Raw genomic sequence first — 57,671 nt, 5'->3', positions numbered from 1 at the left:
GAAATAATGGATGGTGTCGACTGGATAAAAAAACAAGACGATTCCGTTTGTATCCATTTTAAAGACTTTGAGACATTTGATTCTTTTATGGCAGATTTAAACGATATGGAAGCAACTTTAGGTATGGACGATGAGCAAGAAAACTTGACGCCAGTGGGTGTAAAATTACAGGATCTTTATGATAGAGCCTATAATCTTGAAGAAGATGAAGATTAAATACTGGGATTCCAAATTATTATTGGGCTAGTAGTGATTATTTCACTATTGGACTTTTTTGATAAGGAGTTATTGGAAAATCGACAAAAATAGCAGTAATTCATATTGACGCCGTTCCGTGCTGGACGGTCGTCTTTTTATGGGGTTAGGGTTTGACCTAATGACTTGAACAAGTTATAAGATTACTTAAAACTAAATAAGTGTGTATGGGTCAATGATTGTTGCTGTTCGTGGAGGGTTGTTTTTTGTGCAAAAAATTATTTTACATTACAGTTTCTTTTTAATATAAACAAAACCAGAAATCAACGTTTACGATGATTTCTGGTTTTGAGAATGTTTCAATTTATGCGAATATGTCACGAGTGAGACTTGAACTCACAACCCTCCGCTTAGAAGGCGGATGCTCTATCCAGTTGAGCTACCATGACAACAACAGATACAATTATAGATAAGAACGTTCAGACTGTCAATTTTTATTTAAAAAAACAATTGCGGTGGTAAGGCTTTGTAAGACGAATTTTTAGCTCATGTGAGTAGTATTATTTGAGACATAATTAATTTTGTTTTCTACTAGATCTTGCATCGGAAAAATCGTCCCTACAAACGTGGGGAATACACGCTGTTATCAAATAATGCACAGTCATACCGGATCATCCCTACATACGTGGGGAATACTGCATCGACTTCTGGTTTGGTTTCCGTCATGTGGGATCATCCCTACATACGTGGGGAATACGTCAACCGGCAATTATTCCCCATGGGCATAATGGGATCATCCCTACATACGTGGGGAATACATGCTGTCGCATTTTCTAGGATTGGTTTCTGCAGGATCATCCCTACATACGTGGGGAATACTAACCACTCCAATAATATAGATAGTCCGTATAAGGATCATCCCTACATACGTGGGGAATACGATAGAGTTCGATTATCACTCGCAAATGCCTGAGGATCATCCCTACATACGTGGGGAATACCCAACCATTTCCGGTCAGCGTGGGATTTTCCTAGGATCATCCCTACATACGTGGGGAATACTAAGCAAGCGGGTTACACACCGCTGTATTACAGGGATCATCCCTACATACGTGGGGAATACTGTTTGAGGCCACGACTGGCGCTGAAACTAAGAGGATCATCCCTACATACGTGGGGAATACGAGTTCTTCTTTTAAGAGTGGATTAATCATTTAGGATCATCCCTACATACGTGGGGAATACTCAATCTATGAAAGATGTGAACGAACCATGTCAGGATCATCCCTACATACGTGGGGAATACTAGTCGTGAACAAGTCTCGGTCAACGATTGTCAGGATCATCCCTACATACGTGGGGAATACCCACCGCTTCGTACCATCGCATAGATTAGTGAAGGATCATCCCTACATACGTGGGGAATACCATCAGTCTTAGGACTGGTTGTAGCCACTGGCGGGATCATCCCTACATACGTGGGGAATACCGATGGGATTGGACCAGAAATTAGTTAGAGAAAGGATCATCCCTACATACGTGGGGAATACGACGCCAATACGCAAACGTTCCAATCGGCTTCAGGATCATCCCTACATACGTGGGGAATACTCCTACTCGGTCGGTGGTTTTTTCATGCTCAGAGGATCATCCCTACATACGTGGGGAATACTTTAAATGGAAGTCTCGTATCCCCATCGACAGGGGATCATCCCTACATACGTGGGGAATACTCGGCGCGTGTGGCCTTAGTTGCTGCATAGTTAGGATCATCCCTACATACGTGGGGAATACCAATTAAGTTCATGATAGTACCTCCTAAGGTTGGGATCATCCCTACATACGTGGGGAATACACCAAGTGAGTAACTCGCCAGACAAGTTTTTAGGGATCATCCCTACATACGTGGGGAATACTTTTAATCATTTGAAAATCTCCATATTCTCTAAGGATCATCCCTACATACGTGGGGAATACGATTCCAAGATGCTGGTAACATCCTTATTCACGGGATCATCCCTACATACGTGGGGAATACGGTTCTGAACCTCATCACCACTATCTATAATTAGGATCATCCCTACATACGTGGGGAATACGACGCTTCCCGGCTCTTCTTGTACCGTTTTAAAGGATCATCCCTACATACGTGGGGAATACTGGGAGTATCTTAGATAGCCTTTATTATGAAGGGGATCATCCCTACATACGTGGGGAATACGAAACTTAATTATGACCGTGTTTACACGTCTGGGGATCATCCCTACATACGTGGGGAATACATGGCCGTGAGGTTAAAACATTTCCGCCAGATAGGATCATCCCTACATACGTGGGGAATACGAAAGCCATTCAGGGTTGTGAAACCATCTGTTAGGATCATCCCTACATACGTGGGGAATACATGACAATTGCCTACCTTCTGCCCGTCATCTGGGGATCATCCCTACATACGTGGGGAATACAACTGATCAACAGAATCAAAACTAGTTCCATCAGGATCATCCCTACATACGTGGGGAATACAGCCGGTGAACTTTTTTAGCGATGAATTTATCAGGATCATCCCTACATACGTGGGGAATACAACTACGTTAATTACGAGAAACCAACCAAGTTGGGATCATCCCTACATACGTGGGGAATACTTTTAAATGGCGTTAGATAATGAAGATTATGTGGGATCATCCCTACATACGTGGGGAATACGTTTCAGTGTACGTTTTTCCATCCAAATGTTGGGGATCATCCCTACATACGTGGGGAATACGCAGACACTGATCTATCAAGCGGCGAATGCGCGGGATCATCCCTACATACGTGGGGAATACCTTAATCACAGACGGTTCAGAGTCACAGACAGGGGATCATCCCTACATACGTGGGGAATACACTAAAAGATCCTTGATATAACAGCATTTTGAATTTGCATAACTATCAAATTCAATTAGTTTGTACCTCTAAACCAAGCCTTCATTTAAAGCATACCTTAGCAATAAATTATTGACAATAGTTCTCAGAACTTTTCTTACTGAATAGAATGAGCTGTCTCTGCAAGGCAACTGAAATTTGTTTATAGTTGCTAATATTTTTGAGAGCGATAGAGATACATTTTTCTTTACCAAAAATTAATTATTTTTGTCGTTTAATCCTGGTAAGTATGAGCGACATATGACGACGTTATGCTAGTAAAATAATTGTGGATTAATATAAATAAATATGGCAAATACCAATGCACGACAGCAAATTGGGTTTACATCAACGTGAGGATCATCAATAGTCCGATGACGGGTAAATGATTGATGCTATAATAAGATTTATAAAAAAGGAGGAGTTTTAAGATGAAGAAATTTGTAAAAGCTGGCTTAATGCTGGTACTAGGTTTGACATTAGTTGCACCAGGCATGACTACCCCGGCTAACGCAGCTAGCAAGGTTAAGGTTGTTTCGACGACTGGCATCGCGAAGACGGCTTATCATGGTAAAAAAGGGTATATCTACAGTAGTGCCAAATTGACTAAGAAAAAGCATAATATGAGAAATTATAAGTACACTACTTGGTACGGTACTAAGAAAGCAACGATTAAGAAGACTGGTAAGAAGCAAGCTTCTTTAACTTATATTAAAGCTGGGAAGAAACATGGCTGGATTTATAGTAAGTATTTGACTGCTGGGAAGGCGCCAGTTAATACTGCAAAGATTCGTCAGAATGAAGTCTTGAAATACAATAAATATTTAACGGGTGCCGGGGATGATATTCAAAGTAGTGGCGTTTTATCTGTAAACGCTGGTTACGGTGACATAGGCAGTGATATTAGTTACAAATGGGATTTTGGTCCTCTCAGTTTCGATGTAGGCCAAACTATTAAGAATAGAAAAGTGCTGTTAGAAGTATATGATTTGTTTAAATCTCACTTCACGACTACTCAAAAAGCAAATCTTAATGCAATGGTAGACGATTTGAGTAATACGTCAATTAATGATGACACTGTTGACTTAGTTAATTCAAAAATGACAAACATTGCGGATGTGATGGCAGGTTTAATGGAGAACTTAAAATAGAAGATCAGGTGAAGAGGCTGGAATCGATAAACAGTCTCTTTTTTTATTGATCGTTTTCATTTAATAACTTAAGAAAGCCTAAAGAATCCCAAAATTCCCCAAAACTAACAAAAAATTAGTGCATTTCCCTTGAAATATTCCTGTAACATAACGATAATATAAATGTAACAGGGAAGGAGAAACGCTTATGGGTCCAGTATTAGCAATTGTCGGCATTATTGCCATTGCCGGTGGCGTGCAATATTATACAAACTTTGTTGCTAAGGAGAATGCAAGCAGTAAACATTTTACCGCCTCCCGTAATAACCGCTAGGCATTCGGGAGTTTCTTTAGTAACCGCACACCGTGCACGTTAATTACAATCAAACAATCAAAAAAAGAACTGACCATTAACTGGCCAGTTCTTTTTTTGATTGATTACTTGATTTTTGGGGTTGCTTCGATCGTTTCAGTTTTACCAGCAGCAAAACGTTGGATCGCAGCAGTTTGCTTTTCGCGACGAATCCGCTTTTGCTTGTCAGCAACTGGACGACGTGTTGCCCATGTGTTATATGGTTTACGTACTTCAGTCATGAGAGAAATTCCTCCTTCTTTTAGTCCAATGATAATTATTGTAAAGCATAAACGACATATATTGCAACTAAAATTAACAAAAAATCGATTTTTTTTGAAATTAATTGCTAAATGATGGACGCTTTATCCTTTTCCGTCTTGGTTATTGCAATAAATAGACGACTTTTACTTTTGATGTTATATTTATTTTAGAAAGTAGGGAAGTCGAATGAGTCATGAGATTGATCCGCGCGTGGATAAAACCCGGCGGCGGTTGCGACAGGCGCTAATCACGTTGCTGCAAGACCATAAAGTTGAAAATATTTCGGTTCAACAATTAACGTCAACGGCTGAGGTGACCCGCGGAACCTTTTATTTACATTATAAAGATAAATCTGATTTTGTGAACCATGCCTTAAATGACTTGGTGACGGAATTATTTGAACAAGCGATTGTGACGGTAGCGATTAGCGAAGTGATTACGAACCCCGCTGATCCGTTACGACGTGTCCAAGTGCTTTCCTTATCAAAGGCCTTAACGTACATTGACCAGCATGCTGATGCGTTTAAGACGCTATTGCTTAATCAGAGTCAACTGGCCGTTAATCGGCGAATTACAGCGCAATTAGGGGATTGGATGCAACGGTTCTACCGTGATTTTGAGGATCAATTTGCTGATTTGGAAGTTCCAGTCAGCATTCAAATTGCGTATTATGTGTCTTCAACGGTTGGATTAATTACCGACTGGTTGGCAAATGACATGATCTATACGCCACGATATCTAACCAAATGTATCAAAAAATTACATCATCTAATGACCGTGGGCAATATTACCTTCACTGATTTTTTTGTGCAGTAGCATTTATAGCTTGACTACTGGCCAGTAATTTGATAATATTTTCATGTTGTATTTGTGGACTTCTGCAGCTACAACCGCACGAGTTGAGTCTTAAGTTCAGCGATGACGCTTAACTTGGCGAGTCTAAGTGATTCATAATTTAAGGAGGTGCACAAACGTGTACGCAATTATTGTAACTGGTGGTAAACAATATAAAGTTGAAGCAGGCCAAGCAATCTATGTAGAAAAGCTTGATGCTGCTGCAGGCGAAAAGGTTACTTTTGATCAAGTAGTCTTTGTCGGTGGCGATTCAACCAAGATCGGTACCCCTACTGTTGATGGTGCGACGGTCGAAGGTACTGTTGAAAAACAAGGCCGCGAACGTAAAGTGATTACTTTCAAGTACAAGGCTAAGAAGGGCCAACATACTAAGAAAGGTCATCGTCAACCATATACCAAGGTAACGATCGACTCAATTAACGCATAAATAAGAAAGTAGGCATACTTATGATTCAGGCCATGATTACTCGCAACCCAGCTGGTCAAGTCACCAGCTTTCGTTTGACGGGTCATGCTGACTCAGGTGCTTATGGACAAGACATCGTTTGCGCAGCGGTTTCGGTGTTGGCAATTAGTACAATCAATGGGATTGAACAAGTTGCGCACCTCAAACCAGCGATTCAAAGTGATGAGACTAACGGCGGGTTGTTAATTGCAGATTTCACTAAGCTCGACTTAGCAAATTCGCAATTACAAACGTTGCTGGCGAGTTTCACACTCGGATTAAACGATGTGGCCACGAACTATGCGGATTATATTCGCGTTCGTGAGCAAATACGATAACCACATTTCGGAGGTGGACTTACTATGAAAATGGATTTGCAATTCTTCTCTCACCATAAAGGTGGCGGTTCTACTGCCAACGGTCGTGACTCAGCTGGTCGGCGTTTAGGTGCCAAGCGGGCTGATGGCCAAACTGTTAAAGGTGGCAACATCCTTTACCGTCAACGCGGGACGCATATTTACCCTGGTGTTAACGTTGGCCGTGGTGGCGACGATACATTATTTGCAAAGGTTGACGGTGTCGTTCGTTTCGAACGTAAAGGTCGCGACAAGCGCCAAGTTTCAGTTTACCCAGCAAAATAATTTTTTGAAAGAGCCTCTGCGTGAGGCTCTTTTTTTAACGCTTGGCACAACCAAATTTAACGAAACTGCGCGTTATTGCCGAAGTTTGGTATAATGGACGGTGTTAATGATGGGAGTGACAACATGTTAAGTCGAATTGCACGCTTACAAGCCAAGTTTGACCAGCTTAAGATTGACGCCTTTTTAGTCGCCAGTGATAGCAATTTACAATATTTAACCGCCATGCCGGATTTGGCAGGTGCCGGTTATTTATTGGTCCTGCATGATACCGTTTACTTGATTACCGATTCTCGGTATCAGACGGCGTTTGCAGATCAGTATGACGATCAGCACTTGATCATCACCCGTGACTACCTTGCCGCGGTCTGTGAGGTGATTGCGCAGACCCAGACCGGTGTGATGGGGTTTGAAGATGACTTGCCTTATCAGGCCTATAGTTATCTGGATGAGAACCTCACCAGTGACCTCGTTGCTTTGCCGGCAGTGGTCGATCAATTACGTGAAACTAAAAGTGCCGCCGAAATTGACGCCTTACGTGCTTCCGCCCAATTGGCCGATGCTGGTTTTGAGTATGTCACCAGTCTCGTGCGGCCAGGAATGCGTGAGATTGATGTCAGCAACTTGCTAGATGCCTTTATGCGGTCACGTGGCGCCAGTGGGCCATCTTTCACGACAATCGTGTTAGGTGGCGCACGGGCCGCGTTACCTCATGGTACGGCCTCGCAAGCCCGGCTGACAGCTGGTCAGCTAGTGACCTTGGACTTTGGCTACTTTTTAAATGGCTACACCTCGGATATGACGCGGACTTTTGCCCTCGGTGAACCTGATGTGAAGCTCAAAAAAGCTTACCAAGTCGTGCAATCAGCGCAACAGGCCGTGATTGACCAAGTGCGTCCCGGTGCGATTGGGGCGGATCTTGATCAGATTGGCCGCGACTTAATTACGGCAGCTGGGTATGGCGAGGCCTTTAACCATGGCATGGGCCATGGGATTGGTTTAGCGATTCACGAAGCGCCGTTAATTTCAAAACGCAGTCCTGAAATGTTAGTTGCCGATAGTGTTGTGACCGTCGAACCGGGCGTTTATTTCCCAGATCTCGGTGGCATGCGAATCGAAGATGACATTTTAGTTACTGCGACTGGTCACGAGCGGTTAACGCAAGCGACCCGCAATTTACTAATTTTGTAACAAGACAGTTGCCACAACGGCGCTCACTTGTTATAGTAATAAAGATATCTTCATAGGAGGACTTTAAATGATTTCAACAGCAGATTTTAAAAACGGTTTAACAATTGAAGTAGACCATGCCATTTGGCGTATCGTGGAATTCCAGCACGTTAAGCCTGGTAAGGGTGGTGCCTTCGTACGGTCAAAGCTTAAGAACTTGCGGACGGGTGCCGTTCAAGATAAGACTTTCCGTGCCGGTGCTAAGATGGAACAAGCACCAATCGAAAAGAGCACGATGCAATACCTTTATGAAGACGGTGACAACTATGTCTTCATGAACACGGATACTTACGAACAAATTGAAATTCCTGGGGACCATATTCAAACTGAATTGAAGTTCTTGAAGGAAAACATGGAAGTTCAAGTAACCTTGTATAACAACGAAGTGTTAGGCATCGAATTACCTAATACCGTTACGCTTGAAGTTTCTGATACGGAACCTGGCATTAAAGGGGACACCGCTTCTGGTGGTTCCAAGCCAGCAACGTTGGAAACTGGTGCGATTATCCAAGTGCCATTCTTCGTTAAGGCGGGCGACAAGTTAATCGTCAACACCGTTGATAGCACTTACGTTTCTCGGGCTTAAGGTGATCTAGTACCGACAAACATGGAATTGGAGGAATGTCAAAATGGCTGAAAGTAGCAACATTACGTTACAAAGTAAAGAACCCAGCTTAGGACAAATTCAAATTGCACCTGAAGTGCTTGAGATAATCGTTGGTATCGCGGTAAGCCAAATTGATGGCGTCAACCGCATGCGCGGCTCGATTTCTTCCAGTGTAAATGAGTTGTTCGGTCGCAAGAAGAGTCTTGGTAAAGGTGTTAAGTTAACGATTGTCGATGATCAGATCAGTGTGGATGTCTATGCTTACTTAGATTACGGCGTGTCCGTACCAAAAGTCGCTTTAGCGATTCAGGATAAGATTAAGCAACAGATTTTATTCATGACTGATTTGGCATTGAGTGAAGTTAACGTTCACATTACTGGGATTGTTACCGAAAAGACGGAAAGCGCCATTGATCCGAATAATCTTTTCGGCGATGCTGACCCTGAAGCTGATGAAAATGAAGATGGTGAAGAATCTTGAGTTTAACGCGTCATGAAATCCGTGAAAAGGCGTTCCAAGCACTCTTTGCTTTGAACTCCAATCCGGAAGCTGATGAAAATCAGCTTTATCAACAGTTACTAAATCCTGATGAAACTGATGAATTAGAAATTCCCAGTTACCTCAGCACGTTGGTGACGGGAGTGTTGACCCATCAGACGGAATTAGATGGCTTGATTCAACCTTATTTAAGCAGTACCTGGTCACTTGACCGGCTAGCCAAGACGGATTTAATCATCTTGCGAATTGCCTTTTATGAATTGAATTATGTCGATGACGTTCCAGGTAAAGTGGCTGTCAATGAAGCAATCGAATTAACGAAAGCTTTCAGTGATGATCAATCTCGGAAGTTCGTGAGTGGGGTCTTAGGTAAGGCCGTTACCCACGATACGATTTAGTCTAAAACCGAACAATATGATGTTCAACCTTGAAAGCCTGGCAGATTGCCAGGCTTTTTTTAACACTTTCTAAGTAAACCCGCTATTTATCACCGCTTAGAATATGATAAAATGGGAAAAGACAAACGAAGGAGCGTGACAGGTGTGACAACAATTATTGATGGTAAACAAGTCGCTAAACAAGTCAATGAAGCCACTCAAAATGAGGTTGCGACATTAGCTGCGCAGGGTGTCCAACCGGGCATCGCAGTGATTATTGTTGGGGCCGATCCGGCTAGTCAAATTTATGTACGGAATAAGAATCGCAAGGCTACTAAGCTCGGGATGCATTCTGTTGTTCGGGAATTACCGGCAACGACGACCCAAGCGGAATTACTATCAATCATTGCTGAATATAATGCTGATGATCAGATTCACGGCATTTTGGTTCAGTCGCCATTACCTAAGCAGATCAATGAACCACTGATTACCTTGGCCATTGATCCGCAAAAAGACGTTGATGGGTTCCATCCCACCAATATGGGCAAGCTGATTACCAACTTCCCTGGCAACTATCCGGTGGCCAATACGCCACGGGGCATTATGACTTTACTACATGCCTATGATGTCGATCCAGCTGGTAAGACCGCAGTCGTGATTGGGCGTAGTACGATTGTCGGGAAACCGATGGCTGCATTATTGACGAATGCCAATGCGACGGTCACAATTGCGCATAGTCGGACGAAAGATCTGAAAGCTTTAGCACGTACTGCGGATATCTTAGTCGTGGCTACGGGGATTGCCCATCTGATTACGGGTGCCGATATCAAGCCAGGTGCGACGGTCATTGATGTGGGGATGGATCGTGATGAAAACGGTAAGTTGGTCGGTGACGTTGACTTTGATTCGGCCCAAGGGGTAGCTGGGTTGATTACCCCAGTCCCTGGTGGTGTCGGTCCAATGACGATTGCCACTTTGATGCAGACGACCGTTGAATTAGCAAAATGGAGTGATTTGAGTGAGTAACAGTCAAGATTACTTGACAGTCTCCGCGTTGACCCAATATTTAAAACGTAAATTTGAAGTTGATCCGTATCTAGGCAAAGTCTATTTAACGGGGGAGATTTCTAACTATCGTCCGCGGGCGAATGCCCATCAATATTTTAGTCTCAAAGATGACCATGCCAAGATTTCAGCCATCATGTTTCGCTCGGCTTTTGCCAAAGTGAAATTTCAACCAGAAGTTGGGATGAAAGTCATGGTCGTTGGCCGGATTGGGTTATATGAACCCAGCGGTAGCTATCAGATTTATATTGAACGCATGGAACCCGATGGCGTGGGGGCCTTGTATCAAGCTTATGAACAATTAAAAAAGAAGTTAGCAACGGAAGGGCTATTTAGTGCGGCTAAAAAGCCCTTGCCGCGTTTCCCTAAACGAATCGCTGTGGTGACTAGTCCAAGCGGGGCGGTTATTCGTGATATTATCACGACCACGCGTCGCCGCTTTCCAATTGCACAGATTGTGCTGTATCCCGCCCAAGTGCAAGGTGATGCGGCTGCACCAGAGATTGCGCGACAAATCGCCCGGGCTAATCAAGCGGGCAACTTTGACACGCTGATTATTGGGCGTGGGGGTGGTTCGATCGAAGATTTATGGCCGTTTAATGAAGAAGTGGTGGCGCGAGCGATTGCGGACAGTGCCTTGCCCGTGATCTCGTCAGTCGGTCATGAAACCGATACGACGATTGCCGACCTTGTAGCGGATGTCCGAGCGGCGACACCGACCGCGGCCGCAGAACTTGCGGTGCCAGTCTTCAATGAAGTTATGCTGCAACTTAATCAGGACCAGACCCGAGTCTTCAATGCTTTTCAGAACCTGGTCCAACATGATCGGCAACGTCTCGCTAAGCTACAAGCATCCTACGTCTTTACCCAACCGAATCGGCTGTATGAAGGCTATTTACAGAAATTAGATTTTTTAAATGAACGTTTAAAGCAAGCTGGCCAACAAAATGTGGCACAGGCGCAACAACAAGCGCAACGAGTGACGCAACGGCTGGCTCAGCAGACCCCGATTCATCGGGTTCGTCAAGCACAGACCCAATTAACCAATCTGCAACAACGACTTAATCGCGGGACCACGCTATTGATGAACGCCAAGCAGCAACAGCTGGCACGTGCCATTCAATCGCTGGATCTATTGAGTCCGTTGAAGATTATGGGGCGGGGCTATGCCTTTGTCACACACGATGATCAGATTGTGCGTTCGGCAACTGCCTTAGCGCCAGACCAGACTGTCCAGATTCACTTGGCAGATGGGCAAGCAACGGCGAAAATTAGTAAGGTCGATGGAGGAAAAACAAATGGCTGATAAACCAACTTTTGAAGCAAACTTAACCAGTTTAGAAACAATCGTAAACCAATTAGAAAGCGGCGATGTCCCATTGGAACAAGCTTTAGACCAGTTCCAAAAGGGCGTCGCTTTGAGTAAACAATTACAAGCCACCCTTGCTGGAGCCGAAAAGACGTTAACAAAGATGATGGACGAAAATGGCAATGAAGTGCCATTTGAACAACCGAAAGCCCCTGACGTCAATGAATAGGCAGTTATTAGCCGATTTTGAAGCAACTTGGGTGCCACGTGTGAATACTTACTTAGATGAGAATCTACGTGAGGTCAGTGATCGCGTTGAGTTAACGGCTGCCATGCGTTATTCGGTCTTAGCTGGTGGCAAACGGTTGCGGCCGCTATTGAGTTTAGCGGTATTGACCACGTTTAACCAGCCGATTACGGCCGCGGAATTACGGGCTAGTGTGGCGCTGGAGTTAATGCATACTTATTCGTTAATCCATGACGATTTACCAGCCATGGATAATGATGCCTTGCGCCGTGGCCAGCCAACCAGTCATGTCAAGTTTGGTGAAGACTTGGCGATTCTAGCGGGCGATGCGCTGCAGCCATTAGCCTTTCAATGGTTGGCTGATAGCGGCTTGCCAGCGGACAAACTGGCTAAGCTGACGTTAGGCTTGGCGCAAGCCGCAGGGCCACAAGGGATGGTTGCCGGTCAAGTCGCTGATGTTAAATCGACGGGGACGCAATTGACCTTACCCGTCTTGCAACAATTACATCGCGAAAAGACGGGGGCCTTGATTCACTATGCCGTCTTGGCGGGAGCCATTCAGGCTGGTGTTAGTGAACCAGTTCAAGCCGCATTGACCGCGTTTGGCGATGCTTTTGGGTTAGCTTTTCAGATTTATGATGATATTTTGGATGTTACCAGTACGCCGGCGCAACTTGGAAAAGCGACGCATAAGGATGCTGGTGAACATAAGAATACGTATCCCGGTTTGTTGGGGCTTGCCGGTGCGCGACAAGCGTTGAAAACGGCGGTGGCGAGTGCGCAAACGGCCCTCGACCGCACGGAAGCGTTAAGTCAGACAGATACCGCGTTATTAGCATCATTTTTAACGTATTTTACGAATTAGAGGATTATTAGATGGAAAAAGAACGGATCGACGTCTTATTAGTACAACAGGGGTTATTTGACACACGCGAGAAAGCCAAGCGGGCAGTAATGGCTGGTGAAATCTTAGGGGTCAATGAAGAACGGCTGGATAAGCCGGGTGTGAAGATTCCAGTCACGACTGAATTACATTTAAAAGGCAAGCCGATGCCGTACGTCTCACGGGGCGGCTTGAAGTTAGAGAAAGCGTTAAAGAGTTTTGAGATTGACGTTAGTGATCGTATTGTGTTGGACATTGGCTCTTCCACGGGCGGTTTCACCGATGTGATGTTACAAAATGGGGCGCAAATGAGCTATGCGCTAGATGTCGGTAGCAATCAACTTGTTTGGAAGCTGCGGCAAGACCCACGCGTTGAAGTCATGGAACATACGAACTTCCGTTACAGCAAGTTAGCGGACTTTACGCGTGGCCAACCAAGTTTTGCGTCCATTGACGTGTCTTTCATTTCGCTGCATCTCATCTTACCGCCATTACATGCGATTATTGAAAACGGTGGTGAAGTGGTCGCGTTGATTAAGCCACAATTCGAAGCTGGTCGTGAAAATGTCGGCAAACATGGGATTGTACGTGACCACAGTGTGCATACTGGCGTTTTAACGGATATTGTGACCTTCGCCCAAACGGCCGGTTATAACGTCTTAGGGTTGGATTATTCACCAATCAAGGGTGGCGAAGGCAATATTGAATTCTTGATTCATTTGCAAGCGACTGACCAGACTGCGACGATTGCGCCGACAGTTTCGATCGAACAGACCCAACAAAATGCTTACGATCAATTGAATAAGTAAGCGATTTTAAAACGAGCCTTTCATATTTATGCATAATAGCTTATCATATGACTATAAAGTTATCAGAAAGACTCCGGGGGTGATCGGTTTGAAGAAGCAAGAACGCCAACGCTATATTAAACGATTGTTAAGTTCAAACGAAATTGAACGACAAGAAGACTTTGTCAGATTATTACGTGCCGAGAATATTGATGTCACGCAGGCCACAATTTCGCGAGATATTAAAGACATGCAACTGGTCAAAGTGCCCTCGGTGACGGGCGGCTACCATTATAGTATGCCGGTCCAAAAGAAGATGGATACGGAAAAGAAGTTGCGGCGGACGTTAAAGGATGCTTACGTGTCTTATGCGACGCAAGATAAATTCGTGTTGATCAAGGTTTTACCTGGAAACGGACCCGCGTTAGCGTCGTTGATTGAAGCGATGCACTATGACAATGTCTTTGGGACGTTAGGCGATGATGATACTGTATTAATCATCGGCAAGTCGCTGGATGCCACCTTGGATTTACAACAAACGCTTCAGCGACTATTAAGCGATAACTAAGGTTGACTGGATGGTTATCACAGACCTGCGCACAGTTTCTGTGGCGGGTCGTTTTTTTTAGGGAGGAATCGCGGTGTTACAAGAACTTTCAATTACTAATTTTGCTATTATTGAACATTTAGATATTGCCTTTGAAAATGGGATGACCGTTCTGACTGGGGAGACGGGGGCCGGTAAGTCAATTATTATTGATGCGGTCGGGTTATTAGCTGGTGGTCGCGGGTCACAAGAATTCATCCGGACGGGCGCCGATAAAGCGGTCTTACAAGGGATGTTTATTCTGCCAGCTGATGGCGTGACTGCGCAGTTGCTCGATGAAGCGGGGATTGATCACGCGGACAATACCGTGATCTTGCAGCGCGAGATTGCCAAAAGTGGTCGTAATACTTGTCGAATTAACGGCATGCTAGTCAACACCACCACGTTAAAACGGATTGGCGAGACCATCGTCGATATTCATGGTCAAAATGAGCACCAAGAACTGATGCAACCAGATAAACACTTAGGGCTGTTAGATGAATTTGCGGCTGGCAAGATTCGCAAACTGAAAACCAAATATCGGCAACAATATGAAGATTATCAACAGTTAAATCAAGAACTGCGTCAAAAAAACGCGAATGAAAAAGAATGGGCTCAGCGCTTAGACATGCTGAACTTCCAAGTGGAAGAGATTTCAGCAGCTCAAGTGCGGGTTGGTGAAGAAGCTGAATTAACGGCCGAACGCGATCGCTTAGACAACTATCAAACGATTAACCAAGCCTTGCGGCAAAGCTATACCTTATTAGCTGATGGGGAAGAAACGCCGGGGGCAGTCGATACAGTTGGGACGGCGATGAATGCGCTTGAGACAATTGCCAACTTAGACCCCGCCTTTAACGAAATTACAGTGAATGTTAAAAATGCCTTTTATGCGTTACAAGATGCGGCGGGTCAGATCTCGAATCAATTAGACTTGCAAGAATTTGACGAAGGGCGCTTAGATGAGATTGAACAACGGCTAGATGTCTTAGGCCAACTGAAACGTAAGTATGGTGATTCTGAGCAGCAGGTCTTGGATTACTACAAGAAAATCTCAGCTGAACTAGCAAAGATGACGGATTCGGAAGAAAATAGTGAAGGCCTGTCACAACGGGTTGCCGAGAAAAAGGATGCCTTGTTAGCGACTGGTCGGCAATTATCAGATAAGCGGCGAACTTGTGCCAAGACATTACAACGCCAAATTCATCAAGAATTAAAAGATTTATATATGGATAAAGCCGTCTTTGAAGTTCGTTTTAAGCCAACGAAGGGGCAAATTTTTCGCAGTGGTTTAGATAGTGTCGAATTCTACATCCAGACCAACCCCGGTGAACGGATGCGACCATTAGCGAAGATTGCTTCAGGTGGGGAATTGTCGCGGATGATGCTGGCTTTGAAGACGATCTTCTCAGAATCACAAGGGATTACCAGTATTATCTTTGATGAAGTTGACACTGGGGTCAGTGGGCGTGTGGCCCAGGCAATTGCTGAAAAAATTAGTGGGATTGCCCGATTCTCACAAGTATTATGTATCACTCATTTGCCACAAGTAGCGGCGATGAGCGATCATCATTACTTTATCGCCAAGAAGATTACGGGTCAGCGGACCAAGACCAGCGTCACGAAGATGGATCAAAAGTCACGGGTTCAAGAATTAGCCCGGATGCTAGCTGGGACCAAAGTGACCAAGTTATCGCTGGAACATGCGGAAGAACTGTTACGGCTGGCTGGCGAAGAAAAAGCTGAATAATGTCCGTCTAACGTGATAGAGCCTGAGATTTTTCATGCAGGCTCTTTTTGGCGTCTAATTAGGTTTTCGACGTTGAAAAATAATGATAAATATAATGATTGTATGACGAGTTGTTTGCAATTAGGTTTCAGTATAAGTTATCATTTAATGTGTAATGCTTTAAATTAGTAATTTATAATAATAAAAAGATTGGAGTGATGAGGTTGTTTCTGACAATGGAACATTTGAACAAAACTTATCCCGGTGGCAAAGTTGCTGTCGAAGATTTTAATTTGGAAATCGAAAAAGGTGAATTTGTCTGCTTCATCGGAACGTCTGGTTCAGGGAAAACGACTACGATGCGAATGATTAATCGGATGTTGAGTCAGACTTCGGGGACAATTAAGCTCGAGGGTCAAGATATTGGCCAGATGGACCCCGTTAAGTTACGGCGCAAGATTGGTTACGTCATTCAAAATATTGGTTTGATGCCACATATGACGATTCGCGACAATATTACGATGGTACCGAAATTATTAAAGTGGCCCCAAGATAAGATGAATGAACGGGCTAAAGAAATGATTAAGTTAGTTGAATTGCCAGAAGATTACTTGGATCGTTATCCATCCGAACTATCTGGTGGGCAACAACAACGGATCGGGGTTGTCCGGGCCTTAGCCGCTAATCAGGACTTAGTCTTAATGGATGAACCTTTTGGGGCGTTGGACCCAATTACCCGCGAAGCCTTGCAAGACTTAGTTAAAGATTTGCAAGAACGACTTGGCAAGACCTTCGTCTTTGTCACTCATGATATGGATGAAGCGTTGAAATTATCCACGCGGATTGTCGTCATGGACGGCGGTAAGATTATGCAAGTGGATACACCCGATGGTATCTTACGGCATCCCGCTAACGAATTCGTTGAGAATCTGATTGGGAAAGACCGCTTGATTCAAGCCCGTCCAAGTATCACGACGGTTGGACAAGTCATGTTAAAGAGTCCAATCGCAACCACTCCTGGTAAGTCTTTAACAGCGGCCTTACGGTTAATGCATGACAAGCGGGTCGATTCACTCTTAGTGACCGATGAAGCTGGTATTCTTAAGGGCATGATTGGGATTGAAGATGTGGATTACAGCTTTAATTCCGCCACCAGTGTGGATGATATTATGAAACGTGATATCTTCTATGTTCAGTCAAACTCGTTGATTCGGGATACGGTTGAACGGATCTTGAAACGCGGGTTTAAGAATATTCCGGTTGTAGATGATCAACATCGTTTAGTTGGGATTGTCACCCGGGCGACCTTGGTCGATATTGTTTATGATGCCCTTTGGGGTGACGAAGAAGAAGATGAAGAATCCGATAACATTCATCACGGAGAGGATACCACCAAGGCTAAAGCCAATGATCAGACTGGCGCTGAAGGCGGTGATCAGCAATGATCACGTTCTTACAAACATACGGCACACAACTGCTGATGAAGACATGGCAACATATCTACATCTCAGCGATTGCGTTGGCGTTAGGGATTATTGTGGCGGTCCCGCTGGGCATTTTGTTAACACGCGTTAAAAAGATTGCTAATGTCGTGATGGCAATTGCCAGTATGCTACAGACGATTCCCGCAATGGCCTTATTAGCCCTAATGATTCCGTTTTTCGGGATTGGCGCCATTCCAGCCATTGTGGCGTTGTTCATCTATTCATTGTTACCCATTTTACGGAATACGTATCTGGGGATGGAAGATGTCGAACCGTCGCTGATTGATGCGGCCAAAGGGATGGGACTGACCGGGTGGCAATCCATTATTAAAGTGGAAGTGCCAATGGCTGCTCCGGTGATCATGTCCGGGATTCGTTTGTCCGCGACCTATGTAATTGCTTGGGCCGCTCTGGCGTCTTATATTGGTGCTGGTGGTTTAGGGGACTTTATTTTCAATGGTTTAAACTTGTATCGGACTGATTTGATTTTGGGCGGTTCGATTCCCGTGATTATTTTAGCGTTAATTGTTGATTGGTTATTGGGTAAATTAGAAGCCGTTGTTACCCCACGGACGTCACAGGCGTAAGGAGGGAAACGACATGCGAAAGATTAAAAAATGGATTTTAGGTGCCGTTGCCACGGTTGCCAGTGTCTTTGTCTTAGCGGGATGTGGCTTTCCAGGCTTAGCCGGTACGTCATCAGATACGGTACGGATTGCCTCACAAAACACGACGGAACAACAGATTATGGCCTATATGATCCAAGATATGATTCAGCACTATTCTAAGCTGAATACGACTATTATTAACAACTTGGGTTCTGGGACGGTTAGTTTCAATGCACTGAAGAGTAAGCAAGCTGATATCTCTGCGATTCGGTATACCGGGACTGACTTATCCACGATTTTAGGTGAAAAAGTCGACCGGGCCCACATCAAGGAAACTGACCAAAAAGTTAAAGATCAGTTTAATACCAAATATCAAATGCACTACTTCCCATCATATGGATTTGCGGATACGTATGCCTTTATGGTGACGAAGCAAACGGCCAAAAAGTACAACTTGAAAACGGTTAGTGATATGAAGAAAGTTGCGTCTAAGTTAACGGTCGGGTTGGATCAAACTTGGTTGGAACGAAAAGGTGACGGATACGATGCCTTTCAAACGCTGTATGGTTACCAGTTCGGTAAGACTTATCCGATGCAGATTGGGTTAGTCTATGATGCTTTGGAATCCGGTAAGATGGATGCCATTCTGGGTTATTCGACGGATGGCCGGATTGGGAGTTATGATCTGACAATCTTAAAAGATAATAAGAATTTCTTCCCACCATACAATGCTAGTGCTGTTGCGACGAATGCCATCTTGAAGCAGCATCCGCAATTAAAGCCGATCTTATCACGATTGAACGGTAAGATTAGCTTGAAGACGATGCAAAACTTGAATTATCAAGTCGATAATGACTTGGTCGAACCTGAAGTCGTTGCTAAGCAATTTCTTGAACAACACAACTATTTTGAAGGGAGTGACAAATAATGGCTCATATGAACATGCTGCAACAATTGATTTACTATTATCAACAAAACGGCGCGTACGTCTTAAGTCAATTTGCTCGTCACTTCTTGATTTCAATCTACGGGGTGCTTTTTGCGGCGATTATCGGGATTCCAATTGGGATCTTTATTGCGCATCATAGTCGGTTGAGTGCGACAGTGATTGCGATTGCAAACGTCATTCAGACGGTGCCATCGCTGGCGATGCTATCTATCATTATGATTGGCTTAGGATTAGGCGTTAATACCGTTATTGTGACGGTCTTCTTGTACGCCTTACTGCCAATCATTAAGAATACCTATACTGGGATGCAAAATGTCAGTCCGACAATCTTGGATTCTGGTAAAGGGATGGGCATGACCCGTTGGCAGATTTTACGGATCGTGGAATTACCTTTGTCCTTATCCGTTATCATGGCGGGGTTGCGGAACGCGTTAGTGTTAGCGATTGGGATTACCGCAATCGGAACCTTCGTGGGTGCCGGTGGATTAGGTGATATCATTATTCGTGGGACCAATGCGACGGACGGTGGCGCCATTATCTTAGCCGGGGCTTTACCAACGGCGTTGATGGCGATCATCTCCGACTTGATCTTAGGTTGGATCGAAAAGAAAGCTGATCCAACTCAGAAATAAAAGTTATAAAAAAAGATTGATTTACAGGCGTCAATTCTAACTCATTCAGGGAAGCTAGTTGAACTGTAACATCAATCTTTTTGTTTGCATCAAAAACACCAGTTCAATCGGCAAGGTTTGATTGAAGCTGATCACATCTTTTGATGCAAGGAATTATGAAGTTTTAAGCCCGTTGTAAATAACGGATTTGATCTAAGTTAATTAAATGGGTCAGGTGCTTTTCACGGTTGATTAACACGAGTTGTCCGGACGATAGGGTCTTTAAGACCCCATGAATATTGTAGGGGTGCGTTTGCGTTAAGGCTGGCTGCATTTGCAACATGACTTGATAATGCCGTTGCTGCGCTTGCTCCAAAAACAATGTCCGTTGAAAGGCGGGCATTTGCGGAAGCAAGGGCGCATTGGCTGCAGCAGCGGTCGTAATCTCGTCGAAAATTTGACGATACGACGTTTGGAAATTCTTAGAAATAGTTTGTAGACGCGTTTGTTTATTTTGCATATTAGCCACCTCGAACATTTGTTTGTGTTTTTATTATACGAACGAACGTTCTGAAAAGCAAGCAATATTTTCCGTTTTCGACTAAAAGTTTTTCGTCAGCATAGCGAAAAATGGTGGCAGGCCTAATAACACTTGCAATTACGCGGTAAAAAGTGCAAAATAATCTTTAAAACATATTTAATAAGGGGAATTTGCGATTATGGCGAAACAAGGCATGTTAATCGTCTTATCAGGTCCCTCTGGTGTCGGTAAAGGTACCGTCCGGAAGGAAATTTTTGACTCAGATGATAATGATTTTCAATATTCAGTCTCGATGACAACGCGGCACATGCGGCCGGGTGAAGTTGATGGAAAGGACTACTATTTTGTCTCCAAAGATGAATTTGAGGATGAAATCAAGAGTGGCGGTATGCTGGAATACGCCAAGTATGTTGACAACTACTACGGAACGCCCTTAAAATATATTAAGCAGTCTTTAGCAGCTGGCAAAGACGTTTTCTTAGAAATCGAAGTTAACGGTGCGATGCAAGTGCGTGAAAAGATGCCGGACGGGGTCTTTATCTTCTTAACGCCTCCAGACCTCATGGAATTAAAGCACCGCATTATTGGTCGTGGGACTGATGATATGGCCGTTATCAATAAGCGAATGGCCAAAGCGGTTGGTGAAATTAAGATGATGCGTAACTATGATTACGCGGTGGTAAATGATGAAGTTCCTTTGGCTGCTGAACGGATCAAAGCGATTATTCGCAGTGAACGTTTCAGTGTCAAACGAGTGATGCCAGAGTATGAAGAAATGTTAGGAGATGCAGAATCTTGATCTTATATCCATCAGTTGATGATTTATTAAAGCAAGTTAATTCTCGTTACTCATTGATCATGTTAGCTAGCAAGCGTGCCCATGAATTGGACGCTGGCGCGGCTCCCATGTTAAGTGAATACAAGTCTGTTAAGACGATTGGTCGGGCTTTGGAAGAAATCGCTGCGGGCGACTTAATGATTGACCCGGACGAAACCGATAAAGACTAGGATGACCAAGAGCGTCGAGGCCGTGTGCCTTGGCGCTTTTTTTCTGTCATCGGTCTTGACGCTTCACGTGACTGTTGATTCTTGATACAATTAACATACGCGTGTTTAAAAATTATTCATAAGTGTTGTTATTGTCGCTCCAGTCGGCTCAGCTAGTTAACTGGTAGTTAATTAATGATGTTTGAATGGGTTGTCATACAGTTATATATAGGTACGATTGGTATTAATTAAATTTGTCGTCTACCAGTTGTTTTCTAAGATACTGGAACGCTACGGCTGAGCATTTTAGGAACTAATCTCTCGGATAAACTACTGAGTTAAAAATAGCTAATCATTAAGTTTATTAATACCTGTTAATTAACGTCGGGAGGTCCCAAATTGGCTTAGTGGTGGCGTTTATCTTAGTCGTGGTTTTCAACTTAGATAAAGCCCGACTTTCGAGACTGCACTATGGCTCGAAAACGTGGCCACCGTGTTCCAGCTGATTCTGGGCCGACCAGAGTGGCAAAACAAAAAAAAAAAATTATCAGTCGTCTAAACATGACTGAAAAAGGGTGTGATTGGTGTGAGTATTTGGCAAGATCAACATGTGACAGTGGTTGTGAGTGGTGGGATTGCGAGTTATAAAGCCATTTATTTAGTTCGGCAATTGATGAAACAAGGTGCCACAGTGCGGGTAGCGATGACAGCAAATGCGACTGAATTTGTGACGCCGTTGACCTTTCAAACGTTAACGCAACAACCGGTGTTTAGCGATGAGTTTACCATGCAAGATCCTAAGCATGTCGGGCATGTTGCTTTAGCCGACTGGACGGACTTAATGATTATGGTACCGGCCACGGCTAATTTGATCGCCAAAGTCGCTAACGGGATTGCCGACGATGCGGCCACGACAACGATTCTGGCTACTACGGCACCCAAATTCGTGGTGCCAGCGATGAACTCACATATGTATGCCAATCCAGCGACCCAACGCAACTTAGCCCAGTTACAAGCCGATGGGTTACGTGTATTGACACCGGCTACCGGAATGTTAGCAGAAGGTTATGTTGGCCGTGGGCGGATGCCAGAACCGACTGAGATCGTTGATTGGATGACCCAAATCTTAATCGACCAGCAAACGGATTTGCCGCTACATGGCAAAAAAGTTTTAGTTACTGCGGGTGGGACGCGTGAGATGATCGATCCCGTGCGCTATATTTCTAACCGGTCTTCCGGTAAGATGGGCTACGCGATTGCGACGGCGGCTCGTGAATTAGGGGCCACCGTGACCTTGATCAGTACACCAACAGCTTTAACGCGGCCATCCGGGGTAAAATATATTGAAGTCTTATCAGCGGAAGAACTGTTAACCCAGGTGACGGCAAAATTTGCGGCTACCGACTTATTAGTTATGGCCGCGGCGGTTTCAGATTATCGACCCGTCCAAGCGGTGGATCAAAAAATTAAGAAACAACCTGGTCAAACTGGTTTGACGTTAGAATTAACGGAAACATCGGATATTTTAAAATTGCTAGCGACCCAAAAAACGCATCAATTTGTGGTCGGCTTTGCGGCTGAAACCCAACATTTATTAGCGAATGCCGAAAAGAAATTGGCTGAAAAGAAACTGGATATGTTAGTTGCTAACGATGTGTCGCAACCGGGCGTGGGCTTTAATGGGGATACCAATCAGGTCACCTTATTAACGCCGAACAGTACGCCGGTGACGACCAATTTATTATCGAAAACTGAGATTGCCCACAGTGTCTTGACCGCGGCGATTAATCGCGGTGCCTAGATCAATGTGGGGTTAAGAGAGGAAGTTGACGGTGGCACAAATTGCACAAGTTTTGGTCGATGTGCCAACGATGCAAACCAATCGACCGTATAGTTATCGTATTCCAGCGGCTTGGCGCTCACAAGTCCAGCCCGGAATGCGGGTAGTGGTGCCATTTGGCCGTGGTAAACGCCGTGTTCAAGGGTTCGTCTTGGCTTGTAATGATGCCGATGAAACGGCCTATGATGGTGAGCTAAAGGCCATCGATACCGTGGTCGACCTAGCACCAGTCTTGAATCCTGAAGCGTTAGCACTGTCCAAATGGTTAGCTGATAGTACTTTTTCATTTCAAATTACCTGTGCGCAGACGATGCTACCAGCCGTGATGCGTGCCAAGTATGTGAAACTATTAAGAACGACGGCGACCACGCCCGCGGACATTCAAACGACGATTTTTCATGGTCAATCGAGTGTCCCGTTTGATGACGTGGCCACGACACCCGCACAAGTGAGTGACTTGTTACGTTTGCAGGCTGCCGGGGCCGTAGAAGTTTATTTTCAAGTTAAAAATCAAGCCCGGCATAAAACGGTGGTTGGCATCACGGCCGTCTTGGATCAAGCCGAGTTAGTTGAAGCTGAAAAGACGGTCCGGGCTGGTGCTGCGAAGCAAGTGGCTTTATTAAAAGGGTTGCAGACGCTTAACGGTGAAACGTTGGCGCAAAAAAAGTTCAGTGATCAATTTGGTGTCAGTGAAGCTGTTATTCGGACGGGTGAACAAAAAGGGTGGCTGAAAAAGACGCCAATCGAAGTTTATCGTGATCCGTATGCGACCGCTGATATTAAGGCGACCAAGTCACTGAAGCTTAATGATGAACAACAAGTCGCTGTGGATCAGATTGTGGCTGCCGTTCAAAAGTCCGCCAAGACCACCTTTTTACTTGAAGGGGTCACTGGTAGCGGGAAGACTGAGGTTTACTTACAGTCGATTGCGGCAGCATTGGCTCAAGGTAAGACGGCGCTGATGCTGGTACCAGAAATCTCGCTGACACCACAGATGGTCCAACGGGTCAAAGGCCGGTTCGGTAAAGCCGTAGCAGTCCTGCACAGTGGCTTGTCTAGTGGTGAGAAGTATGACGAATGGCGCCGTATCAAGCGTCAGGAAGCCCAAGTGGTCGTTGGCGCGCGGTCAGCGGTCTTTGCCCCCTTAACTAATCTGGGCTTGATTATTATGGATGAAGAACATGAAAGTAGTTATAAACAAGACGATGCGCCACGGTATCATGCCCGGCAAGTAGCTTTGTGGCGCAGTCAGTATCATGATTGCCCGGTCGTTTTAGGCTCAGCGACGCCGTCATTAGAGACTCGGGCACGAGCAGAAAAGGGCGTGTATCAGCGGTTACTGTTGGCTGATCGGGTCAATCAACGGCCATTACCAAAAGTCTCCATTATTGATATGAAGACCGAGCTGCAAAAGCACGCTGAGAGTAACTTTTCCCAAGCACTATTAGTGGCGTTACAAGATCGGTTGGATCGCCACGAACAGAGTGTTTTAATGCTGAATCGGCGTGGTTATTCGTCTTTTGTACTGTGTCGGGATTGCGGGTTTGTCTTGAAATGTCCCAACTGTGATATTTCGCTGACCTTGCATATGGATACACATACGATGAAGTGCCATTATTGTGGCCATGAAGAAGCAATTCCGCGGATTTGTCCGAACTGTCACAGTCACCAGATCCGTTACTATGGTACTGGGACGGAAAAAGTCGAAGAAGAGTTGCGGGATTTGTTACCGGATGCTCGGATTATTCGGATGGATAATGATACAACCCGTAAGAAGGGCGCTCATGCCCGCTTATTGTCACAATTTGGCAGTGGTGAAGCTGATATTCTAATCGGTACGCAGATGATTGCTAAAGGGTTGGACTTTCCTAATGTGACCTTAGTGGGGGTCTTGAACGCCGATACGGCCTTGGGGTTGCCTGACTTTCGGGCTAGCGAGCGCACCTTTCAACTGTTAACACAAGTTAGTGGTCGGGCTGGCCGAGCTGAAAAGAGCGGCCATGTCTATATTCAGACCTTTAACCCAGACCACTATGCGATTCGGTTTGCCCAGCACCATGATTATGAAGGTTTCTTTAAGTATGAGATGCGGATGCGTCATCAAGGCGGCTATCCGCCATACTATTTTACGGTTCAAATTACTGCGAGCGACTTAGATGAAGCCGTCGCCGCTAAACGTATGTACCAGTTATTACAGTGGCTTAAACCGCAATTAACCCCATCAACGCAAATCTTGGGTCCAACACCGAAGCCGATTGCGCGGGTTAATCGCCGCTACTACTATCAAATCGTCATTAAATACAAGCGCGAGCCGAATCTGGCCGCGACGTTAACCACGCTATTGCACGAGACCCAGGTCCAACAACGACAAGGGTTGCAAATTGCGATTGACGTCGAACCCTTGCATTTTATGTAATTGGAGGAAATCAAATTGACATCCATTGTCTTTATGGGTACGCCCGCATTTGCGGCGCCTATTTTAACGAGTTTAATTGAAACCGGGTACGACGTAAAAGCCGTTGTAACCCAACCAGACCGCAAAGTCGGTCGAAAACATATCTTAACCGCTTCACCAGTCAAACAAGTGGCGGTTGCGCATGACATTACGGTCTTGCAGCCGGAAAAAATCGGTGGCAGTCCGGAAATGCAACAAATCATCGACTTGCAGCCGGATCTAATCGTGACGGCCGCCTTTGGTCAATTCTTACCAACCAAGTTACTGAAAGCTGCTAAGATTGGGGCCGTTAACGTACATGGCTCATTATTACCGAAATATCGGGGTGGCGCGCCAGTTCAGTACTCAATCATGAATGGCGAAGCCGAAACCGGGATTACGATCATTTATATGGTCAAAAAGATGGATGCTGGTGATATGTTGGCGCAACAAGCGATTCCAATCGAAGCTAACGATGATACAGGTACGATGTTTGACAAGTTGAGTCTCGTCGGCCGTGATTTATTGCTCGAAACGTTACCTAAATTGATTGCTGGCGAGATTGAAGCTACACCACAAGCGGAAGACCAAGTGACGTTTGCGCCAACTATCAAGCCGGAACAAGAACAATTGGACTTCTTTAACCAGACAGCTGCCCAGATTGATGACCAAGTTCGCGGGTTACGGCCAGCCCCAATTGCCTATGCGATGCTAGATGGTAAGCGGACTAAGTTCTGGCAAGTCACCCCGTTAACTGAAACGGTGACGCAAGCGCCTGGTCAAGTTGTCCGCAAGACCAAGCATGAATTAGTGATTGCGGCGGCTCATCAGACCGCGCTGTCAGTGCAGGAATTGCAGCCAGCTGGGAAACCTAAGATGACCATCACGGCCTTTTTAAATGGTGCCGTGGATAAATTTAATACTGGAGAGCAGGTAATTACAAAATGAGTGAAGTCGGCAATAGTGCCCGTTGGTTAGCGGTTTCAGCGTTAGCAAAGATCAAAGACGGTGCGTATTCAAATCTACAATTAAATCAATTAATTAATCAACATTCCATGGATCGACGGGATATTAACTTATTAACGAACATGGTCTACGGGGTGATTCAACATCGCTTGACCTTGGAATACTGGTTAAAGCCGTTTGTACGCCATCCACATCAACTCGATCCCTGGGTGCATGAATTACTTTTGAGTGCACTCTACCAATGGCAATATTTGGATAAGATTCCTAAGCGCGCTGTCTTCAATGAAACGATTGAAATCGCGAAGGTGAAAGGCCATCCTGGGATTCGTCGGTTTGTGACCGGGGTCTTACACGAAATGGATCGGCGTGGTTTGCCCGACTTTAGTGCCATCGAAAATCCTGATGAACGGCTAAGCATCACCTATAGTATGCCAATCTGGTTGATCGAAGAATTACGGCGCCAATTAGGGGCCGACAAGATGCAACAATTGATTGCGTCCTTGAATCAACCGGCTAAACAATCATTGCGGGTCAATACGGCCATGACCGATGTTGCTGGCGTGACGACCGTATTGACTGACGAAGGCTTAGACGTTGAAGCTAGTCAAGTTTCACCAGTGGGGATTATTGTTAATGAAGGTCAAGCCATCAATACCAGTGCCATGAAGTATGGAATGTTTACGATTCAAGACGAAAGTGCGCAATTGGTGGTGCCGGCCTTGAATGTTCAACCAAATGACTTGGTCTTGGATGCTTGTGCTGCCCCTGGTGGGAAGACGACCCAAATTGCGGCTAATTTAGATGTTGATCAGGGTGGTCAAGTGGTTGCCTTAGATATTCATGCGCCCAAGGTTCGACTGATCGGTAAGAATGCGGCCCGTATGAACGTCGCTGATCGGGTTGCCGCCACCGAATTGGATGCCCGCAAGGCCGAAGCTGAGTTTGGCGAAGCCCACTTTGACAAGATCTTGGTCGATGCACCTTGTTCTGGTTTAGGCCTAATTCGCCGGAAACCAGAAATTCGGTACGAGAAGTCGTTACAAGATAGTTTGAACTTACAAAAAGTCCAATTATCAATTTTAACGGCTGTGGCCCCAACCTTGAAAAAAGGTGGTATCATGACGTATAGCACTTGTACCATTCTCGAACAAGAAAACCAACAGGTGGTTAAAGCTTTCTTAGCTGATCACCCAGACTTTGAACTAGTTAAAACACCGACTGCTAATCAGTTAAAAGCAGATCGGACTGACAAGACGTTATCGATCTATCCGGATGACTACTTGTCAGATGGCTTCTTTATTGCTTGTTTACGAAAAAAATAATAGTGGAGCGTGGATAAACCGTGGATTTTGCATACCGGTCTGATATCGGCCAACAACGCAAAGAAAATGAAGATTACGTCGGGGTTTTTAAAAACACCGCGGGGATTAATTTTGCCATTGTTGCGGATGGCATCGGTGGTCATCAAGGTGGTGATGTGGCGTCAGAAATGGCGGTCTCACACATGGGCTATCGGTTTGAAAATACAACCTTTAGCGACCCAACGGATGCCGTTAAATGGTTAGCCGCCGAAGTTCAAGATGAAAATCAGCATATTATTGAAAAGGCGCGTGAGTTTTCAGATTTAAATGGCATGGGGACGACGATGGTCGCAGCCTTGATGTTTAATGATGAATTCTTGATGGCCAATATTGGCGACAGTCGGGGGTATTTATTCCGCGATGGTCAGTTGCAACAATTGACGGAAGATCACTCGTTAGTTAACGAACTGGTGAAGCGAGGGGAAATCTCCGCTGAGCAAGCGCGTCAACATCCACAAAAAAATATCATTACGCGAACGCTCGGAATTTCGCCGGACGCCGATATTGATACGAATCTGTATAAAATGGCTCCGGGTGACCAGTTACTTTTATGTTCAGATGGATTAACAAACATGGTCACTGATCAGCAGTTAACAACAGTCTTACAATCGGATCAACCAGCTGCTGACAAGTGTGCCACCTTGATTAAACTGGCGAATTCAGCTGGCGGTTACGACAATATCACGGCCTTGATTGTGGCTGTGGATGGTGAGGTGGCCAGTAAATGACACCCAACTACACACTTAGCGGACGGTATCGCATTATCCGGTCTTTAGGTGAAGGTGGTATGGCGAATGTTTACTTGGCGCATGACTTAATATTGGACCGTGATGTGGCGGTGAAGCTACTGCGACTAGACTTGCGTGATGATCCGAAGACCATCAAGCGGTTTCAGCGTGAAGCCCTCGCCACCACGGAGCTCGTCCACCCGCACATCGTGAGTTTATATGATGTCGGCGAAGAAAATGGGATGCAGTACTTGGTGATGGAGTACGTCAAAGGGATGGACTTGAAGAATTACATCAAGGAACGCTTCCCGTTGCCGCTCCAGCAAGTCATTGACATCATGGAACAAATATTAAGTGCGGTCGCCACGGCGCATGCGCATAACATTATTCATCGCGATTTAAAACCGCAAAACATTTTAATTGATGAAAATGGCAATGCTAAAATTACGGACTTTGGGATTGCTGTTGCCTTATCTGAACATACGATGACCCAAACGAATACGATCTTAGGGTCCGTGCACTATTTATCGCCGGAACAAGCCCGTGGTAGCATGGCTACCAAGCAATCTGATATTTATTCACTGGGCATTATTTTATATGAAATGTTGACCGGGTCAGTGCCCTTTAAAGGGGAAACGGCCGTCTCAATTGCCTTAAAGCACTTTCAAAGTGAGATGCCATCGGTCCGCGACTACGACAGTCAAATTCCGCAAGCGTTAGAAAACGTGGTGTTACAAGCCACCGCGAAAGACCCGCGGGATCGTTATGCCACGGTGGAAGATATGGCTAATGACCTTTTGACCACGTTGTCTAATCTGCGAACCGGTGAAAAACGGTTTGAACCTAAAGACTTTGGCAATGATGAGACGAAGATCATGCCGAGTGCCCAGATTGCAGCCGCAATTGATGCGCATCGGCAGGCTGAAGCGACTCAGGCGATGCCTAAGTTGTCTTCACAAGCAGCAACGACACCGACTGAGCCGGAACCAACGTCGGCTGATGAGGCGCCACTACCCAAACGTTCATGGTCCAAACGCCATCCGTTTCGGCGTAAACTATTGATTATCGGGGCAATTGTATTGCTATTGTTGGGCGCTTTGGGTGTTGGCTTAGAACTCAGTCGGCCCAAAGAAACCACGGTGCCACGTGTTTCAGGCCTGACGCAGGCATCTGCGGCGAAGTTATTAGCTAAGCATCATTTGTCAGTTGGCACGGTCAAACGCGTCAAAAGTAATCGCGTGGCCAAAAACCATGTAATTAAAAGTTTGCCAGGGGCCCAGTCAACGGTGCAAGAACGGTCGCGAATTAATCTGACACTCAGTAATGGATCGAAAAAAATTAGTTTTGGCAACTATGTCAATGAGACTTATGCCGAAGTTAAACGTGATCTGGAAGCAGATGGCTTTACGGTCAAAGAACGGTTTAGTACGTCGTCGATTGCGACCGGCCAAATCATTAGCCAAGACGTCGTCGCCAATAGTCAAGTCTTGCCTAGCAAAACGACCGTGACCTTTACGGTGAGTTCCGGTAGTCGCTTAGTGACGTTGAAAGATTTAACCGGTGAAAGCCGTAGTGATATTTTGGACTATGCGCATAGTAATCGATTGAACGTTGACTTTAAACGGGGCTATTCGGACGAACAAAAAGCGGGCTACTCGTACTCACAATCGCCAGAAGGTGGGACTGAGGTGCGAGCTGGCGCGACGATTACGGTCAATATGTCCAAGGGTAATCGGCCGACAAGTAGTACGCCGACGAAGAGCTTTTATGTCAAAACGACGGTCCCTTATCAGACCTTGACCACGGCGACGTCACAATCAAACGATGTCAAAGTGTATATTCAAGATGATAGTCATCTGATTTCGTCACTATATCGCGATCTTACCATTACGCGGGATACGCGCCTAAGTATTCCATTCCAGTTATCTGGTAAACAAATCGGCCAATACCGGATTGTTTGCAACGGAACGGTGGTTGATGAGAATCTAAAGGTTACTAATAAAGATGCTGCAAATTAATGAATCACTAAAAAAGTCATGCTTCGGCATGACTTTTTTAGATTAACTTTGGTACAATAGGTTATAAAGTTAAAAGTGGACCGTACCAAATAAAAAATAAGGTGGTGCTAGTTTGAAAATTGGACAAATTCGCCAATCCCTGAGCGGCTTTTACGACGTGTATGCGGATGGCCAACTCTATCGGACCCGGGCGCGAGGAAATTTCCGGAAGCGTCGGATTACGCCATTAGTGGGTGATCAAGTTGAGTTTGATAGTACAACGCCTCAAGAGGGCTATATTTTAAAAGTGTTAGCGCGTGAGACCGAACTGGTACGGCCGCCAGTCGCTAATGTTGATTTGGCTATCGTGGTGACGGCCACGACCGAACAAGAATTTTCAACTAACTTGCTTGATCGGCAATTAGTGGCCTTAGAAGTGGCTGGGATTCAACCAGTCATTTACATGGCCAAGACTGATTTACTCAGCGATGCCGTGTACGCCCAGCGTGCAACCTTGGCCGCCGCGTATGCAGCCATTGGGTATCAAGTCGTCATGGACCGCGCCGCATTTGCACCTAGTGCGATGACCGCCATTAAACAGGCATTGGCGGGTCACGTTGCCGTGGTTATGGGTCAGACCGGGGCTGGTAAATCGACCCTGTTGAATCATTTACGGCCCGGCCTGGACTTAGCGACTGGTGAAATCTCACAGGCTTTAAACCGTGGGAAACATACGACCCGGAAGATTAGCTTGATTGAGATTGCTGATGGGTTAGTGGCGGATACACCAGGATTTTCATCTTATGAAGTCTTTGATATCGCCGCTAACGAACTGACGCATTATTTCCCAGAATACGTCCGCCTAAGTGCTGATTGTAAGTACCGGGGCTGTGTGCATATTAATGAACCAAAGTGTGCGGTTAAAGCCGCTTTGGCAGCTGGTGAACTCCTGCAGTCACGTTACGATGATTATTTACAATTCTATGAAACGATTAAAAATAAAAAAGTGATTTATAACAAGAAAAAGTAATTTAAAAAGTGAGTGAAGACTAATGATAAAAATTGCCCCTTCAATTCTAAGTGCTGATTTTGCTAACTTGCAACGTGATGTTGAGCTGGTTGACCGAGCAGGCGTCGATGCCTTGCACATTGATATCATGGATGGTCAATTTGTGCCTAATTTATCTTTTGGGATGAGCATGGTGGCGGCGTTACGCCCAGTGACTTCCTTACCATTAGATTGTCATTTAATGATTGTTGAACCGGAACGGTTTGTCCAACAGTTTGCCCAAGCTGGCGCAGACTTGATTGGGGTACATGTTGAAAGTACGCACCATATTTATCACGTGTTACAGTTAATCCGCCAGGCTGGTGCTAAAGCCGAAGTTGTGGTTAATCCGGGAACGCCAATTAGTCAGATTGTGGATTTGTTGCCACTAGTCGATCAAGTACTAGTGATGACGGTTAATCCTGGCTTTGGTGGTCAACACTTCTTAACACCAATGTTGAAAAAGATTCAAGCCCTCGAACAATTAAAGCAACAAGGCGGTTATGACTTTGACATCGAGGTCGATGGTGGCATTAACGAAAAGACGGCCAAATTATGTTATGATGCGGGTGCAACCGTGGCTGTGGCCGGATCTTATATTTATGACAGCCCAGAACCAGAACAACGGATTCAAGATTTAAAGGTGGCAACGAACTAATGACGACAACGGTTAGATTGTTAGTCGGGGGACCAACTACGAGTTGGCCAACGAATCTAGCCCAGTTACCCGGTCCTTGGGTGGGGGCAGATCGTGGTGCGTTGCGATTAGTGAAATTAGGTATTCAGCCGACGATTGCGGTCGGGGACTTTGATTCGATCGATGCCGGCGAATTAGCCACGGTTAAGCAGGCCTTAACGGGCACGGTCGTGGTTAAACCAGACCAAGATCAAACTGATACGCAATTAGCAGTTAAGACGATTTTTAACCGGTTACAACCCGATGAACTCGTGATTTATGGCGCCACGGGTGGTCGACTGGATCATTTGTTAGCGAATCTATGGTTAGTGTTAGATCCAAAATTTCGGGATTGGGCGCCTAAAATAAAATTGGTTGATTTGCAAAATACGGTGCAGTTCTTTTTACCAGGGGACTATACGCTGAAAAAAGAGGCCAATAAAAAGTATTTGGCGTTTGTACCGATGTTACCGACGCACTTAACGTTGCGTGATGCTAAGTATCAACTACACGAAGCCTATAATGACTATCCAATCTCGTGGGCCAGCAATGAATTTGTGGGCACCACGAGTCACTTTAGCTTTGATCAAGGCGTCGTTGCCGTGATTCAGAGTTGTGATGCGAAAAAATAGTTAAAATTAAAAATGATTGGTAATGTTGGGCACTTTTTCAGTTCCTAGTCATTACTGATCATTTTTATTTTGAAGGCGTTGACCTAATTTGGGTAATCAGCGTGCGCTTAGTGCTAGTTAGCTTAAATTGCCACTCTGGTTGGGCCAGAATCGGCAGGCAGAAATTTTAACTAGCACCAAGTGTAATCAGCATGAATTAAATCAAAAACGACCCGCTGATTTTAAAAAATCAACGGGTCGTTTTCTAAAGTTTATAAAAAGTTGGGACTGAATGCTGGAATTTGGGTAACAAAAAACGCCACGCGCAAAATTTTTGCGGTGCCGCTTTGTTGCGCTAAACGCGCGTTACTTTACCTGATTTCAAAGTCCGAGCTGAAACCCAAACCTTCTTTGGTTTACCATCAACTAAAATGCGAACTTTTTGCAAGTTAGCTTTCCAGCTGCGGCGGCTGTGGTTCAAAGCATGAGAACGCGAGTTACCAAAGTGCGTCCGTTTGCCTGTAACGAAGTCTTTTGCCATGTTGATCTGCCTCCTTCGGTAATCATTGATAAAAGGTCGATGCTTTATCATTCACTAGAATAATTTATCATAGATTAATAAAGGTTGCAATACATTTCTATCAAGTAATTTTACTTTACTGCTAAATTCGGTCATTTCGGGCTTTCATACGGCAGGCGCTTAATTTTTCTTTCGTTGGTTGTTGTGCTATGATAAACTATCGTAAATGAAGGCGTTAAAACAAGGAGGCTATTTTCATGGCTGTCAAAATCAAAACGCAATTTGGCACAATCGATATTGATAACGATGTGATTGCAACGGTAGTTGGCGGGGCGGCAACGGATAATTACGGGGTCGTCGGTATGGCTAGTCGTAACCAAATTCGCGATAACTTAAATGAAATTTTACGCCGCGAAAACTTTGCACGAGGTGTGGTTGTCCGGCAAGAAGATAATGGGGTGGCGATTGAAGTCAACATTATCGTGAGCTATGGGACCAAAATCTCAGAAGTTTCCCGGAACGTGCAAGCCAAGGTCAAATATAACTTACAAAACATGCTTGGCGTTGCGGCCAATTCGGTCAACGTCATTGTCCAAGGTGTTCGGGTAATGAACGACTAATCGAAATTGGTGTGAGCCAAGGAGGAATTTTGAAATTGAAAATCACCAAGATAACGAATCTTGAATTCGGCAAGATGGTGCAGGCGGCTTCACAGAAGCTGAACCAACGCGCTGAATTTATTAATTCTCTAAACGTATTCCCAGTGCCAGATGGTGATACTGGGACCAATATGAGTTTATCAATGGCGAGTGGCGCGAAGTATGAACGCGACGAAACCAGTACCAAAGTTGGCGACTTAGCGTCAGCCTTAGCTAAAGGACTGTTGATGGGTGCGCGGGGTAATTCCGGCGTTATTTTATCCCAGATTTTCCGGGGGTTTTCTAAAAATGTCGCTGGTAAGGAGACTTTAGATGCCAACGATTTAGCGGAAGCCTTCGCTGCAGGTGCTCAGACGGCCTACAAAGCCGTTATGAAGCCAACTGAAGGAACTATCTTAACTGTGATTCGGAAAGCTGCTGGTGCCGGTAAAGATGCCGCTAAGCAGACGGATGATATTTGCGTAGTCATGACTGAAGTGGTTACCGCTGCGGAAGCTGCTTTGAAGTCAACGCCAGACTTGTTACCCGTTTTGAAACAAGTTGGGGTCGTGGATTCTGGTGGACAAGGGTTAACCTTTGTCTTAGAAGCCTTTAGTGACGCCTTAAGTGGGAAAGTCGATGAATCGACGGACTACAAGCCAGACGATGCTGAGATGGATTCAATGATTGATGCGGCTCATCATCAGAGTGTGCAAGGTAAGCTAGATCCGAATGATATTAAGTATGGTTACTGTACTGAAATCATGGTTCGAATCGGTGATGGTAAATTAGTTGATCAAAAATTCGACTATGATACGTTCTATGATTACTTAGCTAAATTGGGTGATTCCTTACTCGTGATTAACGATGATGAAATCGTTAAAGTTCATGTGCATACGGAACATCCTGGTGATGTGATGACTTGGGGCCAACGCTTTGGGGCTTTGATTAAAGTCAAAGTTGATAACATGCGGCTGCAACAAGAAACCATCATGGAACATGATGAAACGGAACAAGCGGCAGCCGTAACGGCACCAGCTGAACCCAAACCAGATATGCACGGTTATGCGATTGTGTCGATTTCATCTGGCGACGGGATTGGTAAGTTGTTCCAAGGCCTTGGGGTCACGGATATTATTGCTGGTGGTCAAACGATGAATCCTAGTACCGCGGATATCGTTAAAGCGGTAAATGCTAGTGGCGCGGACAAGGCGTTAGTTTTGCCAAACAATAAAAACATCTTCTTAGCTGCAGAACAAGCCGCGGAAGTTGCGGATATTCCAGTTAAAATCGTGCATAGCAAGACGATTTCGCAAGGGATGACTGCCATGTTGGCATTTAATCCAGAAGCCGACTTAGCTGATAACCAAGCTGAAATGGAAGATACGTTGGATACAGTGGTTAGTGGTCAAGTGACGCATGCCGTGCGTGATACGACGATTGATGGCTTGGAAATTCATAAGGACGATTTCATGGGCTTAGTTGATGGTAAGATTGTGGTGACCGATGCTGATCGGCAAACAACAACCATTGAGATGGTCAAACAGATGCTCGATGAAGATAGTGAATTAGTCACGATCTTTTATGGTGCGGATGCGACTAAAGCAGATGCTGACAAGTTAGCGTCTGCCGTGGAAGCCTTGGATGATGAATTAGAGATTGAAATTCATGAAGGTGACCAACCTGTCTATCCATTCTTGATTTCGGTCGAATAACGCGCTTAACTGATTTAGTCAATAAAACAGTCAAAAATGGTCGGTAATACTTGGGGCAGCCCAAGCTATTACCGACCATTTTAACTTGCCTGTAGTCCAGTTTCTGATGAGCTAGCAACGCAAATCGCGTGAGATTTTGGTATAATAAACGTATTATGGATTAGAGTAATCATTGATTACGAGTTGGTTTAAATTGCTACTCTGGTTGGTCCAGCGTTTTAGGAACTAACCGGCAGCATTTTAATTAGCACCACAAGATAAGTCTAAAATTACAGAAAGGGGGCCACATGATGGCAATCGCATTATCAGATCCAGTTGGAGTTATGACTGGGGTTGGGCCAACGCGACAAAAAGCTTTGGCTGAACTAGGGATTAATACCGTGGCTGATCTACTGACTTATTACCCCTTTCGGTATGAAGATTTACAAGTTAAAGATATTAATGAAATTGCGGATCAAGAAAAAGTGACGCTCAAAGGAACGGTGGCGTCCGAGCCGGTCTTAGCTCGTTTTGGACGCAAAAAGAATCGATTGAACTTTCGTCTGCTGATTGAACACGATGTCTACATGATTACGTTTTTTAATCAGCCATACTTGATGAAACAAATTGAGACTGGGCAGAATTTGGCGGTTTACGGGAAGTGGGATGCCACCCGTAACAGTATGACTGGCATGAAGATCATCAATCCTAACAAGGCGGATCAAGCGTTTGGCTCGATTTATCCGGCTAGTAAGTCAATCCGGCAAGGGACGTTACAAAAATTAATTAAACAAGCTTATGACACTTATAGTGACCAAATTGTCGACATTGTACCGGCACCGTTAATTGAGAAGTACCGGTTGATGTCACGACGGCAGATGATTCATGATATGCATTTTCCGGCCAGTCAAGCGGCTTCCGCAGCGGCCCGGCGTTCGGCGACGTATGAAGAATTTTTGTTATTCCAGATGCAGATGCAAGCTTTGAAACAAGCTGACCGTGAGACCGATGGGATTGCGATTCATTATGATAACGACGCGTTAAAGGCGTTTATCAAGACGTTACCGTTTGAATTGACGCGCGCACAAAAACGGGTGGTTAACGAAATCTGTCTGGACTTGAAGTCGCCTAAACATATGAATCGTTTGCTACAAGGTGATGTAGGATCTGGGAAAACGATTGTGGCCGCGATTGTTATGTATGCGGCCATTACCGCCGGCTATCAGGCCGCATTGATGGCGCCAACGGAAATTTTGGCTGAACAGCATGCCAATAACCTAGCGCAAGTCTTTGCGGAAACACCGGTCAATGTGGCACTACTGACGGGGTCAACTAAGCCGGCCGCACGAAAAAACTTGCTGGCTGCTTTGAAGGATGGCGAAATAAACCTATTGATTGGAACCCATGCCCTCATCCAAGATGGCGTGGATTATGCGAATTTAGGCTTAGTCATTACTGATGAACAACACCGTTTCGGGGTTAATCAACGCGCCGAATTTCGGCAAAAAGGTCATCAACCAGATGCCTTGGCGATGACCGCCACGCCGATTCCACGAACCTTAGCAATCACGGCCTATGGGGAGATGGATGTTTCAGAAATCGACGAACTGCCAGCTGGGCGTCAGCCAATTCAGACGACTTGGGTGCGGAGTAATCAGGCGAATTCAGCATTAAGCTTTGTGCGTAAGCAGTTAGCGGCGGGCTCACAAGTCTATGTGGTCACGCCGTTGATCGAAGAATCGGAAACGCTGGATGTTAAAAATGCCGAAGCGTTATCGGCTAATTTGCAAGAATACTTTGCGCCAGATTATCAAGTCGGTTTATTACATGGCCGGATGAAGCCGGATGAAAAAGAGGCTATCATGGCTGACTTTAAAGCGAATAAAATTCAATTATTGGTATCGACGACGGTTATTGAAGTTGGGGTGGACGTCAAAAATGCGACCGTGATGATGATTTATGATGCGGATCGTTTTGGTTTGGCCCAATTGCATCAGTTACGTGGCCGGGTCGGTCGTGGCAGCAAAGCGTCGTATTGCATCTTGGTTGCTGATCCGAAAAATCAGCAAGGTATCGAGCGGATGCAGATTATGACGGAAACCACCAATGGCTTTGTCTTAGCGCAAAAAGATTTAGAGCTCCGTGGTTCCGGGGAAGTTCTTGGGGTCAAGCAATCAGGAATGCCGACGTTCAAAGTGGGCGATCCAATTGCTGATTTAACCGTCTTACAAGTGGCGCAACAAGATGCCCATGCGTTAATTGCGACGCCAGATTGGGCACAGCAACCGGACAACTTAGCGTTAGCCCAAGTTTTAAAAACGAAATTAGCAGCCGTGGGAACTTTAGATTAAGCGCCTATGACTGACATTGAGAGGAACTGGTGACAAAAATGGTAAAAATTGCAATTGATGCCATGGGTGGCGACCACGCACCCCAAGCAATCATTGAAGGGGTCGAACAAGCCCGCGATTTATTTGAAGATACGATTTTCTTATTGTATGGCAAACGAGATGTGATCAATCAATATTTGAAGAAGCGTGACCGGATTCAAGTCATCAACGCCGATGAAGTGATTACCATGGAAGATGAACCAGTCCGGGCGGTTCGGCGTAAGAAAAATTCATCGATCGTGATGGCTGCGCAAGCCGTTAAAGATGGTCAAGCGGATGCCTTTTTCTCGGCCGGTAACTCGGGGGCCGTGTTAGCAGCTGGCTTATTTATTGTTGGTCGGATCAAAGGGATTGATCGTCCAGGGTTAGTCACAGCTTTGCCAGTTGTTCGCAATGCCAATCAATCGAACTTTGTCATGATGGATATTGGGGCCAATGCTGATAGCAAGCCGACTAATTTGCAACAATATGCGATTCTTGGGACCTACTATGCTGAACGGATGATGTATGCCAAACATCCGCGCGTGGCCTTATTAAATAACGGGACCGAAGATGACAAAGGGAACAAGGTGCATAAAGCGGCGTTTGATCTCTTACAACAAACGGCCGACATTAACTTTGTGGGTAATGTGGAATCCCGCGACTTGTTAAATGGTGTCGCTGACGTGGTGGTCACGGATGGGTTTACGGGTAATGCCGTCCTAAAGAGTATCGAAGGGACAGCTCGTTCAATGCTCGGCTTGGTCAAAGATGCGGTTTATAATACCGGTATTGGCGGTAAATTGGGCGGCCTATTGTTGAAAAATGGATTCAATCAAATTCGCTCACAAATGGATTATTCCCAATATGGGGGGGCGGTCTTGTTGGGCTTGAAAGCGCCGGTTGTCAAAGCGCATGGCTCTAGCAAGGCGCCAACCATCGTGAATACGATTCGGCAAATTCGCCAAATGGTCAGCACGGATATCGTCCCAGGTGTGGCCGATTACTATGCTAACCAACAAGCTAATCAGGCGGCAGGTGTAGACAAGCCGGCCGAAAACGATTAGAATACTTTAGTGAATTTAAGTTAGCGAGGGATATTCGAATGACAAAAGAAGAAATTTTTAACAAAATTGCCGGCATCATCGCCGACCGCTTTGAAGTTGACCAGAGTAAGGTCACTAACGAAATGAACCTACAACAAGACTTGGACGCGGATTCGATTGATTTCGTTGAATTTGTTTTGGAACTTGAAGATACTTTCGGTAGTGAAATTTCTGATGAAGATGCTGAAAAGTTGAACACGGTTGGTGAAGTTGTCGATTACGTGGCGGCTCATCAAGCTAAATAAGTAAGTGCAAAAGCAGCCCTTTCGTAGGCGCTGCTTTTAATTTGCACTGATTTATATGTGATGGGAAATGGTGCTTACGTGGCGCTCCGGACGGACTGGGATGATGCTGGAACGTGGTGGCCGCGTTTTCGAGCCGAAGGGCGGTCTCGAAAGCCGGGCTTTTACTAGGCCGGGGAAAATTCACCCCAACCAAGTAAAATTTCACCACTGAGCATCACCCAGCCCGTCCTACGCTAGTTAATGGATTTATTGTTAATTAGGCTTGAAATTAAAAATGGTGAGCGTCTAACTGAACACCTGATTTTTAGTTGTCTGATTTTGTTGTTATGAGGTCACCTAATCGAAAAGCATCGATGTGGTGATTTATAAATGTTGTCCTAACATGCTTAGTGATTAATAAACAAGTAAAATGGTCTTTAATTAAGTCTAAGCCAAAGACATGATCGTCATTAGCGTAGGGCGGGCAGGATGACGCTCAGTGGTGTCGTTTGACTTAGAGCGGGTGGGTTTTCCCGTTCTTAGTCAAAGCCCGGCTTGGAAGACCGCACTATGGTTTCCAAACGCGGCCACCACGTTCCAGTGTCAGTCCTGCCCAACCGTAGCGACAAATTTAACCAATCCGTGACACAAAATCCTAATTTTCCCCGGATAAAATTGTTAATGAAACCACAATCATAGTATAATAGTTTAACGTATCGGTATTTTAATTATGAAAGGATGCTACCCATGATTACAGAATTAGCAGCAATGCTGCAAGAACGCTTTGGTATTACCTTTAAGAACCCTGATTTATTGGCGGAAGCTTTTACACAAGCGTCATATGTCAATGAACATCAAGATCAACCGTTGAAGTTTTACGAACGGGTCGAATTTTTGGGGGATGCCGTTTTGGAATTGATCGTATCCGAATATTTATACAAACGGTATAAAGACATGCCCCAAGGTAAGTTGACTCGCTTACGGGCAGCGATGGTCTGTGAAGACAGTTTCGCTAGCTTTGCCCGTGAGTGTGACTTTCCACAGTACATTCGCCTCGGTAAGGGTGAACAAAAAGCCCAGGCGTGGAAACGAGATTCATTACTTTGTGATATTTTTGAATCCTTTGTTGGTGCCCTTTATTTGGACCAAGGCCGTGCCCCCGTACAAAAGTTTGTTGAAACGGTGATCTTTCCTAAACTGGATGAAGGTCGTTTTGATGGGGTCTTTGACTATAAGACCACGTTACAAGAATACTTACAACAATCTGGTGACGTTGAGATTGACTACCAATTAGTCGAACAAGATGGTCCCGCTAACGAACGCTCATATGAAATTGCGGTCGCTGCCAATGGTAAAAAGATTGGTGAAGGCTGGGGGCATTCCAAGAAAGAAGCCGAACAAAGTGCTGCACGTCAGGCATATACACAACTACAACAACGTCACGATTAATCATTAACAGGAAGTTTGGGTCGAATGCAACTTAAATCATTAGAAATCAGCGGCTTTAAATCTTTTGCCGATAAAACCAAAATTGATTTTCAAGCGGGCATGACCGGTATTGTCGGACCGAATGGCAGTGGGAAAAGTAACATTATCGAAGCGATTCGCTGGGTTTTAGGCGAGCAAGCCGTTAAAAGTTTACGAGGCACCAAGATGACCGATGTCATTTTTGCCGGTTCCGCTCACCGTAAACCATTGAACCTCGCTAAGGTCACCATCACGTTTGATAACAGTGATCACTTTTTACCACTGGATTACGCCGAAGTCAGCATTACGCGGAAGCTGTTTCGGAACGGCGATAGTGATTATTTAATTAATAATCAGAGCTGCCGCTTAAAAGATATCACTACGCTAATGGCCGACACTGGCTTAGGAAAAGATTCGTTTTCAGTCATCTCACAAGGCCGGGTCGAAGCCGTTTTTAACGCGAAACCAGAAGATCGCCGTAGCATTATTGAAGATGTTGCCGGGGTCTTAAAATATAAAAAAGATAAATTAACAACTGAATCAAAACTCGCCGAAACGACGGATTATTTAGATCGCGTCAACGATATTATTGCGGAATTGGCCCAACAAAAAGGACCACTGGAAGAACAAGCTAGTCTAGCCCGCGATTATCAGGATCAAAAACAGAAGTATGATTATTTAGACCGGTCACGCTTGGTCAAAAAGGTGACCATCGCGCATGACCAGTTAGTGACGGTCAATGGCCAATTAGCCAAAGCGAAGACCTTGATGCAAGACTATCAACAGCAAGCGCAAGTCGGTGCAACGAAGCTAGCCAAGTTAAAGGCGCAACAAGCTGAGCAATTACAGCTAAAAGATCAATTGGCTGACCGTAATTTGGCCTTGACTAAAACCATTGAAAACACCCAAGGTCAACAAGGCGTTGATGCGGAGCGGCGGCAAAATCAACAAGCCACGCAAGCTCGGGTAACTGCCGCTTTACAGACGGCGACTGAGCAAGTCAATCAGTTGACGCAACAACGTGATGACTTGACGGCGCAGTTAACCAAACAACAACAAGACGTCAAAACAAAGCAAGCGGCGGTCGATGAATTGACCACGGCGACTAGTGAACAAGGCCGGCAACAATTAGCCGACCAGTTAACGACGTTGCGCAATGCGTTTATTGATGAAAAACAAGTCCAAGCCTCGTTGAACAATGAAGCTAAAAACTTAACTAAACAACATCAGCAAACTGGCAATCAAAGTGATGCGTTGGCGCAGCGGTTAGCCACGGCACAAACGCAATTAAAGCAAGCGGAGACGACGGTTAATATTCAAAATCGGGATCAAAGTGCGCTCGCTAACCAAGTCACGGCGCAGCAAACGCTGTTACAACAGCAACGCGAGCAGCTGAAAACGAATGCCGTTCAAACCGATGACCAACAACAACGGTGGTTGGCGGCCGCTGGGATGATGGAAAAGGCTAAGTCACAATTGGAAACCTTGCAATCCGTTCAGGAACGCTACACGAACTTTTATGCCGGGGTGCGAACCGTTTTACAACATCGACAACAGTTTCCCGGCGTTGATGGCGCAGTGTCGGAACTTTTAACGGTACCAAGTGAGTACACTAAGGCCATTGAAGTGGCGTTAGGCGGCCAGTTACAAAATATCGTCTGTGAAACGCAGCAAGTCGCTAAAACGGTTGTAAACTTCTTAAAAACGCAACATTATGGTCGGGCAACTTTTTTACCGATTGATCGGATTCAAGCCCGGCAGTTGCCAATTAACACTGTTCGCGATTTACAGCAGCAACCGGGTGTCTTAGGGATTGCGAGTGAACTTGTCAAGTGTGGTGATCGCCACGTCGCAATCAAACGCTACTTGCTTGGCACCACGGTGATTGTTGATACTTTAGATCATGCATTGGCCTTATCACGGACGCGGCGGTTTCGTTGCAAGTTAGTCACGGTCGGCGGTGAAACGATTGCCGCGAGTGGAGCCATTACTGGTGGCGCCACGCGGCATGATGATCAGGGTCTCTTGCAGCAGCAACAACGCAGTGAACAATTAGCGGCCGATATTGACAAGATGCAAGCGGCCTTGATTACCCATGAGCAAGCTCTAGCTAAAGCTAAGCAAACGGCCCAAGATTTGACGGCGCAAGTTGAGACCACCCAGCAACGACTGAGTGACTTGAAGGATCGTTATAGTCAAGCTCAAGGGCAATTGCAGGCCGTTCAAAGTGAACAACAACAGTTGGCCCGTCAAGTTAAAGCCTTGCGCTATGAACAACGGCAACGGGCCGATGCCAACGATAGCTATGCGGATCAAGTGGCGCGTAACCAACAAGCTTTAGCTGATAATCAGGCCAAGTTAGCTGATTATGAACAACAGATGCATACGGTTGAGCAACAACAAAACGATTATGAGCAATATCAAAAAGCTCAAGCTGGCAAGCTACAAACGCAACGCGAAGCTTTAGTCACAGTAACTGAGCATTGTAAGCAGACCCAGCAACAGGTGCGTCAGTGTACCCAGCAATTAGCCAGCCAACAAACGGCCGTCACGCAAGCACAATCAGAATTAGCAACCGTTAAAGACGCGTTGAGCAGCCAACAATTGTCGGGACAAGAACGGACTGAACTCCTGGCGAATGCCCAGGCTGATCAAGAAAAGGTCGTGGCCCAACAAGCGACAGTTCAAGCGACCTTAACGGACCTGAATGATGCTGTCGCTGAATTGAGTGATGAGCAGACTCGGACGCAACAATTAACGGCGGCCGCGACTGATGATTATCGTCGCCTGGAGCTAAGTCAAACGAAGCTGACGGGTGAAGTCGAACATGCGACTGCTGATTTGAATGAAAAGTATCAATTAACGGTTACTGCGGCTAAAGCTGATGTGAGTGAGCTAGACTTGCCAGCAATTACCGAACAATTAAAGCTGTTAAAACGCGGGTTAGATGAGATTGGGACAGTTAACTTAGGCGCAATTGACGAATTTGATCGGGTCGCGCAACGCTATGACTTTTTAAATAGCCAAGCCGTTGATTTAAAAGCGGCTAAAGCCCACTTGCTACAAACGATGGCTGATTTGGATGAAACAGTTGCCACTCGCTTTAAGACCGCGTTTGATCAAGTTGCGCAAGAGTTCAGTCAGATCTTTGTCCAAATGTTTGGCGGTGGTAAAGCTGAACTGATCTTGACGGATCCGGACAATTTATTGACCAGTGGGGTCGATATTATGGCACAGCCGCCGGGCAAAAAGTTCCAGCGACTAAGCCTCTTATCCGGTGGTGAACGGGCGCTGACTGCCATTACGTTATTATTTGCAATTTTAGCCGTGCGACCAGTTCCGTTCAGTATTTTAGATGAAGCTGAAGCCGCGTTGGACGATGCGAACGTGGATCGTTTTAGCCAGTATTTGAATGATTTCCAAACGGGGACGCAATTTGTTATTATCACCCATCGAAAAGGCACCATGGTACATGCTAATGTCTTGTATGGGGTCACAATGGAAGAATCCGGCGTCTCGAAGATGGTCTCGGTTTCTTTAGATGATTTAAAGGATCAGACCACGAAAACTAATTAAAGGAGCAATTAAAAAATGGGATTATTTAGTCGCCTTAAACAGGCTTTTAGTCAACCAGAGTCAACCGAACCTTCCCAAGCAGCGGCCGCTGAAAGTAGTGCGACGAGTACCGTTGCCAGCCAAGCAGCGGCCGTGACTAGTGCGCCAGCTTCGGCGACTACCAGTGTGGCAGCCGTTAGTGAAGCTGGCGCAACACCGACTAGTTCCTCAGTAGCGCCAGTATCCCAGCCTAGTGCTGCATCGGTATCGGCAACTGTAGCGAGTGACACTAGTTCAGCGACGGTAACGAGTCAAGCCAGTGAATCAGCCGCAACGAGTACCGCAGTTGAGCCCGCTAGCCATGAATTGACGGCCACGGAGAGTATGGCAGCCCGAATTAAAAGTGCACAAGCCAGTATCGCTAGTGCGACAGCTAGTCTAGCAGCGACTGCGGATAGTGAAGCCGTTGTTAGCAGTGCAGCGGCCACGCCGGTAACTAGTGACGCCCCGAGTGCTAGTTCGGAATCAGTCGTTTCAGCTGCAGCCAACGTCGACTCAGCCGCAACTTCAGAAGCCGTTGTTGACGTAGCTAAGGCCGAACCAACTGAAGCCCAACGTTATGATGAAGGGTTGAAGAAATCACGGAAGACCTTTGGCGATCGGATCAATGCCTTTTTGGCTAACTTCCGTCACGTTGATGAAGCCTTCTTCGATGATTTGGAAGATACGTTGATCGAATCAGATGTTGGTTACGAGACGGCGATGCAGATCAGTGAAGATTTGCGGGACGAAGTGAAACTTCAGAACGCTAAGAGCAAAAAAGAAATTTCGAGTGTCATTGTTGAAAAGTTAGTCGATATGTATGGTGAAGCTGGTGAAGGTGAAGATAATTCAATTCACCTGGCTGAATCCGGGCCAACGGTGATCTTGTTCGTGGGGGTCAATGGGGCTGGTAAGACGACCACTATTGGTAAAATGGCCAACATGTATAAGCAACAAGGCAAAAAGGTCTTATTGGCAGCTTGTGATACGTTTAGAGCCGGAGCCATTCAACAACTCCAAGTTTGGGGTCAACGTGATGGCGTCGACGTGGTTGCCGGTGCCGAACGAAGTGATCCAGCGTCAGTTTGTTTTGATGCGGTCAAGAAAGCGAAAGCTGAAGATTATGACATTCTCTTCGTGGATACCGCGGGTCGTTTGCAGAATAAAGTGAACTTGATGAATGAGTTGGAAAAGATCAAACGGGTGATTACGCGTGAGATCCCAGCGGCACCGCAAGAAGTCTTATTAGTCTTAGATGCGACGACTGGTCAAAACGCTTTGAATCAAGCGAAGTTGTTCAAACAATCGACAGCGGTTACCGGGATCGTGTTGACCAAACTGGACGGGACCGCCCGTGGTGGGATTGTCCTAGCCATTCGTAACGAGCTCCATTTAGCCGTGAAGTATGTCGGCTTAGGCGAAAAAGTAACTGATTTACGGCCATTTAATGCCAATGACTTTGTCTATGGCTTATTTAAAGATGTGATTACCGGTTAAACGGTGATGAAACGGTTTTTTCGGGTGACGGAAGACCGTTTTTATTTTTTCATCAGAAATGGCAACAGTTAGTTGACGGATTACTGAAAAATCGGTAATCTTAACTAGTATGTAGTCAGACGGAATGGACTTGAGGAGCTGCTGATGGAAATTGAAAAAAATTATCGTATTAATTCGTTGTTTGAATTTTACGAGCCCTTATTAACGAACAAACAAAAATCGTATATCCAGCTCTATTATGGTGACGACTATTCTTTAGGCGAAATTGCTGCGGAATTCTCAGTCTCACGGCAAGCGGTCTATGATAACATCAAACGCACTGAGAAGATTTTAGAAGGGTATGAGACTAAGTTACACTTATACCATGCGTTTGTGGAACGTAACCATGAAGTCGATGCGATTTCCGACTACATCAAGCAGCATTACCACGGTGATGCAACGTTAACCAAGATGATTCAACAACTAGTCAACTTAGAAGCTGACTCAGAATAATAATAAAGGTTAGGTGACACTAATGGCATTTGAAGGCCTAACAGAACGTTTACAAAAAGCAATGACCAACCTCCGCCGTAAAGGTAAGGTTTCGGAAAGTGACTTGCGGCAGACCATGCGGGAAATCCGCTTGGCTTTACTGGAAGCCGATGTTAACTTTACGGTCGTCAAAGACTTTGTTAAAACGGTCCGTGACCGGGCACTTGGGGCGAAAGTCCTTGATGGATTAAATCCGGCCCAACAAATTGTTAAAATTGTCGATGAAGAATTAACGAAGACGATGGGGGAAACGGCGGTACCTCTTAATAAATCCGCTAAGATTCCAACGATTATCATGATGGCTGGGCTACAAGGGGCCGGGAAAACGACGACGGTCGGTAAGTTAGCCCTGAAGCTTAAAAATGAACAAAATGCGCGGCCGTTAATGATTGCGGCCGACGTTTACCGGCCCGCTGCGATTCAACAATTGCAACAAGTCGGTGATCAAATCGACGTGCCGGTCTTTCAATTAGGGACCGATGTTGATCCAGTTGAAATTGTCCGTCAAGGGTTAGCTGAAGCCGAAGCCAACCATAATGACTATGTCTTCATTGATACCGCTGGTCGATTACAGATTGACGAACAGCTAATGGATGAATTGGCCAATATTAAGGCCTTAGCGCATCCTGATGAAATTTTGCTGGTCATTGATGCGATGACCGGGCAAAACGCAGTCAACACTGCACAAGGCTTCGATGACAAGCTAGATATCACTGGGGTCGTTTTAACGAAGTTAGATGGCGATACTCGTGGTGGGGCCGCACTTTCAATTCGAGCAGTGACCGGGAAACCGATCAAGTTCATCGGGCAAGGTGAAAAGATGACTGATTTGGATGTCTTCCATCCAGATCGAATGTCCAACCGAATCCTGGGCATGGGTGACATGCTCACCTTGATTGAAAAGGCACAACAACAGTTCGATGAAAAAGAAGCTGAAAAAATGAATCTCAAGATTCAGGAAAACAGCTTTGATTTTAACGACTTTATTGCCCAATTGGATCAAGTTGACAAGATGGGGAACATGGAAGATATCATGAAGATGATCCCCGGTGTGGCGAATAATCCCGCAATGAAGAATATGAACATGGATCCAAAAGACATGGCTCATATCCGTGCTATCATTTATTCGATGACCGAGCAAGAACGGACTGATCCTGATGTCTTGAATCCTTCACGTCGGCGACGGATTTCAGCAGGGTCTGGTCGGCCAATTCATGAAGTTAACCGGATGATCAAGCAGTTCAACCAGACTAAAAAGATGATGAATCAAATGTCCAAAGGTAACTTTGCTGGCATGGAAGGTTTGATGGGCGGTGCTGGTGGCGGTAAAGGTATTGGCGGCAAGATGCAGCAGATGGCGATGAACCGGATGGTGCGTCAAACTAAAAAGCAAAAAAAGAAGCGTTTAGCCAAGGCAATGCGTCGTCGCAAGCGTTAAGCTGAAACAATTTTTAGCCTGTCAAGAAAAAAACCTTTACAAGCTATTGATTTACTGGTATATTATTATCTGTTAAAGAATTCGGGAGGTGTTTAAATGTCAGTCAAGATTCGTCTAAAGCGGATGGGTTCTAAGAAAAATCCATTTTACCGGATTGTCGTTGCAGACTCACGGTCACCACGTGATGGTCGTTTTATCGCCCAAGTCGGCACATACAACCCACTTACAGAACCAGCCCAAGTCAAACTTGAAGAGGAAGATATCCTCGGTTGGTTGAACAATGGTGCTCAACCTTCAGATACGGTTAAGAATATTTTATCCAAAGCCGGTATCATGAAGAAGTATCATGAAGCTAAGTTCACTAAATAATAAAGCGGTAATAGATCATGGCAGATATTAAAGCTTTAATCACCACGGTTGTCACGCCCCTCGTTCAGTATCCGAATGATATTACGGTTAGTTTCAAAGAAACCAATCGTTACTTGGAATATAACTTAACGGTTAATCCCGAGGATATCGGTCGGGTTATTGGTCGTCAGGGACGGGTTGCATCAGCAATTCGGACGATTGTGTATAGTGTTCGGGTTTCAGGACCCAAACGAGTTCGTCTTACGATCGAAGATGGACAGAAAAAAAACTCTTGAGCGAAGCAGCAATGTTTTGTTTAAGAGCTTTTTTATTACAATCATACTAGGAGGCTTAGTAGCAGATATGGATTATTATCGAGTTGGAACATTAGTGAATACGCATGGCATTCGCGGTGAAGTCAAAGTCGTTGTGATTACGGACTTCCCAGAAAAACGCTTCGCCAAAGGACAACAACTGCTTTTATTTAAGGACGCCGATGCCACGACTGGCAGTGTCAAAGTGACGGTTGACAAGTCACGGACGCAAAAAGGGCTCTTTTTTCTGACATTTAAAGGGCTAGACAATATAAACGACGTTGAAAAATATAAAGGTTGGACGATTAAAGTCGCTGCGGAAACGTTGCACGACTTACCAGCTGGCGAATATTATTATCACCAAATCATCGGCTTAACCGCGGTGACAACTGATGGTGAAACGTTGGGTAAAATTAAAGAAATCTTGTCACCGGGCGCGAATGATGTCTGGGTCGTCCAACGCGACCATGGGCAGAGCGATGTGTTATTGCCAAAGATTCCTCAAGTGATTAAAACCGTTGATTTGGCTGCGGGGACGGTCACGGTCGAATTGATGGAAGGACTGATCGACTAATGCGGATCGATATTTTAAGCTTATTTCCACGGATGTTCGATGGGCCGTTGCATGAATCAATGATCGGTAATGCGATTGAAAATAAGGTTATTGACGTTGGCGTCACTAACTTTCGCGACTATACAACGGATAAGCATAACCATGTCGATGATTATCCTTATGGTGGTGGTGCAGGGATGCTACTACAACCCCAACCCATCTTTGATGCCTTAGCGGACGTGCAGGAAAAGCATCCGGCGAAAGGTCGCGTTATCTTGTTAGACCCAGCTGGTGTCCAATTCAATCAAAGCGTTGCGGAAGACTTTGCCAAAGAAGACCATTTAACGTTTATTTGTGGTCACTATGAAGGCTATGATGAACGGATTCGCTCATTAGTGACGGATGAAGTCTCATTAGGCGACTATGTCTTGACCGGGGGCGAACTAGGGGCGATGGTGATGATTGATGCCACGGTCCGGTTGATTCCCGGGGTCTTGGGTAATGCGGAATCGGCGCCAGGTGATTCATTTTCAAGTGGCTTACTTGAATATCCACAATATACCCGGCCGGCAGACTTCCGGGGCTTAAAGGTTCCAGATATCCTGTTGAGTGGTGACCACGGTAAGATTGATGATTGGCGACTACAACAGGCTTTGAAGCGAACTTACGAACGTCGACCTGACATGTTAGTTGATTTAAAGCTTAGTGGTCAGGCGCGCCAAATGCTGGCTGATATTCAAGCCGATGCTGAAGATTTGTAAAGAATCCTTGCACTGGTTTGGTGGGTATGTTATTCTGTTTATTGGCTATTACGCCCATTAACGACATTCCGCTGACCAAGTTGTCACGAATATCGGCGAAAGGAAGAAATAAATTATGCGTCAAAATCAATTGATCGAAAAGATCACTAACGACCAACTTCGGACAGATATTCCTGATTTCCGAGCTGGGGATACGGTACGGGTACATGCCCGCGTTGTTGAAGGGACCCGTGAACGGATCCAATTATTCGAAGGTGTCGTTATCAAGCGTCACGGTTCTGGTATCAGCGAAACCTATACTGTTCGTAAGATCAGTAACGGTGTCGGTGTTGAACGGACTTTCCCATTACACACACCACGGGTTGCATCAATCGATGTTATTCGTCAAGGTCGTGTCCGTCGTGCTAAGTTGTACTACTTGCGTGACTTACATGGTAAGGCTGCTCGGATTCCAGAACGTCGTCGTAACTAATCCAAGTAAATTAATCATTTATTGGTAGCGTAAGTTAACAATAAAGATGAAATTGAGTCGACTGAGTTTATCAGTTGGCTCTTTTTTTTTACGCCTAATTAGTCTTCAATTAATGATGATAGACCACTTGTATGGGTTAGTTAAGGATGCGTAGTAAGGTAGGTTTTAAGCAAGAATTTGCGGTAGGGTACCACTATAATAGGCCTCAGAGTGGGACAATCGTATTAGGTCCCAATCGATGAGACGTGTATACTGTGATCAAAGGGGGACTTTAAATTGAAAGAAAAACAAGTTTTTCATATTAATGGGTATATTGGTTTAGTTCTAGCAATCTTGTTCGTGATCGCCGGGGGTTGGTTGATTTGGCAAGGTGGTACCGGGGATAACATGATTAGCATCTTGTTAGGGGCCTTGTTAATTATTGTGGCGGCATTCGGTGCGAGCTCACTGACCATTATTGGACCCAACCAAGCGAAAGTCTTAACGTTTTTCGGCCGTTACATCGGGACAATCCGGGATTCTGGGCTGTTTATGACGGTACCGTTGACGAATAAATTTTCAATTTCGTTGCGGGTTCGTAACTTTAACAGTGCGATTCTAAAAGTGAATGACTTACGCGGAAATCCAGTTGAGATTGCAGCGGTCATTGTTTTTAAAGTGGTTGATACGAGTATGGCGTTGTTTGCCGTTGATGATTACGAACAATTCGTTGAGATTCAAAGTGAATCCGCGGTGCGGCACGTGGCTTCTGAATATCCATACGATACTTTTGATGATCAAGAAAAGTTGACGCTGCGGAGTAATCCCACTGAAGTGTCAGATCGGTTAACGCAAGAATTACAAGAACGCTTAAATGTTGCCGGTGTTGAAATTGTTGAAACGCGGTTGACGCACTTGGCCTATGCGACTGAAATTGCCAGCGCCATGTTACAACGGCAACAGTCTTCAGCGATTTTATCCGCCCGGAAAGTGATTGTTGAAGGGGCCGTCTCAATTACTGAAGAAACCATTCAACGGTTGGAAAAAGATACCGGTATGAAGATTTCAGATGATAAGAAACTCCAATTGATGAATAATCTCATGGTCACCATTATATCGGAGCGTGGGACACAACCGATGATTAATACGTCGAACATCAAGTGAAAACGTTATTTTGAAGAACTGTCTCGCCACAATTAGTGGTGGAATGGTTCTTTTTTTGTTTTTTACTACAACATTAGCCTATGTTCTAGTCGACAACTAGAGTGACAAGTAAAGACGCATGTTCTAGCCGAAAAAAACGGCCACCAATCAATTGGCAGTCGTTCAGTTAAGCTATAGATTCAAATCAGTTTGATAATTCAGCGGTGAAAAGTCGGTACTGGTCGTAATTAAGTCGGCAATCAACGCCGTCATCTTAGTGAGCGTTAATGTAGCCGCTTGGTCATTGGCTGCGGTCAGTAACGCCGTTAAATCAACGGCATCGGTTTGTTTAGCTTGCGCATCGGTTGTGATCACATGATGACCTAACGCAATCATTAAGTCTTTTTGTACCGTCTGTAATTGCGGATGCAAGTCATGATAGTGTGCATCGACTAAGATACCGGCATGTTTGAAGATCCAATAAGCCGAGGTAGGATCATAAGCTTTGGTAGCGACTTGATAGGCTGTGGGCGTCGTGTCGGCACCGGCATAGAATGGCACATAGACACTTTCAGCTGTTACTCCCATGGCTAGCCAATGAATCCCGCTTAAAGCAACCGGCATATCTGGCCGAATTTGGAGCACATGGGACTCTTGGGTCTTAGCGAGACTAATTGGTCGGTAACGATGTTTATCGGCGTCAGAGCCACCGCCAACGGGGTCAAACGGGGTGCCCTCATAATGAGAAGCTAAATAATGTTGGGCTTCGTCAATATGGATCAAACGATTAGCGCGCCGAATGAAAGGTAAGTCAAAAGATTCTGGATCTTGATCGATCTCTGGATTGAAGTACCGTTGACCATCCCAAACCCGTGGTGTGTTGTAATGTTGATCGGACAAATCACGGGTTCCAAAGGCTTCCCGAAAGTTAAAACCATTAGCGCTGGTTGCCAAATCGTTATCGACGACGAAATCGCGAATGTTTTTCGCGAATAAATAATTTTCGTGATCGGACAAGTCGATTTCTTGAATCGCGAGTTGATTAGCGACCACTGCATAGCCGTCATCGGGAATCCGTTCAGCGACCCAATAGTGGCCGGCACCGGTTTCCATGTACCAGACTTCTTCAGCGTCACTGAATAAAATCCCGTTGGTTTCGTAAGTGCCGTGGGCTTCGATAATTTGGCCTAACCGTTGGACGCCTTCGCGGGCGGAGTGAATGTACGGTAAGGTTACGGTAACCATCGCTTCTTCGCCGATGCCGTCTTTGACATAGGGGTCAGCGGCTAGCACACGTGAATTACAGTAGGCACTTTCCGTGGCACTCATGGCGACACCATATTCGTTGATGCCATCTTCTTCAAAGAGGCCATAGGTTGGTGTCCACTCAGGGGTTGCCGTATACTTGGCGCGAATTGTTGGCAACGTCATGGTAAAGGGATGCTCGACATCTTGTGAAGTGAAAGTTTGTGGCTGGTCAAATTCTTTGTGAGCATGGACCACAAACTTTTTGGCCCATGCCGACCGCGAATCTTCATTGCGGCCAATCATGGTCGAACCATCGGCCGTAGCATTCTTACCGATTAAAATACTAGTACAAGCTGAGTAAGGGTTAAACTGATGCGTCAGCATAAAGTTCCTTCTTTCTGTTAACTAACATGGTAACTTTTATAAGATAATTTTATCATTTAACCGGTAAAAAAGGGATTTTTCGCTTATAATAAGTGCAATTAATCATAATAGAAAGTAGGTTGGACAGATGGGACACATTTCTAATCCGCGGTGGGCCTTTTTATGGCAGTTGGTCGTGATGGTCGCCTCAGCGGTCGTTTCAGCGTTTGCATTGAATGAATTTTTAATCCCCGCCAATACATTTAGTGGTGGGGTTAACGGGATTGCCCAGATTCTTTATTCGGCGGGTAAACCATTGGGACTGCAGATTAACACAGGTTATTACATATTACTATTCAACATCCCGATTGCTTTACTGGGGTGGTTTAAGCTCGGGCATAAATTCACCATCATGAGCTTTGTCACCGCTTTTCTAACCTCTGCGGCGGCAGTGCTGCTGCCAGTCGTAAATATTGCTCATAATCCGTTATTAGGGGCGTTATTTGGCGGTATCTTAACTGGGATTGGTATTGGGATTACAATGCGTTACGGCTTTTCGACAGGTGGGTTTGATATCATTATCTTAGTCTTAGAACGGGCCACGGGTCGGACAGTTGGTAGCTTGATGTTTATTATTAATTTCATCATTATCTTGATGTCTGGCGTTGTCTTCAGTTGGGAAAACGCCTTATTCACGATTATTTCGATTTATGCAGCCACCCGGTTGGTTGATTTGATTCATACGCGTCACCAGAAACTGACGGCGTTGATTGTGACGCATGATGCGAAACCGGTGGCTACGGCGATTCAAGCGGCTATTTTACGTGGGGTGACAGTCATTCCCTCACAAGGAGCCTATTCCGGGCAACCCAATGCGACGTTAATGGTCGTGTTAAATCGGTATGAACTCTATGATTTACAGGCAGCGGTTAATACGGCTGATCCACATGCCTTTATTAACATTTTGAACACCGTTGATACGACTGGAAAATTCATGAACGAACGCCAGCAAGCCGAGCAGCGCCAGCAGTTAAAAAACTGATTCGTTGATTTGGTTGCTGAAATGTAAAGATTAAGGTATGATTAGATTCTAGAAAGATAATAGAGGAGTGTGACAACGATGCCAATCGTACACATTGATTTAATTGCTGGTCGGTCACAAGACCAACTTAAAGGCTTGGTCAAAGATGTAACGGCCGCTGTTAGCAAGAATACTGGTGCGCCCGCTGAACATATCCACGTGATTTTAAGTGAAATGCAACCAAACCGTTACAGTGTTGGTGGCGTTTTAAAGAGTGACGAAGCTGCTAAATAAGCAGTCTGTCTCCACCGGCCAGTTTAACGGCCGGTTTTTTTGAAAATTGGCATGTTGTTGAAAAAAGTGAGGTTAGATCGTGAACGAACAAATTACAAACGCCGATTTAAATGTGGCCCATCATTTAACTGTCGGCGGTGTTGATACGCTTGATTTGGTACAAAAGTATCAAACGCCGTTATATGTCTATGATACCGGTGCGATTCGGCAAGAAATTCGAGCATTTAAGCAAGTCTTTGAAGCTAATGACGTGGCTTATCAGATTAGTTATGCCAGCAAAGCTTTCGCAGCGGTTGCCATGTATCAAGTGGCGGCCCAAGCCGGGATTCATTGTGATGTCGTTTCTGGTGGTGAGATGTATACGGCCAAGCAAGCTGGTTTTCCAATGGCTAACTTATCCTTTCATGGGAATAATAAGTCATTAGCCGAATTAACCGAAGCATTGGATTACGGCGTTGGCTGTATTATTGTGGATAATTTCTATGAATTAGCCCAATTAACTCAATTGACGACGCAACGAGAACAACTGACCAAGATCATGTTGCGCGTGGCGCCGGGAATTTCAGCGCATACGCATGAATATATCTCGACCGGGCAAGAAGATTCCAAGTTTGGTTTTGACCTGAATAGTGGTCAGGCTGATGAAGCGGTCAAGCAGGCTCAAGCTGCGCCATATTTAGAGCTGATTGGGATTCATTGTCATATTGGGTCGCAAATCTTTGAATTAAATGGGTTTAAGATGATCGTTGATAAGTTGGTGACGTTGTTTGCTCGTTGGCAGACGGAATTAGACTTTTATCCGCGCATTATTAATGTTGGTGGTGGCTTTGGTGTGAAGTATACATCCGAAGATCAGCCGTTATTGCCGACTGAATTTGTCGATGCAATTATCAAAGAGACCATTGCACAGACCAAGGCCAAGCATGTGCCAATGCTTGAAATCTGGATTGAACCGGGGCGCTCACTTGTCGCAACGGCTGGCATGACGCTGTACACGCTCGGTGCCAGCAAGGAGATTCCGGGTATTCGGAAGTATTTAGCGGTTGATGGTGGGATGGGTGATAATATTCGGCCAGCGCTCTATGAAGCTAAGTATGAAGCGGTCTTGGCCAAAGATCCTACATTACCAAGTGAACAAGTCGCCTCGATTGCCGGTAAGTATTGTGAATCCGGTGATATGCTGATTTGGGATCAAAAGCTACCCGCTACAAAGCCGGGCGATGTCTTAGCCGTGCTAGATACGGGGGCCTATGGGTATTCGATGGCCAGCAACTATAATCGTAATCCGCGGCCAGCCGTGGTCTTTTGTGAAAATGGCCATAGTCAGTTAGTTGTGCAACGCGAAACCTATGCGGATTTAACCCGCTTGGATATTCCGTTAGCCACGCCTGAAGATGTTAAATAGTGATGGAAACGATTTGCCAGATAATGTGGTGAATCGTTTTTTTCTAGTAAAAAACGCTCAGTCAATGGGTGTAAAACCAATTAACTGAGCGTTACGCTTAATTAGATTTTTTGTTCAATATCATGGACGGTGACTTTCAAGACTTCCCGAATCCAAGGAAACTTGGCTTGCATCGTGTCAAAGGCTGCCCCACTGGCGATAAATTCGCCAGTTCCGTGAACGTGGAAGCCGGCGCCAGGGCCAACGGTGCCTTCGACGGCTTTACTGCCCATGGTCAAGGTGACGGTATTATCGGTCTTAAAATCGGCTTCGATACTGTGCATCCCGGCGGCCGGGATTAATAGGTAGTTGTCATCGGCGTGAACGTCAACGTATGACATCCAAGTATTGACCACGCTGGCTGGGTGGGCGTTAATCGTCACGATGGTTACTGGGCCTTCGTGCTGCATCACATCTAAAAATTTTGCATCCATGATAAATCACCTGAGTTTCATTATTTTGGTGCTGATAACGGTCGGCACTAACCAGATTGATAAATTATAGTTATATTTTTTGAGCTATTATTTAACTATCAACAATTACTTAGTTTACACTTTTTGGGGTTAAAAAGACAATCAATGGTCTTGTTAGTCTAAAATGAAGGCATCACATGATATAATATTATTAATTACAAAAATTAAATTTAATTGAGAAGGTTTAAAAAATGGTTGATCAAAAGGCACCAATTGGGGTTTTCGATTCCGGTGTAGGTGGCATTAGTACGTTACGCACATTAGCACGGGTCTTGCCGAACGAGAACTTTATTTTTTATGGCGATTCTGCCAATGCACCCTATGGGGAGAAGTCGGCGACAACAGTGTGTCGTTTGTCCAGCCATGTCATTGAACAACTACAGGCTAGGGCCGTCAAAGCAGTGGTCATTGCCTGCAATACGGCGACCAGTGCCGCTAAACCACAATTAATGGCTCAATTCCCAGAATTACCGATTGTGGGGATTGAACCGGCTTTAAAAGAGGCGGTTGATGCTGGTGAGCAGCATATTTTAGTCATGGGGACGCCCTTAACCTTGAGCTTGCCTAAATATCAAGCTCAGTTAGCCAAGTTTGGCGCGCGGACTAATATTTACTCCTTGCCTTGTCCTGGTCTAGCTGATCGCATTGAGTTAGGATCAGCTGGGTTACCACAGATTAAAAGCTTGTTGGCGGACTTAATGGCCCCGATGCTGGAGCATCCGATTGATGCGGTCGTGCTTGGCTGCACCCACTATCCATTTATTCAGGAATTGATTACTAGCAAGATTCCACGCCCAGTGCGTGTTTATACGGGGTATGAAGGTATTGCGCGGCAAGTGACGGTGCAATTAGCGCAGCGTCAACTTTTGCGACCTGCTGGCGAGACGTCTCGGACAATTGAATTTATGAGTAGTCGGAACACGCCGGCAGAACTGGCGTTGTATCAGGACTTGTTTGATCATGGGATTGAATGAAATCGACATGAGTTAAAGGGAACGGCTCAAGCAGTGTTAGGTGTAAACTGCTTGAGCCGTTTTATTAATCAGTAATATCGTGCAACATTTTAGCGAGAAAATCTTGCTGGTAATTGTAAATTCTGAGTATTTTAATTTTAAAGTTAATTTCGTCAATACGATAGAAAAAAATGGACCCCAAATTGTCAAATCAAGTGCAACACTCAGTAAAGTAGTCCAGCCATGGAGTTATGCTTTAGCGCAGTTTCAGTTG

Annotated in this window: 58 protein-coding genes, 1 tRNA gene, 1 CRISPR repeat array and 1 other annotated feature (1 of these 61 running past the window's edge); of the genes, 53 read left to right on the top strand and 6 right to left on the bottom strand. The window is 45.2% G+C overall.

Translation table 11 applies throughout. The features are described 5' to 3' along the window. Positions 1-216, top strand: partial view of a hypothetical protein gene (locus FFM77_RS07880; protein WP_137635225.1) — the 3' portion only. Its footprint begins 57 nt before the window's first position; only the last 216 of its 273 coding nucleotides appear in the window; its start codon lies off the left edge, out of view; the stop codon is at positions 214-216. A 354-nt stretch (positions 217-570) separates the two neighbouring features. Here the strand turns inward: FFM77_RS07880 and FFM77_RS07875 are convergent. Further along, a tRNA-Arg gene (locus FFM77_RS07875) sits at positions 571-644 on the bottom strand. Positions 645-804: 160 nt separating this feature from the next. Next, a CRISPR array of direct repeats spans positions 805-3,087; the repeat unit is 28 nt; unit sequence GGATCATCCCTACATACGTGGGGAATAC. Between the two features lie 449 nt (positions 3,088-3,536). On the opposite strand from FFM77_RS07875, the gene FFM77_RS07870 reads away from it, so the two are divergent. Beyond that, complete coding sequence (locus FFM77_RS07870) at positions 3,537-4,256, top strand: hypothetical protein (RefSeq protein WP_137635224.1); 720 nt, start codon at positions 3,537-3,539, stop codon at positions 4,254-4,256. A gap of 187 nt (positions 4,257-4,443) precedes the next feature. Then, complete coding sequence (locus FFM77_RS14245; protein ID WP_263390483.1) at positions 4,444-4,569, top strand: hypothetical protein; 126 nt, start codon at positions 4,444-4,446, stop codon at positions 4,567-4,569. Positions 4,570-4,673: 104 nt separating this feature from the next. Here FFM77_RS14245 and FFM77_RS07865 read toward each other — a convergent pair whose 3' ends face one another. After that, positions 4,674-4,829, bottom strand: coding sequence for a hypothetical protein (locus FFM77_RS07865; RefSeq protein ID WP_137635223.1), 156 nt, complete (start codon positions 4,827-4,829; stop codon positions 4,674-4,676). A gap of 208 nt (positions 4,830-5,037) precedes the next feature. Here FFM77_RS07865 and FFM77_RS07860 point away from each other — a divergent pair, with 208 nt between their 5' ends. The 19 genes from FFM77_RS07860 to FFM77_RS07770 all read left to right on the top strand — a co-directional run bounded on the left by FFM77_RS07860 (position 5,038) and on the right by FFM77_RS07770 (position 19,782). Further along, positions 5,038-5,667, top strand: coding sequence for a TetR/AcrR family transcriptional regulator (locus tag FFM77_RS07860; RefSeq protein ID WP_137635222.1), 630 nt, complete (start codon positions 5,038-5,040; stop codon positions 5,665-5,667). A 62-nt stretch (positions 5,668-5,729) separates the two neighbouring features. Beyond that, positions 5,730-5,802 (top strand) — a sequence feature (ribosomal protein L21 leader region). Positions 5,803-5,824: 22 nt separating this feature from the next. Then, positions 5,825-6,133: a 50S ribosomal protein L21 gene (gene rplU, locus FFM77_RS07855; RefSeq protein WP_137635221.1), complete on the top strand. Its 309-nt coding sequence runs from the start codon at positions 5,825-5,827 to the stop codon at positions 6,131-6,133. A 20-nt stretch (positions 6,134-6,153) separates the two neighbouring features. Continuing rightward, entirely contained in the window at positions 6,154-6,489 is a 336-nt protein-coding gene (locus tag FFM77_RS07850) for a ribosomal-processing cysteine protease Prp (RefSeq protein ID WP_137635220.1), read from the top strand. Between the two features lie 24 nt (positions 6,490-6,513). Continuing rightward, on the top strand, positions 6,514-6,792 hold the full coding sequence (gene rpmA, locus FFM77_RS07845) for a 50S ribosomal protein L27 (RefSeq protein ID WP_130843822.1): 279 nt from the start codon (positions 6,514-6,516) through the stop codon (positions 6,790-6,792). Between the two features lie 123 nt (positions 6,793-6,915). Further along, on the top strand, positions 6,916-7,980 hold the full coding sequence (locus FFM77_RS07840; protein ID WP_137635219.1) for a M24 family metallopeptidase: 1,065 nt from the start codon (positions 6,916-6,918) through the stop codon (positions 7,978-7,980). Positions 7,981-8,047: 67 nt separating this feature from the next. Further along, positions 8,048-8,605, top strand: coding sequence for an elongation factor P (gene efp / locus FFM77_RS07835; protein WP_137635218.1), 558 nt, complete (start codon positions 8,048-8,050; stop codon positions 8,603-8,605). A gap of 43 nt (positions 8,606-8,648) precedes the next feature. Next, a complete protein-coding gene (locus FFM77_RS07830; protein ID WP_137635217.1) occupies positions 8,649-9,107 on the top strand; it encodes an Asp23/Gls24 family envelope stress response protein in 459 nt (152 codons plus the stop codon). Beyond that, positions 9,104-9,523, top strand: coding sequence for a transcription antitermination factor NusB (gene nusB / locus FFM77_RS07825; RefSeq protein WP_137635216.1), 420 nt, complete (start codon positions 9,104-9,106; stop codon positions 9,521-9,523). Before FFM77_RS07830 ends, nusB begins: the two co-directional genes overlap by 4 nt. A 144-nt stretch (positions 9,524-9,667) precedes the next feature. After that, positions 9,668-10,528 (top strand): bifunctional 5,10-methylenetetrahydrofolate dehydrogenase/5,10-methenyltetrahydrofolate cyclohydrolase, encoded by an 861-nt coding sequence (locus tag FFM77_RS07820; protein ID WP_137635215.1) that lies wholly within the window; start codon positions 9,668-9,670, stop codon positions 10,526-10,528. Then, a complete protein-coding gene (gene xseA / locus FFM77_RS07815) occupies positions 10,521-11,873 on the top strand; it encodes an exodeoxyribonuclease VII large subunit (protein WP_137635214.1) in 1,353 nt (450 codons plus the stop codon). Before FFM77_RS07820 ends, xseA begins: the two co-directional genes overlap by 8 nt. After that, entirely contained in the window at positions 11,866-12,105 is a 240-nt protein-coding gene (locus FFM77_RS07810; protein WP_137635213.1) for an exodeoxyribonuclease VII small subunit, read from the top strand. Before xseA ends, FFM77_RS07810 begins: the two co-directional genes overlap by 8 nt. Next, complete coding sequence (locus FFM77_RS07805) at positions 12,098-12,988, top strand: polyprenyl synthetase family protein (RefSeq protein ID WP_137635212.1); 891 nt, start codon at positions 12,098-12,100, stop codon at positions 12,986-12,988. The genes FFM77_RS07810 and FFM77_RS07805 overlap by 8 nt, the downstream gene beginning before the upstream one ends. A gap of 11 nt (positions 12,989-12,999) precedes the next feature. After that, positions 13,000-13,815, top strand: coding sequence for a TlyA family RNA methyltransferase (locus FFM77_RS07800; protein WP_137635211.1), 816 nt, complete (start codon positions 13,000-13,002; stop codon positions 13,813-13,815). Positions 13,816-13,903: 88 nt separating this feature from the next. Further along, a complete protein-coding gene (locus FFM77_RS07795) occupies positions 13,904-14,362 on the top strand; it encodes an arginine repressor (RefSeq protein ID WP_137635210.1) in 459 nt (152 codons plus the stop codon). 73 nt (positions 14,363-14,435) lie between these two features. Further along, positions 14,436-16,130 (top strand): DNA repair protein RecN, encoded by a 1,695-nt coding sequence (recN, locus tag FFM77_RS07790; protein ID WP_137635209.1) that lies wholly within the window; start codon positions 14,436-14,438, stop codon positions 16,128-16,130. 215 nt (positions 16,131-16,345) lie between these two features. Beyond that, positions 16,346-17,554 (top strand): betaine/proline/choline family ABC transporter ATP-binding protein, encoded by a 1,209-nt coding sequence (locus FFM77_RS07785; RefSeq protein ID WP_171001581.1) that lies wholly within the window; start codon positions 16,346-16,348, stop codon positions 17,552-17,554. Continuing rightward, positions 17,551-18,180: an ABC transporter permease gene (locus FFM77_RS07780; RefSeq protein ID WP_137635207.1), complete on the top strand. Its 630-nt coding sequence runs from the start codon at positions 17,551-17,553 to the stop codon at positions 18,178-18,180. The genes FFM77_RS07785 and FFM77_RS07780 overlap by 4 nt, the downstream gene beginning before the upstream one ends. Positions 18,181-18,193: 13 nt before the next feature. Continuing rightward, positions 18,194-19,129 carry an osmoprotectant ABC transporter substrate-binding protein gene (locus FFM77_RS07775; RefSeq protein WP_137635206.1) on the top strand — a complete coding sequence of 312 codons (936 nt, stop codon included), beginning with the start codon at positions 18,194-18,196 and terminating at the stop codon, positions 19,127-19,129. Beyond that, entirely contained in the window at positions 19,129-19,782 is a 654-nt protein-coding gene (locus FFM77_RS07770) for an ABC transporter permease (RefSeq protein WP_137635205.1), read from the top strand. Before FFM77_RS07775 ends, FFM77_RS07770 begins: the two co-directional genes overlap by 1 nt. A 163-nt stretch (positions 19,783-19,945) precedes the next feature. Here the strand turns inward: FFM77_RS07770 and FFM77_RS07765 are convergent, their stop codons facing one another. Beyond that, positions 19,946-20,281 (bottom strand): hypothetical protein, encoded by a 336-nt coding sequence (locus FFM77_RS07765; RefSeq protein WP_137635204.1) that lies wholly within the window; start codon positions 20,279-20,281, stop codon positions 19,946-19,948. A gap of 199 nt (positions 20,282-20,480) precedes the next feature. Between FFM77_RS07765 and gmk the strand changes: the two genes are divergently transcribed. The 11 genes from gmk to FFM77_RS07710 all read left to right on the top strand — a co-directional run bounded on the left by gmk (position 20,481) and on the right by FFM77_RS07710 (position 32,971). After that, positions 20,481-21,101: a guanylate kinase gene (gmk, locus tag FFM77_RS07760; protein ID WP_137635203.1), complete on the top strand. Its 621-nt coding sequence runs from the start codon at positions 20,481-20,483 to the stop codon at positions 21,099-21,101. Further along, a complete protein-coding gene (gene rpoZ / locus FFM77_RS07755; RefSeq protein WP_105448330.1) occupies positions 21,098-21,310 on the top strand; it encodes a DNA-directed RNA polymerase subunit omega in 213 nt (70 codons plus the stop codon). Before gmk ends, rpoZ begins: the two co-directional genes overlap by 4 nt. Positions 21,311-21,875: 565 nt before the next feature. Continuing rightward, a complete protein-coding gene (coaBC, locus tag FFM77_RS07750; RefSeq protein ID WP_137635202.1) occupies positions 21,876-23,090 on the top strand; it encodes a bifunctional phosphopantothenoylcysteine decarboxylase/phosphopantothenate--cysteine ligase CoaBC in 1,215 nt (404 codons plus the stop codon). A 31-nt stretch (positions 23,091-23,121) separates the two neighbouring features. After that, the gene (priA, locus tag FFM77_RS07745; RefSeq protein WP_137635201.1) at positions 23,122-25,545 is read left to right on the top strand and encodes a primosomal protein N'; all 2,424 of its coding nucleotides are present in this window, start codon (positions 23,122-23,124) and stop codon (positions 25,543-25,545) included. 15 nt (positions 25,546-25,560) lie between these two features. Beyond that, complete coding sequence (fmt, locus tag FFM77_RS07740; protein ID WP_137635200.1) at positions 25,561-26,511, top strand: methionyl-tRNA formyltransferase; 951 nt, start codon at positions 25,561-25,563, stop codon at positions 26,509-26,511. Beyond that, positions 26,508-27,851, top strand: a complete 1,344-nt coding sequence (gene rsmB, locus FFM77_RS07735) for a 16S rRNA (cytosine(967)-C(5))-methyltransferase RsmB (RefSeq protein ID WP_137635199.1) — start codon at positions 26,508-26,510, stop codon at positions 27,849-27,851. Before fmt ends, rsmB begins: the two co-directional genes overlap by 4 nt. A 20-nt stretch (positions 27,852-27,871) precedes the next feature. After that, positions 27,872-28,618 carry a Stp1/IreP family PP2C-type Ser/Thr phosphatase gene (locus FFM77_RS07730; RefSeq protein ID WP_137635198.1) on the top strand — a complete coding sequence of 249 codons (747 nt, stop codon included), beginning with the start codon at positions 27,872-27,874 and terminating at the stop codon, positions 28,616-28,618. Next, the gene (gene pknB, locus FFM77_RS07725; protein ID WP_137635197.1) at positions 28,615-30,636 is read left to right on the top strand and encodes a Stk1 family PASTA domain-containing Ser/Thr kinase; all 2,022 of its coding nucleotides are present in this window, start codon (positions 28,615-28,617) and stop codon (positions 30,634-30,636) included. Before FFM77_RS07730 ends, pknB begins: the two co-directional genes overlap by 4 nt. A gap of 112 nt (positions 30,637-30,748) precedes the next feature. Beyond that, the gene (rsgA, locus tag FFM77_RS07720; protein WP_137635196.1) at positions 30,749-31,645 is read left to right on the top strand and encodes a ribosome small subunit-dependent GTPase A; all 897 of its coding nucleotides are present in this window, start codon (positions 30,749-30,751) and stop codon (positions 31,643-31,645) included. Positions 31,646-31,667: 22 nt separating this feature from the next. Next, positions 31,668-32,321: a ribulose-phosphate 3-epimerase gene (gene rpe / locus FFM77_RS07715; RefSeq protein WP_137635195.1), complete on the top strand. Its 654-nt coding sequence runs from the start codon at positions 31,668-31,670 to the stop codon at positions 32,319-32,321. Beyond that, on the top strand, positions 32,321-32,971 hold the full coding sequence (locus tag FFM77_RS07710; RefSeq protein WP_137635194.1) for a thiamine diphosphokinase: 651 nt from the start codon (positions 32,321-32,323) through the stop codon (positions 32,969-32,971). Before rpe ends, FFM77_RS07710 begins: the two co-directional genes overlap by 1 nt. A 334-nt stretch (positions 32,972-33,305) precedes the next feature. Here FFM77_RS07710 and rpmB read toward each other — a convergent pair whose 3' ends face one another. Further along, on the bottom strand, positions 33,306-33,491 hold the full coding sequence (gene rpmB / locus FFM77_RS07705; RefSeq protein ID WP_137607503.1) for a 50S ribosomal protein L28: 186 nt from the start codon (positions 33,489-33,491) through the stop codon (positions 33,306-33,308). Positions 33,492-33,727: 236 nt separating this feature from the next. On the opposite strand from rpmB, the gene FFM77_RS07700 reads away from it, so the two are divergent. From FFM77_RS07700 to FFM77_RS07625, 16 genes are all read left to right on the top strand, one after another. Next, positions 33,728-34,090 (top strand): Asp23/Gls24 family envelope stress response protein, encoded by a 363-nt coding sequence (locus tag FFM77_RS07700; RefSeq protein WP_105448342.1) that lies wholly within the window; start codon positions 33,728-33,730, stop codon positions 34,088-34,090. Positions 34,091-34,125: 35 nt separating this feature from the next. After that, entirely contained in the window at positions 34,126-35,823 is a 1,698-nt protein-coding gene (locus tag FFM77_RS07695; RefSeq protein ID WP_137635193.1) for a DAK2 domain-containing protein, read from the top strand. Positions 35,824-36,113: 290 nt separating this feature from the next. Further along, the gene (gene recG / locus FFM77_RS07690; RefSeq protein WP_137635192.1) at positions 36,114-38,153 is read left to right on the top strand and encodes an ATP-dependent DNA helicase RecG; all 2,040 of its coding nucleotides are present in this window, start codon (positions 36,114-36,116) and stop codon (positions 38,151-38,153) included. Between the two features lie 38 nt (positions 38,154-38,191). Beyond that, complete coding sequence (gene plsX, locus FFM77_RS07685; RefSeq protein WP_137635191.1) at positions 38,192-39,238, top strand: phosphate acyltransferase PlsX; 1,047 nt, start codon at positions 38,192-38,194, stop codon at positions 39,236-39,238. A 38-nt stretch (positions 39,239-39,276) separates the two neighbouring features. Further along, positions 39,277-39,522, top strand: coding sequence for an acyl carrier protein (gene acpP / locus FFM77_RS07680; protein WP_137635190.1), 246 nt, complete (start codon positions 39,277-39,279; stop codon positions 39,520-39,522). 726 nt (positions 39,523-40,248) lie between these two features. Beyond that, positions 40,249-40,950 (top strand): ribonuclease III, encoded by a 702-nt coding sequence (gene rnc / locus FFM77_RS07675; protein WP_137635189.1) that lies wholly within the window; start codon positions 40,249-40,251, stop codon positions 40,948-40,950. A 24-nt stretch (positions 40,951-40,974) separates the two neighbouring features. After that, complete coding sequence (gene smc / locus FFM77_RS07670; RefSeq protein WP_137635188.1) at positions 40,975-44,544, top strand: chromosome segregation protein SMC; 3,570 nt, start codon at positions 40,975-40,977, stop codon at positions 44,542-44,544. 15 nt (positions 44,545-44,559) lie between these two features. Next, entirely contained in the window at positions 44,560-46,062 is a 1,503-nt protein-coding gene (gene ftsY / locus FFM77_RS07665) for a signal recognition particle-docking protein FtsY (protein ID WP_137635187.1), read from the top strand. 144 nt (positions 46,063-46,206) lie between these two features. Further along, entirely contained in the window at positions 46,207-46,554 is a 348-nt protein-coding gene (locus FFM77_RS07660) for a putative DNA-binding protein (protein WP_137635186.1), read from the top strand. Positions 46,555-46,576: 22 nt separating this feature from the next. Further along, complete coding sequence (ffh, locus tag FFM77_RS07655) at positions 46,577-48,031, top strand: signal recognition particle protein (RefSeq protein WP_137635185.1); 1,455 nt, start codon at positions 46,577-46,579, stop codon at positions 48,029-48,031. Between the two features lie 96 nt (positions 48,032-48,127). After that, the gene (gene rpsP, locus FFM77_RS07650; RefSeq protein ID WP_003638633.1) at positions 48,128-48,400 is read left to right on the top strand and encodes a 30S ribosomal protein S16; all 273 of its coding nucleotides are present in this window, start codon (positions 48,128-48,130) and stop codon (positions 48,398-48,400) included. A 17-nt stretch (positions 48,401-48,417) separates the two neighbouring features. Further along, complete coding sequence (khpA, locus tag FFM77_RS07645; protein WP_137635184.1) at positions 48,418-48,675, top strand: RNA-binding protein KhpA; 258 nt, start codon at positions 48,418-48,420, stop codon at positions 48,673-48,675. Positions 48,676-48,742: 67 nt separating this feature from the next. Next, positions 48,743-49,267 (top strand): ribosome maturation factor RimM, encoded by a 525-nt coding sequence (gene rimM / locus FFM77_RS07640; protein WP_137635183.1) that lies wholly within the window; start codon positions 48,743-48,745, stop codon positions 49,265-49,267. Then, positions 49,267-50,007 carry a tRNA (guanosine(37)-N1)-methyltransferase TrmD gene (gene trmD / locus FFM77_RS07635; RefSeq protein ID WP_137635182.1) on the top strand — a complete coding sequence of 247 codons (741 nt, stop codon included), beginning with the start codon at positions 49,267-49,269 and terminating at the stop codon, positions 50,005-50,007. The genes rimM and trmD overlap by 1 nt, the downstream gene beginning before the upstream one ends. Positions 50,008-50,122: 115 nt before the next feature. Then, positions 50,123-50,479, top strand: coding sequence for a 50S ribosomal protein L19 (gene rplS, locus FFM77_RS07630; RefSeq protein WP_137635181.1), 357 nt, complete (start codon positions 50,123-50,125; stop codon positions 50,477-50,479). A gap of 276 nt (positions 50,480-50,755) precedes the next feature. Beyond that, entirely contained in the window at positions 50,756-51,622 is an 867-nt protein-coding gene (locus FFM77_RS07625) for an SPFH domain-containing protein (RefSeq protein WP_137635180.1), read from the top strand. 171 nt (positions 51,623-51,793) lie between these two features. Here the strand turns inward: FFM77_RS07625 and FFM77_RS07620 are convergent, their stop codons facing one another. After that, a complete protein-coding gene (locus FFM77_RS07620; RefSeq protein WP_137635179.1) occupies positions 51,794-53,233 on the bottom strand; it encodes a C69 family dipeptidase in 1,440 nt (479 codons plus the stop codon). A gap of 127 nt (positions 53,234-53,360) precedes the next feature. Between FFM77_RS07620 and FFM77_RS07615 the strand changes: the two genes are divergently transcribed. The 3 genes from FFM77_RS07615 (at position 53,361) to lysA (ending at position 55,932) form a co-directional block, all read left to right on the top strand. After that, positions 53,361-54,254: a YitT family protein gene (locus tag FFM77_RS07615; protein WP_137635178.1), complete on the top strand. Its 894-nt coding sequence runs from the start codon at positions 53,361-53,363 to the stop codon at positions 54,252-54,254. A 78-nt stretch (positions 54,255-54,332) separates the two neighbouring features. Then, positions 54,333-54,527, top strand: a complete 195-nt coding sequence (locus FFM77_RS07610) for a 2-hydroxymuconate tautomerase (RefSeq protein ID WP_137635177.1) — start codon at positions 54,333-54,335, stop codon at positions 54,525-54,527. 79 nt (positions 54,528-54,606) lie between these two features. Then, complete coding sequence (lysA, locus tag FFM77_RS07605; protein WP_137635176.1) at positions 54,607-55,932, top strand: diaminopimelate decarboxylase; 1,326 nt, start codon at positions 54,607-54,609, stop codon at positions 55,930-55,932. Between the two features lie 101 nt (positions 55,933-56,033). On the opposite strand, the gene FFM77_RS07600 is transcribed toward lysA, so the two are convergent. Continuing rightward, positions 56,034-56,405 (bottom strand): pyridoxamine 5'-phosphate oxidase family protein, encoded by a 372-nt coding sequence (locus FFM77_RS07600; RefSeq protein WP_137635175.1) that lies wholly within the window; start codon positions 56,403-56,405, stop codon positions 56,034-56,036. A 230-nt stretch (positions 56,406-56,635) separates the two neighbouring features. Between FFM77_RS07600 and murI the strand changes: the two genes are divergently transcribed. Further along, the gene (murI, locus tag FFM77_RS07595) at positions 56,636-57,418 is read left to right on the top strand and encodes a glutamate racemase (RefSeq protein ID WP_137635174.1); all 783 of its coding nucleotides are present in this window, start codon (positions 56,636-56,638) and stop codon (positions 57,416-57,418) included. Positions 57,419-57,671 lie beyond the last annotated feature (253 nt).

It is taken from the genome of Lactiplantibacillus songbeiensis (genome assembly GCF_005405125.1).
Lineage (GTDB): Bacteria > Bacillota > Bacilli > Lactobacillales > Lactobacillaceae > Lactiplantibacillus > Lactiplantibacillus songbeiensis.
Note: the sequence above shows the minus strand (reverse complement) of the source record. Positions and strands in the feature narration are given on the sequence as shown.

What these genes read in the sequence shown, in the direction of transcription:
- FFM77_RS07870 (WP_137635224.1), top strand. Translation starts at nt 3,537, where the DNA reads ATGAAGAAATTTGTAAAAGCTGGCTTAATGCTGGTACTAGGTTTGACA.
- FFM77_RS14245 (WP_263390483.1), top strand. Translation starts at nt 4,444, where the DNA reads ATGGGTCCAGTATTAGCAATTGTCGGCATTATTGCCATTGCCGGTGGC.
- FFM77_RS07865 (WP_137635223.1), bottom strand. Translation starts at nt 4,829, where the DNA reads ATGACTGAAGTACGTAAACCATATAACACATGGGCAACACGTCGTCCA.
- FFM77_RS07860 (WP_137635222.1), top strand. Translation starts at nt 5,038, where the DNA reads ATGAGTCATGAGATTGATCCGCGCGTGGATAAAACCCGGCGGCGGTTG.
- FFM77_RS07850 (WP_137635220.1), top strand. Translation starts at nt 6,154, where the DNA reads ATGATTCAGGCCATGATTACTCGCAACCCAGCTGGTCAAGTCACCAGC.
- rpmA (WP_130843822.1), top strand. Translation starts at nt 6,514, where the DNA reads ATGAAAATGGATTTGCAATTCTTCTCTCACCATAAAGGTGGCGGTTCT.
- FFM77_RS07840 (WP_137635219.1), top strand. Translation starts at nt 6,916, where the DNA reads ATGTTAAGTCGAATTGCACGCTTACAAGCCAAGTTTGACCAGCTTAAG.
- efp (WP_137635218.1), top strand. Translation starts at nt 8,048, where the DNA reads ATGATTTCAACAGCAGATTTTAAAAACGGTTTAACAATTGAAGTAGAC.
- FFM77_RS07830 (WP_137635217.1), top strand. Translation starts at nt 8,649, where the DNA reads ATGGCTGAAAGTAGCAACATTACGTTACAAAGTAAAGAACCCAGCTTA.
- FFM77_RS07810 (WP_137635213.1), top strand. Translation starts at nt 11,866, where the DNA reads ATGGCTGATAAACCAACTTTTGAAGCAAACTTAACCAGTTTAGAAACA.
- FFM77_RS07805 (WP_137635212.1), top strand. Translation starts at nt 12,098, where the DNA reads ATGAATAGGCAGTTATTAGCCGATTTTGAAGCAACTTGGGTGCCACGT.
- FFM77_RS07800 (WP_137635211.1), top strand. Translation starts at nt 13,000, where the DNA reads ATGGAAAAAGAACGGATCGACGTCTTATTAGTACAACAGGGGTTATTT.
- FFM77_RS07785 (WP_171001581.1), top strand. Translation starts at nt 16,346, where the DNA reads ATGGAACATTTGAACAAAACTTATCCCGGTGGCAAAGTTGCTGTCGAA.
- FFM77_RS07780 (WP_137635207.1), top strand. Translation starts at nt 17,551, where the DNA reads ATGATCACGTTCTTACAAACATACGGCACACAACTGCTGATGAAGACA.
- FFM77_RS07775 (WP_137635206.1), top strand. Translation starts at nt 18,194, where the DNA reads ATGCGAAAGATTAAAAAATGGATTTTAGGTGCCGTTGCCACGGTTGCC.
- FFM77_RS07770 (WP_137635205.1), top strand. Translation starts at nt 19,129, where the DNA reads ATGGCTCATATGAACATGCTGCAACAATTGATTTACTATTATCAACAA.
- FFM77_RS07765 (WP_137635204.1), bottom strand. Translation starts at nt 20,281, where the DNA reads ATGCAAAATAAACAAACGCGTCTACAAACTATTTCTAAGAATTTCCAA.
- gmk (WP_137635203.1), top strand. Translation starts at nt 20,481, where the DNA reads ATGGCGAAACAAGGCATGTTAATCGTCTTATCAGGTCCCTCTGGTGTC.
- rsmB (WP_137635199.1), top strand. Translation starts at nt 26,508, where the DNA reads ATGAGTGAAGTCGGCAATAGTGCCCGTTGGTTAGCGGTTTCAGCGTTA.
- pknB (WP_137635197.1), top strand. Translation starts at nt 28,615, where the DNA reads ATGACACCCAACTACACACTTAGCGGACGGTATCGCATTATCCGGTCT.
- rpe (WP_137635195.1), top strand. Translation starts at nt 31,668, where the DNA reads ATGATAAAAATTGCCCCTTCAATTCTAAGTGCTGATTTTGCTAACTTG.
- FFM77_RS07710 (WP_137635194.1), top strand. Translation starts at nt 32,321, where the DNA reads ATGACGACAACGGTTAGATTGTTAGTCGGGGGACCAACTACGAGTTGG.
- rpmB (WP_137607503.1), bottom strand. Translation starts at nt 33,491, where the DNA reads ATGGCAAAAGACTTCGTTACAGGCAAACGGACGCACTTTGGTAACTCG.
- FFM77_RS07700 (WP_105448342.1), top strand. Translation starts at nt 33,728, where the DNA reads ATGGCTGTCAAAATCAAAACGCAATTTGGCACAATCGATATTGATAAC.
- recG (WP_137635192.1), top strand. Translation starts at nt 36,114, where the DNA reads ATGGCAATCGCATTATCAGATCCAGTTGGAGTTATGACTGGGGTTGGG.
- plsX (WP_137635191.1), top strand. Translation starts at nt 38,192, where the DNA reads ATGGTAAAAATTGCAATTGATGCCATGGGTGGCGACCACGCACCCCAA.
- acpP (WP_137635190.1), top strand. Translation starts at nt 39,277, where the DNA reads ATGACAAAAGAAGAAATTTTTAACAAAATTGCCGGCATCATCGCCGAC.
- rnc (WP_137635189.1), top strand. Translation starts at nt 40,249, where the DNA reads ATGATTACAGAATTAGCAGCAATGCTGCAAGAACGCTTTGGTATTACC.
- smc (WP_137635188.1), top strand. Translation starts at nt 40,975, where the DNA reads ATGCAACTTAAATCATTAGAAATCAGCGGCTTTAAATCTTTTGCCGAT.
- ftsY (WP_137635187.1), top strand. Translation starts at nt 44,560, where the DNA reads ATGGGATTATTTAGTCGCCTTAAACAGGCTTTTAGTCAACCAGAGTCA.
- FFM77_RS07660 (WP_137635186.1), top strand. Translation starts at nt 46,207, where the DNA reads ATGGAAATTGAAAAAAATTATCGTATTAATTCGTTGTTTGAATTTTAC.
- ffh (WP_137635185.1), top strand. Translation starts at nt 46,577, where the DNA reads ATGGCATTTGAAGGCCTAACAGAACGTTTACAAAAAGCAATGACCAAC.
- rpsP (WP_003638633.1), top strand. Translation starts at nt 48,128, where the DNA reads ATGTCAGTCAAGATTCGTCTAAAGCGGATGGGTTCTAAGAAAAATCCA.
- khpA (WP_137635184.1), top strand. Translation starts at nt 48,418, where the DNA reads ATGGCAGATATTAAAGCTTTAATCACCACGGTTGTCACGCCCCTCGTT.
- rimM (WP_137635183.1), top strand. Translation starts at nt 48,743, where the DNA reads ATGGATTATTATCGAGTTGGAACATTAGTGAATACGCATGGCATTCGC.
- trmD (WP_137635182.1), top strand. Translation starts at nt 49,267, where the DNA reads ATGCGGATCGATATTTTAAGCTTATTTCCACGGATGTTCGATGGGCCG.
- rplS (WP_137635181.1), top strand. Translation starts at nt 50,123, where the DNA reads ATGCGTCAAAATCAATTGATCGAAAAGATCACTAACGACCAACTTCGG.
- FFM77_RS07620 (WP_137635179.1), bottom strand. Translation starts at nt 53,233, where the DNA reads ATGCTGACGCATCAGTTTAACCCTTACTCAGCTTGTACTAGTATTTTA.
- FFM77_RS07615 (WP_137635178.1), top strand. Translation starts at nt 53,361, where the DNA reads ATGGGACACATTTCTAATCCGCGGTGGGCCTTTTTATGGCAGTTGGTC.
- FFM77_RS07610 (WP_137635177.1), top strand. Translation starts at nt 54,333, where the DNA reads ATGCCAATCGTACACATTGATTTAATTGCTGGTCGGTCACAAGACCAA.
- FFM77_RS07600 (WP_137635175.1), bottom strand. Translation starts at nt 56,405, where the DNA reads ATGGATGCAAAATTTTTAGATGTGATGCAGCACGAAGGCCCAGTAACC.
- murI (WP_137635174.1), top strand. Translation starts at nt 56,636, where the DNA reads ATGGTTGATCAAAAGGCACCAATTGGGGTTTTCGATTCCGGTGTAGGT.